The sequence below is a fragment of the Brenneria populi genome (genome assembly GCF_036016195.1).
Classification (GTDB): domain Bacteria; phylum Pseudomonadota; class Gammaproteobacteria; order Enterobacterales; family Enterobacteriaceae; genus Brenneria; species Brenneria populi.
In genome coordinates, this window is sequence record NZ_JAYWTM010000001.1 from 1 (window position 1) to 56,580 (window position 56,580).

The window sequence follows — 56,580 nt, forward strand, 5'->3', positions numbered from 1 at the left end:
AATCGTGTGAACGGGGCGCATGATATCTGTCGTCCGATGTACTGTCAATGGCAAAATCGGGTGTAATTGTCTGACTGTCTAGGCTGTGTACAGTTCTTTCTTTGCATTGATTAAGACGCCGCGGGCGCGTGATGATCCGTGCTGTTTTGCCACGCTTTTAGCCGGGCCAACGGGTCCTGTCGGTAGAATCCCGTAAAGCACTGGTACAACTCGGGGAATCGCTCTTGTAATAGTTCCGGGGCGCTAAAGAAATACTCGGAAAGTACAGCGAAGCATTCGACGGGGTCCTGCGCCGCGTAAGGGTCCATACTGGCTGCGTCCTCCCCGACTAAATCGATCTCTTCCTGCAGGGATTCCATGGCGGCGTGTAGCTGCCGCTCCCACGGAGCGACGTCGCGCAGGGCAATCAGCGGAACCCCGGTAGCCATGCCGCCGCCGCGAAGATCCAGCTTATGGGCGACCTCATGGATAACGAGATTAAATCCAGATAGATCGAACGAGTCCTGAATCTCCTGCCAGTTTAATATAATGGGGCCCTGGTCCCAACTTTGTCCGGATTGCACCACTTTACCGGTGTGAACCAGTCCGAACTCGTCCTGCCACTCGTCATCCACGGTGAAAGGCGCGGGATAAATCAGCACTTCGTGAAAACCATCCAGACACCCTATACCCAATTCAAGGATCGGCAAGGCAAACAGCAACGCTATACGCTGCTGCATTATTTCGGTTAGCGTCAGTCCTTGTAATGGAATAATGCGTTTGAGTTTCAGGAACTGATCGGCGATGCTCGCCAGCCGCGTCCGTTCCTTCTCGCTTAACGGCGCGAGTAGGGGAATTGTCATGGCTGGCTGCCAGCTATCCCGGGCATCAACCCGAAGTTCGTTTGTTTTCCACGGCCACTTAATCATCGCTGTTGCTCGCTAAGTCATCAGTTGAACTCAAAGGCGATAGCTAAAGCTGTTAATATGCCTCAAAAAAGGGCATTATAGCACCCGCTTTAACGGAGAGATGCCGGAGCGGCTGAACGGACCGGTCTCGAAAACCGGAGTGGGGGCAACTCCACCGGGGGTTCAAATCCCCCTCTCTCCGCCACTATTCAATCAGTTACATGATTTCCTTTCTGTGATATTCCCCGCACTTGATATACCGCTGGCGTATGATTATCAATATTTTACGCCGTTATCCACCTTCAGCGACTAACGAAAGATCGGACATTGGGGAACCTGTACCTTTCTATCCTATGTCAAAACCTGGGGCTGGTTTTTATGCTTGCTGAAAAGTCGGTTATTTTTACCGCTTCCCGCCAAGACCTCTGAACGCGCTTGCCGCGGGTTTCTGCTGCTGTAAAAAAATGAATAGCGGGTGCGGAACAAAATTATCCGATAAGCTAGGTCATACGCGGATGCCAATGAGACCCCGCGCGTTGCATTATTCAAAACGATAACGTTTTATCCTGTAAAGAAATAAAAATGAAAAATACTTTAAAAATCAGAAGATATCATTTAGATGATATAGACAGAATAATCAGCGTTTTTATTCGCTCTATCAATAATATAGCGATTAAAGATTATACGTCCAATCAGATCAAGGCCTGGGGGAGTATTGATAAGGAGGTCTGGATCAATAGGTTAGAAAATTCTCAGGTTTGGGTATCAACCCATAATGACCAGATAATCGGTTTTATCTCTCTTGAAAATTTTAGTTACATTGATTTGCTTTTCGTTCACCCTGATTACTTAAGATTAGGTGTTGCAACCCGTTTACTTAAAGGTCCGGAGGGGGAAGCCGTTAGAAACGGAGTCGGCGCGATAACAACTGATGCGAGTATTACCGCCAAGCTATTTTTTGCAAAGCATGGTTTTGCGGTAGTGAGAAAGCAAGAGGTCTCTCTTAGAGGTCAGTCCTTTATTAATTTCAATATGGAAAAGAAATTGGAATATCATGGTTAAAACCATGTCTGAACGGCGAATCGATCTGGAGCCGCGTTTAAGCCGGCTAGTCATTGAGCGGCAATACGCCGTTGGCTGGGAAGATTAAAATCAAGGCTGGCGTGCTGGTATTAACGATAGAGGATTTTATTTCCTGATAATAACTTAAGCTTAAGGGCCTATTATCGACCCTTAATCTTTTACGCGAGGATTAGATCTCGAAATCTTCCAGCGTCTTACCGTTTTCAAGCGCTTCTTTGATGGTCTTAGGGGTACGGCCTTGACCTGTCCACGTTTTTTCATCGCCATTCTCATCGATATATTTATATTTGGCGGGACGAGGTTCACGCTTGGTTTTGGCTGATTTGCCGGCGGATACGGCACCCAGGAGTTCAGCCGGATCGATGCCGTCTTCCAGTAGTTTGGCGCGTAATGCTTCAATTTTGGCCTGACGTTCAGCCTGCTCTTTCTGGATAGTGGCTTCTTCTTCACGACGATCTTCAACAATAGCGGTCAGCTTTTCCAGCATCTCTTCCAGCGTTTCCAGATCGATTTCACGCGCTTGAGCACGCAGTGTACGAATATTGTTTAATACTTTGAGAGCTTCACTCATTGGTTTCCATCCTGATGGTTAAGAAGACGCGGATAGCATACAAGATATTTTATAGTAAAACGAGATAGTGATATTACTATATACATAAAATTTTGTGATAACGGGTTAAATATTATCGTATCAGAAAGTTATTTTCAAATACCCACGGATATATTTACGAGTATGGTGAAAATTTTAGTTTATTAAATCTCCTTAAACGGCAGAATCACCGCTCTTGGCTTTTTCATCTGTAGCGTACGTTAAGCGTTCAGCGGCCAAAAAATCTAAATAATTATACTGCTCGAGCCGGGAGATTATTTCCTCTGACGAGGTCTTGGCGCTTCCGCTTGGACAAGATTTTCCCTCCGCATCAGTATGATTCCCACGGTCGAGCTTTCCTTCTATACGAACGTGAATATAGCGCCCGCACAGGGGCGTGGTCATCGGCCGGTCTGCGTTTCGCATGTTTGACATATAGCAAAAATGTGATTTTCTCGACAGAATCGCACTTGAATTTTTCGCTAATGCCGCCATCTTACTTAACGGACAAGCGATGCTTGCCTCATATGTTGAACTTTTGAATGTAGCTAAATATTCAGGAGGTTAATCATGGCGCTGAGAACCTTGTCATTATTCCCCGATATTTCCGGAACGCTCTTTTCCGATCGCTTTAACCGCATTGACCGATTATTTAGCCAACTAACCGGCGACACGCCGCTGTCGGCGACGCCGTCGTACGATATTCGCCTGCTGGGGGATAATCGCTATGGAATAACGCTGAGCGTGCCCGGTTGGAAAGAGGATGAGTTGGAAATAAAAACGTCCGGCGGTCGGCTAACCATAACCGGTAAACGGGAAGAGCAAAGTAAGTCTGAGGACGAAGGCTGGCTCCATCAGGGTATTAGCCAGGCTGACTTTACTATCAGCTATGTGTTGCCCGAGCATGTGAAAGTTCAGGGGGCCGCGCTGGAAAATGGGCTATTGACTATTGAGCTGTATCAGGAAATTCCTGAAAGTGAAAAACCGCAAAAGATAGCGATAGAGCGTCGCGCTAAGGCCATAGAGCATCAGGCCTAATTATGGGTCGGCGACGGTTATGCCGTCGTTGCCAATAAACAATAATATGGCGTGTTGAATAGAAATTGTAGAACGAATGCCGGCCGGCGGTGCTGACCGGCATTTTTTTGTCAGCCCTAATCCGCCTCCTCGGGAGGTGGCGGTGGTTTATGGACGGCCTCTCTCAGAACCGTCGCCGGCGCGTTACCGGCATGGTGAGATGGCTTGATATCATGCGATACGGCGGCAGATAAATTTGTCGTATTGCCAGAAGTGTACTAATTTCATAGTTAATCATTACGTTACGGAGATGAATATGGGATTTTGGCGCATCGTTTTTACGATTATTCTCCCCCCGCTGGGCGTACTGCTTGGGAAAGGGATCGGCTGGGCATTTATCCTGAATATTATTCTGACCTTACTGGGATATTTCCCGGGACTGATTCACGCCTTCTGGGTACAGACGAAAAACGACGGTATCTGAGGCGGGCGGGTTCGACGCCGTCTCTATTAAGGCGATGTCACGCTTTGTTGTTCTCTCATCCAAACGGGTCATGCGTCGGCGTGGCCCGTTTCGTCCCTTTATTTTTCTGTCAGATATAACGCCTTGGAGACTGTTCAGTCTGCAAGCAAAAATGCTATCCTGATCACAGGTTCTAGCCGTCTATCCATGTTGTAAAACGCCGTAAAACTGCCTGTCGCACCATCAATTTTTATCTTTCGCGTTGCTGGTGGCCAGCGTTTGCTCTTTTATACATTAAACACTATAACCACATAATTTGTATGGTCATTTCCGCTTTGCCGTTTCGTGTGTTTCGCGTACGGATGCGGCGGAAATTTTTGTTGTATCGGGGAATTAAGATGCTTGATGTGCTTATCAAGGCCTTCTCGTTTGTTTTTGTCATCATTATCGGATATCTGCTGAAACAGCATGGCGTATTGCAACGATCGGACAGTCTGGCGCTGTCGAAGATCATGATGAATATTACCCTGCCAGCGGCGGTTATCACCGGATTCGCCAGTTTCAAGGTCGATCACTCGCTGTTGATTCTGGTGGCGCTGGGGCTGGGGTGCAATCTTGTACTGATGGGCGCGGGGTATGCGATCGCCAGAAAAGGCCCTGATGGAATGAAAGCCTTTTATATGATCAACTCGCCAGGCTATAACATCGGCTGTTTTACCTTGCCTTATGTGCAAAGTTTTCTTGGACCGGCCGGTATCGTCGCAACCTGTCTGTTTGATGCCGGGAACTCCATTATCTGTACCGGCGGCAGCTATGTCGCCGCATCACATGCCACCGGCCGCAGCGCGGGACTGAAAAGCACGGTCCAGAGGCTGTTTTCCTCCGTTCCGTTTGATGTTTACATGCTGCTGCTGATTGCGGCGCTGTTCGGCCTGCACTTCCCCAGCCAGGTAACCCTGATTACGTCGACCATCGGCAATGCCAACCCGTTTCTTGCCATGATGATTATCGGCATGATGCTGGAAATCAATATTAATCGGGCGGCGTTGGCGAATGTGCTTAAAGTGCTGGCGCTTCGCTATAGCGTGGCCTCCGCGTTCGCCGTTTTGTTTTATTATTATACGCCGTTGCCGCTGGAGATCCGTCAGGTACTGGCCGTGGTGGTCTTTTCGCCGGTATCGTCGCTGGCCCCTTTGTTCACCTCAAGGTTCAGCGGGATGTTCGCGTCCGTATCCAGTTTCACCAACTCATTATCGGTGATCATCAGTATTACTATCATTACCACGCTGTTAACGCTGATGCAGCCGTAAAAACCGGTCATATGTTCGCGTTATATACATGGTGCGGGTAATAATATTTTTATGGAGGTGTGAATGCGCGAGCCCGATTTTGCCCAACTGCCCGAGCCGCCATATTTTGCCGTGATTTTTTCATCGCAGCGTACCGAAGGGGACTGCGGATATAACGAGATGTCATCCAGGATGGCCGAGTTGGCCAAGACGCAACCCGGATACCTTGGCGCGGAAAGCGCGCGCGATCGTCAGGGGTTCGGAATAACCGTGTCCTACTGGGATTCTCTTGAAGCGATCGCGCGGTGGAAACGTCACTCGGAGCATCGTATCGCACAGGAGTTCGGCATTGCCGAGTGGTATCAGCATTATGAGTTGCGTATTGCGGAAGTCAAATACGCCTATGGAAAAAGAAGCGGCTGATACGATCCGGCGGCGCATCGACCGCCGCAATAATAGCCTACAGGGATAGTCTCTAAGACTATTTTTCCGATTTGATCACCCGGTTGCGTCCCTGCTGCTTGGCTTGGTACAGCGCAATATCCGCCCGGTTGATCAGTGTATCCAGCGTTTCCTTGTCCCGATATTCCGCCACTCCGCAGCTGATGGTGACCTGAAGCGTTTCCTCCCGGAACGGAACGATCATCGCTTCCACATCCTGACGCAGCGCTTCGGCCCGCTGTAGCGCATTTTCCATATCGCAGTCATCCAGCATGACCACAAACTCTTCGCCCCCCCAGCGGCAAACCCGATCGCTATTGCGTATGGACTGTTGCAATATTTTCGCTATCCGCTGCAGCACGATATCGCCCACTCCGTGTCCGTAACGGTCATTAACCGTTTTAAAATGGTCGATATCAAGCAGCAGGATGGAGAGGGGACGGCGCTGGGCGAACCTTTTAGCGCTCAGACGCCTGAAGGCATAATCGAAAGCCTGGCGATTCATAATGCCCGTCAGCTTGTCGGTTGTCGCCATTTGTTCCAGACGGCGCTGATAGCCGCCGATGGTCAGCCATAGCAGCAGCAAAAACAGCGAGCTGACGGTGATGCTTACCCCCGTGTTCCTCACCAGCGTTTCCAGCAGGCGGCGTTCGCTTGGGTGATTACTCTGTTCGACCATTAAATACCAGCCGAATTCAGGGATTAGCCGGGTATTGAGAAATATGGGATCGTTTTGCGAGCGGTATTCATAGGCGCCGCCGGGCACCGTCAGAATCGCGGTGGCGATGGGGGCCAGCCCTGGCTGCTGCTGAATCGTCATTGCGCGGTCATAGTTTTTGCCGTGCAGCATGACGTTGCCGGTTTTATCGATGAAGTATATCGTGCGGTTGTAGCGCTGCTCATACTTCTCAATCAGAAGAGCGACCCGTTCGATGGGAATGCCGATGCCGGTGACGCCGATGAAGTTGCCCTCATAATCCATTACCTTATGGTTAATCAAGATATCCAAATGGGTGTGATTTTCGGGTTCGAAATTGATATCAATGGCGTAAGGCGTGGAGTACGGCAGCGTTTTTGCCCGAAAAACCCATTGGTTTTCAGCGGAATCCGGCGGAATGACGTGCTGAACGCCTTCGGAGTCGTAAAAGCGTTTTGTTTTGTCCGAGGCGAAATAGGAAAAGCGGGTATCGAAGCGGCGGTCAATCTCTTTTAAATAGCGAATCATGGCCTGCGCATCGTTTTCGTTATGCAGCACCCAGTCGCGGACAAAGGTGTCGTGCGCCATCAGCGATGAGATGAAAATGGGTTTTAGCAGATCTTGCTGAATTTCGGAGTAGACATTGTCGCTGGTCAGCGGGAGCGTGTTTTCCTTTATTTCTTCCTCCAACGATTTTCTGGCCACTTCATAGCTGCTCCAGCTAATAATCAGGAATGCGGCAAGCAGCATAATGGTAAATAGCACAACCGCGCGTGTTTTATTCAACCAGAGTGAGTTTGTTATTAATCCTATCTGCAAAGCAGTGCTCCTGGTGCAATCAACTCATGATTGACGGCCAGAAATCATCGCTGAACGTCATGACCGTCGGTAAACGCTCTCAGTGAAGTTAAGCAGGCATAACGGGAAACATCAATAAAAAGCCTGCGCGGACGCAATCGATTCGGCGCGGCGCTCACGAAGTAAACGAGAGGAATATCCGGGAGAAAAAGAAGCCTTTGCGCGGGGCGGATTATTCTCCGCTCGAAAAATATGCGCTAGAGAATTAGAGTTAATTAGGCGCCGTATCGCCGGGAATAATGTAATGATTTGTATTTTATTGTGGTCTTAATTAAGGTAACTTGTGAAATCCGATGAAGCGATGGTATCAATTAGCGTTGGTTGCGGTAATTAACCCGGGGTGACAATGACAGAGGAACGAGAGCAAAAAATAGAGGGTCGCCCGACTGCGCTTTTATTTATTAATCAAAACGCGCGCAGCGGCGACGCATCAAAGGCGTACGTGGCGCAATTGTTGCAATCGCATAATATTGCGATTATCGAGCCTGACGAACAGGGGGAGTGCGGCGATATTATTCGCGCCTACGCCCACAATGTGGATTTTGTTATTATCGGCGGCGGCGACGGCACGTTAAATTCGGCGGCTCGGGCGCTGGTCGATACCGGGTTGCCGCTGGGAGTGCTGCCGCTGGGCACGGCAAACGATTTTGCCCGTACGCTGGGGATCCCGAAAGATTTGAAACTGGCGGTGCAAATTATCGCGGCCGGGAATTTAAGAACCATCGATCTGGGGGAAGTGAACGGCCACCCGTTCTTTAATGTCTCCAGCATCGGGTTTTCGGCGGCGTTGGCGCGCGGGCTATCGGCAAAGTCTAAAAAGCGTTGGGGAACGCTGGGGTACGCGTTGGCCGCGTTTAAGTTGCTGAAGCAGAGCCGCCCTTTCCGGGTTGAAATTGAGCATGACGGCATCAGGGAAAGGGTCCGAACCGTGCAGGTATCCGTAGGCAATGGACGTTTTTACGGCGGCGGAATGACGGTGGCGCAGACGGCGGCACCGGACGACGGCCGGCTTGACGTCTATAGCCTGGAGATCTCACACTGGTGGGAAATGCTGGCGCTTATCCCGTTCCTGCGGCGGGGAACGCACGGGCGCTGGCGTAAGGTGCGCGCCTTTTCCGCGACCCGCTTAACCTTGCATACGTCAAAACCGCATGATATCAATGCCGATGGCGAACTGATTGGAAAAACGCCCGCGACCTTTATCCTAAAAGAAAAAGCCATTCGCGTATTTTCTCCCCGCGCCGGGGCATCCAATTAAACTTATATAAGTGGGGACTATGCAAACTATTATTTATGCCATACTGGCTTTCTTTTTGTTCGAGCCACTTGAAAATGAATTAAAGCGCTATGCGGAATCTAATAATATATCGAAAGAAACGACGCAACAGGTCATTTCATGTTTAAAATCAGAGACACCGAAAATTGTTGATAAAGTGCAGTCGGATCTTTGGTGGACAACGACGACCATTCTATCGGTTTGGACGGGGGCGTCCGATGTTGAGCAGATAATTACCGAGGCCGCGCCAAATTGCAGCGCCCCATTTAATAAAGTTAATAAATCAACCGATCGGTAATAATATTCCGGCATCAACGCGATGGGGATTCAGGCCAGCCATTGCGTCGGCCGGTCTGAATTTACTGACTTAAGGCCGTCCGTTATTTAAAAATGCGGAAACGCTCTTCATCAGAAATGTAGGTTTTTTCGCCGGCGGGTTGCTCAATTGAGCCGAAGGGCAGCTGCGCGCGCAGCTTCCAGCTTGCCGGCAATTGCCACTGTCGCTTCACGTCGTCGTCGATTAACGGATTGTAATGCTGCAATGAGGCGCCCACTTTTTCCTGCGCCAGGGTCGACCACACGGCAAACTGCGCAATCCCGGTCGAATGCTCTGACCAAATGGGGAAATTGTCCGCATACAGGGCGAATTTCTGCTGCAGATCTTCAATGACCTTCGTGTCTTCAAAGAACAGCACCGTACCGGCGCCGGCGGCAAACGATGCCAGTTTTTTCTCCGTCGCGGCAAAAGCGTCTTCAGGAACTATTTTTTTTAGCTGCTGCTTAACGATGTCCCAGAGTTTTTCGTGCTGCGCGCCGAACAGGATAACGACGCGCGAACTTTGGGAGTTGAAAGCCGAAGGGCTTTGCTTAACGGCTTCGGTAACCAGCGAGACAACCCGATCTTCCGATATGGGCAAGGTTTTGCCGATCGCGTAGATAGAACGGCGACTCTTGATAGACTGCAAAAAAGCATTACTCATGATCTGTTCCTCTTTACATGGCAGCTTGTTTTAAGCATGTGGCGCGGCTGTGCGTCGCATTTACTATATTAGCCGCCGCATATTTCACAGTTCGGATTTTTCAGCAATTTTATTTCACGAAATTGCATAACCATGGCGTCGAATATCAGCAGGCGGCCGGTGCTCACCTTACCGTATCCCGTCAGCAGCTTGATGGCTTCCAGCGCCTGCAAACTGCCGATCGCGCCCACCAGCGGCGCCATTACGCCGGCTTCCGCGCAGGTCAGCGCGTTTTCGCCAAACAGCCGGCTGAGGCAGTGATAGCAGGGTTCATCCTGCCGATAGGTAAATACGCTGAGTTGACCCTCCATACGAATGGCGGCGCCGGAAATCAGCGGTTTTTTCAAATGAAAGCCGATGCGGTTCAGGCGATCGCGGATAGATATGTTGTCGGTGCAATCGAGCACCACATCGTGTTTCTCCGCCAGCTTGCTCAGCGCCTCATCATCCAGAGCGGCGTCGATCGCATCGAGGGAAAGGTGAGGGTTGATTTTCGCTAGCGCAATCCGCGCGGATTCGACCTTGGCCATCCCGATGCGCTCGTCGCGGTGCAGTATCTGGCGCTGAAGGTTGGAGAGCGAAACGGTATCGAAGTCCAGCAGCGTCAGGTGGCCGGCGCCCGCGGCCGCCAGATACTGCGCAGACGCGCAGCCCAGTCCGCCGAGTCCGACGATCAGTATGCGCGCGGCTTTCAATTTTTCCTGGCCGTCGAAATCAAAGCCGCGCAGCACGATCTGGCGATTATAGCGCAGCGTCTCTTCGTCGCTGAGTTCCGGCAACATGGTTAATTCCCCAGCAGCGCGTTAAAGGGTTCAATATCGACCGACTCGCCGGCGGCGACAGGGCCTCGCTCGGCCTCCAATACGATAAAGCAGTTGGCCGGGCTAAACGAACTGAATACGTGGGAACCCTGATGGCCGGTGGTTCTGACTTCCCATTCGCCCTGGGCGTTGCGGCTAAAAATGCCGCGCTGGAAATCGGCGCGCCCCGGCGTTTTTTTCAGCGCGCTGGCGGTTTTCACCCGCATGCGCGCCGGGAAACGCCACTGCGCATGCCCGGATAGCCGGGCTAACAGCGGCTGTACCAGCTGATAAAACGTCACCACCGAAGAAACCGGGTTCCCCGGCAGACCGCAGAACCAGGCGTTTTGCAGTTTGCCGAAGGCGAACGGTTTGCCCGGCTTGATGGCCAGTTTCCAAAAGCTGATATCGCCCAGCTCCTCCAGCATCTGTTTGGTGTAATCCGCTTCGCCGACGGAGACGCCGCCGCTGCTGATGACCAGATCGGCGCCGTCGTCGGCTTGGCGGAAGGCGGCGCGCAGGGCGGTCGGATCGTCGCGCATAATCCCCAGATCGTTGACCACGCAGCCGAGCTGTTCCAGCATTAAACGCACGGCGAAGCGGTTGGTGTCGTATATTTGCCCGGCCTGCAGAGGTTGGCCGACGGGCTGGAGTTCATCGCCGGTTGAAAAAATGGCGACTTTCAGGCGGCGGAACACCTCAACCCGCGCGATCCCCAGCGATGCCAGCAGGGGGAGCTCCGCCACGCTCAGCCGGGTTCCGGCGGGCAGCACCGCTGCGCCCTCGCGGATATCTTCTCCGGGCAGACGGATATGCTGCCCGACTTTCACCGCATGCGGAAAGCGCACGCCCGCGGCGCCGGCCTCTGCCTGCTCCTGCATGACGACCGCGTCCGCGCCTGCGGGAATCGGGGCACCGGTCATGATGCGGATACAGGTTCCCGCCGGCCACTCGCCGTCAAAGGGCGCGCCGGCGAAGGATTTTCCGGCTAGCGGGAGCGGGGCGGCGGCGGACAAGTCCGCGCAGCGCACGGCGTAACCATCCATCGCGGCGTTGGCGAAAGGAGGCACATTTATCGGGGAGGTTATCGCGCCGGCGGTGATGCGGCCCGCGGCGTCATTTAATGAGACGGTTTCCGTTTCCGCGCTTGTTTCTAGCTGGGAAAACATTTTTTCCCGCGCTTGTTCGAGAGTCAATAAACCAGGGCTAACGCTTTCCATCTGAACTCCATCATTATTATTCATCGCGTCTTTGTCGGCGGGCAAAAATACGCATTGTATGCCAATATTATGTCAGAGAACCAAACGCCCTTCATCTTTCGAGGGGCGCCGCTCAGGCGCTGTTCAAAAACACCGTCGGCGTTTTTGCCCTGCGAGGTGAATTATTCGGAGTGTATATATCGTTTGTTTATGTGAATTAACCTAATGTTATAAAAGATATTTTCTCAAGGTTACGCTGCATTTTCCGCTTTACATCCTACATTACGCTAAATATAGTCAAAAAAAATGAGTTTGATGACAAACGGTTATGCGACGGCCTGCCTGCTTTGCCATTCCAATACCCTGTTTTATATGGAGACCCATTGTTAATGACGCAAACACGGCATCATCATGCGCAGCCTTCCGCTCCTGAGTCGGCTTTTTTTCTGCCGGATGATCGGGTGTTGTCAGTACGCGATTTGAGCGTTTATTTCGCACAGCAAGGCCAGCGGACGGATGCGGTGCGAGACCTGAGCTTTGCGGTGGATCGCGGCGAGACGCTGGCGATCGTCGGAGAGTCCGGATCGGGAAAATCGGTCACCTCCCTGGCGCTGATGCGGCTCGTCGAGCAGGCCGGCGGCGTGATTGAGCGCGGTGAAATGTTGTTTCGCCGGCGCGACGGCCGGGTGCTGGATTTGGCGACGACCGGGAAATCGCTAATGCGTAAGCTGCGCGGCGCCGATTTGGCGATGATTTTTCAAGAGCCGATGACATCGTTGAATCCGGTATTTTCCGTCGGCGAGCAGATCGCCGAGTCCATCCGTCTGCATCAGGGGATGGACCATCGCGCCGCTAAGCGCGAGGCGTTGCGCATGCTGGATTTGGTGCGCATCCCGGAGGCGCGTAATGTGCTGGACCGTTATCCGCATCAGCTTTCCGGCGGCATGCGTCAGCGGGTCATGATTGCCATGGCGCTCTCCTGCAAGCCGTCGTTGTTGATTGCCGATGAGCCGACGACGGCGCTGGACGTCACCATTCAGGCGCAAATCCTGCAGCTTATCCGCGTACTGCAGCGGGAGATGGAGATGGCGATGATCTTCATTACCCATGATATGGGGGTGGTGGCGGAAGTCGCCGACCGGGTGCTGGTGATGTATCGCGGGGAAAACGTCGAGGCGGCGGCGGCCGGCGAGATTTTTAACGCGCCCCGGCACCGTTACACCAAAGCGCTGCTGGCGGCGGTGCCCCGATTGGGATCGATGCGCGGGCAGCTCTATCCGGCGAAGTTTCCGCTGCTGAATCAGGAGACGTCATCGCCGACCGACGGCGCGCCGCAGAATACCGTTCCTCCGCAGGCTGAACCGATTCTGCAGGTGCAGGATCTGGTCACCCGCTTCCCGATTCGCAGCGGCATTCTGAACCGTGTGACGCGGGAGGTGCATGCGGTGGAGAAGGTCAGTTTTGACCTCTATCCGGGAGAAACGTTGGCGCTGGTGGGGGAGTCGGGCTGCGGCAAGTCCACCACCGGACGCGCGCTACTGCGCCTGGTGGAGAGCCAGAGCGGGACGATTATCTTTAACGGACGACGGATCGACCGCATGGCGGGCGCGGCGCTACAGCATCTACGCCGGGATATTCAGTTTATTTTTCAGGACCCTTACGCTTCGCTGGATCCGCGCATGACGGTCGGGTTTTCCATTATGGAGCCGCTGCTGGTCCACCGCGCGGCCGGCCGCCGGGAGGCGGAAGAGCGGGTCGCGTGGCTGCTGGCCCGCGTCGGGCTGGAGCCCGAACACGCCCGCCGTTATCCCCATGAGTTTTCCGGCGGCCAGCGTCAGCGTATCTGCATCGCCAGAGCGCTGGCGCTAAATCCCAAAGTGGTGATCGCCGACGAAGCGGTCTCCGCGCTTGATGTCTCCATTCAGGCGCAAATCGTCAATTTGCTGCTTGAGCTGCAGCGCGAGTTCGGCGTCTCTTTTCTGTTTATCTCGCATGATATGGCGGTGGTTGAGCGAATCAGTCATCGGGTGGCGGTGATGTATATGGGGCAAATCGTGGAGATCGGCCCGCGCAGCGCGGTGTTCGAGCACCCCCAGCACCCCTATACCCGCAAGCTGATGGCGGCGGTTCCCGTCGCCGATCCGGCGCGTCGCCATCGTGAGCAGGTTTTACTGGTCGATGAAGTACCCAGCCCGATCCGGGCAATAGGCGATGAACCTACCACCGCGCCCTTGGTGCAGGTTGGCGAGCGGCATTTCGTCGCTCATCATCCGATCGCCGGCGCTTATTGACAGGGAATCACAAGGAGAACGTAACACGATGAATGTTATTACTTTGAAGCGTAACTGGCTGCTTGCCGCAGGCGTCGTCGCCGCGATGGCGGCCGCGCCCGCCTGGGCGGCCAAGGATGCGGTTATCGCTGTCGCATCCAACTTTACCACGCTGGATCCCTACGACGCCAATGACTCGCTGTCGCAAAGCGTGGCCAAATCCTTCTATCAGGGACTATTCGGTTTCGATAAGGATATGAAACTGGTCAACGTGCTGGCGGAAAGTTATACCGTCAGCCCGGATGGGCTGGTTTATACCATTAAGCTGCGCCCGGGGGTGAAGTTCCATGACGGCAGCGACTTTAATGCGCAGGCGGTGAAAGTGAACCTGGACCGCGCCAGCAATCCGCAGAGTCGGCTGAAGCGTTACAACCTGTTCAAAATGATCGACAAAACGGAGGTGGTTGACGGCCAAACGGTAAAAATCACGCTGAAAACGCCGTTCTCCGCCTTTATCAATAACCTGGCGCATCCGGCGGCGGTGGTGATCTCGCCGGCGGCGTTGCAACAGTATGGCAAAGATATCGGTTTCCATCCTGTCGGCACCGGCCCCTACCGCTTTGTTCAGTGGAATCAGACCGACTACGTCAAGGTTGAAAAGTTTGCCGGCTATTGGAAATCCGGTCAGCCGAAGCTAGACAGCATTACCTGGCGCCCGGTGGTGGATAACAACACCCGCGCGGCGCTGCTGCAAACCGGCGAAGCGCAATTCGCCTATCCGATCCCATTTGAACAGGCCAAAGTGCTGGAGAAAAACCAGCAGCTGGCGCTGGTCTCCTCGCCGTCCATTCTGCACCGCTATATCAGTTTCAATGTGACGCAGAAACCGTTTGATAATCTTAAGGTGCGGCAGGCGCTTAACTACGCCATCAACAAAGAGGCGCTGATTAAGGTGGCGTTCTCCGGCTACGCCACGCCGGCGGAAGGGCCGCTGCCGCCAAGCATCGACTACGCGGTGAAATACCATCCGTGGCCTTACGATCCGGCGAAGGCCAAACAGCTGCTGAAAGAGGCCGGCTATCCGAACGGCTTCACCACCACGCTCTGGTCGTCGCATAACCACAGCACGGCGCAGAAGGTGCTGCAGTTTACCCAGCAGCAGCTGGCGCAGGTCGGCGTTAAGGCGCAGGTGACCGCCATGGACGCGGGGCAGCGCGCCGCCGAAGTGGAAGGCAAGGGCGTGAAAGAGACCGGCGTACGGCTGTTTTATACCGGCTGGTCGGCCTCCACCGGGGAGGCGGATTGGGCGCTGTCGCCGCTGTTCGCCACATCGTCCTGGCCGCCGGCGCTGTTCAATACCGCGTTTTACAGCAATCCTCAGGTTGACGCCGATCTGGCCGGCGCGTTGAAAACCACCGATCGGGCGGAAAAACAGAAACTGTATAAAGACGCCCAGGACAAAATCTGGGCCGATGCGCCGTGGATTTTCCTGGCGACCGAAAGTCTGGTTTCCGCCAACAACAAGAAATTGACGGGATTTTACGTCATGCCGGATACCGCCTTCAGCTTCGATGATGCGGATCTGAAAGAGTAAACCCGCCGTCGGCGAACGCGGGGCGGCGGTGGTAAGCCGCCCCCGCATTTTCAGCAATTCCACTCACAGGAGGCGGGTCGTATGTACGTGGAAACGTATTTATGCTGAATTATTTTGTTAAACGGTTACTGGGGTTGATTCCCACCCTGCTGATCGTCATGGCGCTGGTCTTTCTGTTCGTCCACCTGCTGCCGGGCGATCCGGCGCGTTTGATCGCCGGCCGGGAGGCGGACGCCGCGGTGATCGAACTGGTTCGTCAGGACCTGGGGCTGGATAAACCGCTGCCGCAGCAGTTCTGGCGCTTCTTCACCCATGTGCTGCAGGGCGATTTGGGAACCTCGATGGTGTCCAAAAGGCCGGTGACGGAGGAGATCGCCACGCGTTTTATGCCCACCTTCTGGCTGACCGTCAGCAGCATGGCGTGGTCGGTGATTTTCGGCATGGCGATCGGCGTGGTTTCCGCCGTGTGGCGCAACGGCTGGCCCGATAGAGTGGGTATGACGCTGGCGGTCTCCGGCATCTCCTTTCCGGCCTTTGCCCTCGGCATGCTGCTGATGCAGGTTTTTTCCGTTGAGCTGGGCTGGCTGCCCACCGTCGGCGCGGACACCTGGCGGCACTATATTTTACCTTCGATTACGCTGGGGGCCGCCGTCGCCGCGGTGATGGCCCGTTTTACCCGCGCCTCGTTCGTGGAGGTTATGCAGGAAGATTATATGCGCACCGCGCGCGCCAAAGGCGTGCGGGAGTCGCTGGTGGTGGTGAAGCATGGCTTACGCAATGCCTTGATTCCGGTCGTCACCATGATGGGACTGCAGTTCGGCTTTCTGCTCGGCGGCTCGATTGTGGTCGAAAAAGTTTTCAATTGGCCGGGGCTGGGACGGCTGCTGGTCGATTCCGTGGAAATGCGCGACTATCCGGTGATTCAGGCGGAGGTGCTGCTGTTTTCGCTGGAGTTCATTATCATCAATTTGTTGGTCGATATGCTGTATGCCGCGATTAACCCAGCGATTCGTTATAAATAAGGAAAGGAAATGAGAAACTGGCGACGTAAAGCGGTGTTGGCGGCTATGCCGGTGATCAGGGAGCAGCAAATTCGCACGCCGTGGCATGAATTCTGGCGACGTTTCCGCCGTCAGCACGTGGCGCTGCTGGCCGGTTTGTTTGTGGCGCTGCTGATAATCATTGCCCTGCTGGCGCCTTATCTGGCGCCTTACGACGCGGAGAACTATTTTGATTATGAGCGTCTGAACGAGGGACCGTCGATGGCGCACTGGCTCGGCGTCGACTCGCTGGGGCGGGATATTTTCAGCCGTATTCTGCTGGGGGCGAGAATTTCGCTGGCCGCCGGTATCTTCTCCGTGCTGGTCGGTATGCTGTTCGGCACGGCGCTCGGCCTGTTGGCCGGATACTATGAGGGATGGTGGGATCGGGCGATCATGCGCGTCTGCGATGTGTTATTCGCTTTCCCCGGTATTCTGCTGGCGATCGCCGTGGTGGCGATAATGGGCAGCGGAATGGCGAATGTGATCGTCGCGGTGGCGATCTTCAGCGTTCCCGCCTTCGCCCGGCTGGTGAGGGGCAACACGCTGGTGTTGAAGCGGCAAACCTATATCGAGTCGGCCCGCAGCATTGGCGCGTCCGACCGGGCGATAATCTTTCGGCATATTCTGCCTGGAACGGTCTCCTCGATAGTCGTGTACTTCTCTATGCGTATCGGCATGTCGATCATTACCGCGGCCAGCCTCTCCTTTCTGGGATTAGGCGCTCAGCCTCCCATGCCGGAGTGGGGCGCCATGCTTAATGAAGCCCGCTCGGATATGGTGATTGCGCCGCATGTGGCCATCTTCCCCAGCCTGGCGATTTTCCTCACGGTATTGGCGTTCAATTTGCTGGGCGATGGATTGCGCGATGCGCTGGATCCTAAATTGAAAGGCTGAACGTGGGGCATAAGCCGCACCAACCACCCGCAGCCCCGCGACAAGTCGCGGGGCTCAGACTGTTGACAGACCATCACTTTTTATCAAACGGTGATAATGGAATGGAAGAGTAAAGCGTCCGCGCCATCAACCATTGCTGACTGATGAGTAACCATATGACTATTTGTTGGTTGATAAAAAATGTATGCAACTTTAAATATGAGTTTGTTTATTTATTAAAAATATTTATCCAAAACATCAGAAAAACAATATTGCATTAATAAAGAGGCATCATGTCGAGGGTTACAGTGATCAGAAAAACGGCCATCGCCGCGCTCTATGGCTTGAGCGCGGTACTGGGCGGATGGCAGGCGGCGCAGGCCGATACGGAACCTCAGCGGGAATCTCCGCCGCAGGAAAAACCTTCTTCGCCGACGTTTATCGAGGGGTCAACCCGAATTCCGGCTTGTCATTGATAGGTTGTTCTACATTGTGCCAGCCATGCGTTTACCGCGTGGTGATGGCGGCCGGTTAAGACCGAGCTTGCTGGTATCTGAAAATTTTATTGCCCCGCGAGAGACCGTTGCAACCCGCACTATCCACCCCATACCCCGCATTGGCGGGGGAATGAGGTGTTGCCGTCTATCAGATTCTCCATGAATTCTGCTTCCCGAAACACGGTGTGATGTTGTGTTTTGGCCTTTACGATTCAGCTTACAACCTCATCGGTCAGGATTGCTCCCTACGGCGCCTTTGTCGGCGGGGAGAGCGGCCGGATTCCTCTCTTTAGGTTTGGCGTCGGGACGAAAATCGAGACGCTCCGCCTACCCGTGCCCATGCCAAACTGATTGAAAAATGTACTAATGTTAATATTAACAATACTAATGTTAATGTTATATTTGTAAGTTATCCTAATGTTTATTACTTTCGGGATCTTTACATTCCAGGTCTGTATTCGAAATTGCTCAATAATACTGCGACGTATTTACCTGATTATGGAGGAGACCATCATGCCATTAAGCGGCAACGCGCTGTTGAAAGAGGAAATAGAGCTTTCCCGATCGGTTTTCGATGCGGATGGAAAGCTGACTTACGAAGAGAAGGCGGAGCGCGCCTTGCAGGCCGCGCTGAAAATCAAGGATCAGCTGTTGGACTCGCCCCAAAGGGTGGATACCGAACGCTTGAGCCATCTGCTGGATGTGTATCAGAAATACGGCACTGAACCCGCCATACTGTTAAGAGCTCGCGTGTTCGAGCAGGTTTTACAAAAGAAGACGCTGTTTCTGGACAACAACCCCTTGGTGGGGGCGGTTACCTCCTATCCCGCCGGGGTCTATGTCTATCCCGAATACGGTTCGGAGTGGATCGCCGAGGAGCTTGACCAGCCGATCGTCTCCCATCTGGGCGAAGTATCGCTTTCCAGCCGGGACCGGGAACTGTTGGCCGAAGCGGCCGCCTATTTCCAGGATAAAAACGCCGAAGCCCGTTCCCGCGAACTAGCGCGAGAGCTGTTGGGATTTGATCCCAAAGAAGGCGTGGCGGCCGGTCTGTTCACCGAGTCGGCGCGCTATACCGTCGGCGCCGGTAACGTCGATTATACGAGTTTTATCGACCGGGGGCTGAAAGAGGTCATCCGGGAAACCGAAGCGCGGCTGCGCACGGTTCCCAGAACGGCGGCGGACTCGGACAGGATCGACTACTACCAGGCCAGCCTGATTACCTTAAAAGCGGTGATCGCCCTGGCGCACCGCTACGCCGATCTGGCGGAAAGCGAAGCGGGTAAAACCGGCGATCCCATCCGGCGCGCCGAGCTTCTGGAGATCGCCGAGGTTGCGCGCCACGTGCCGGAAAATCCGCCCAGGAATTTCCGCGAAGCGCTGCAAAGCTGGTGGTTTATCCATTTGGGGATCCAGATCGAGCAAAGCGGCTGCGGTTCGTCCCCCGGCAGGCTGGGACAGTATCTGGATAAATATTACCAGGCGGACAAAAACCAAAACGGCCTTACCGCCGCTCAGGCCAAAAGCTGGCTCAAGGCGCTGTTTGTCAAGATTTTGTCCTACGGTTTCTATTCGGGGGTGATCGCCGCCCGTCAGGGATCGGGCCACACCGGCCACACCATCAATCTGGGCGGGCTGGACGCCAGCGGCCGGGATGCCACCACGGAGCTGGATTACATTCTGCTTGATACGCAGATAGAGTTGCAGACCATTCAGCCCACCATCACGATCCTTTATCATGACGGCCTGGCGGAGGATTTCCTGCTCAAGGCGGTCGATCTCGAACGCACCGGTCTCGGACAGCCGCAATGGCTGAACAACCGCGTGGCGATCGAACGCCTGTTGACCCGTTACGCCAACGTCGGCGTTACCATTGAAGACGCAAGAAACTGCATCAATATGAGTTGCGTCGCCACCGGCATCGCCGGCAAAACGGCGTTTCTTCACGAAGGCGGTTCGTTCAATCTGGCAAAGGCGCTGGAGCTTGCGTTTCACGACGGCGTCGACCCTGCAACCGGCCTGACCGTCGGCGCGAAAACGGGCGATCCGCGAAATTTTGCTGATTTCGAACAGCTGTACGCCGCCTACTCGCAACAGGTACTTCACCTTTTCCAGCAGATCCGGCCGTTGGGATCGCTGTCCAACAAGGTATTGGGCGATACGGTTCCCGTGCCGTTCCGTTCATCGCTTTACGAAGGCAGCCGCCGGCGCGGCAGGGATATCTACAAAGGCGGGGCGGATTATTATCTCTATTTCGTCATCTCGACGGCGGGGGTGGATGTCGCCAACTCGTTGGCGGCGCTCAAGCAGGTGATTTACGACGACAAAGAGACCGGATGGGACGAATTGCTGGCCGCGCTGGCCGCTAATTTCGAGGGCCACGAGGCGCTGCACGGCAAATTGCTTAAGGCTCCCAAGCACGGCAACGGCGATGCCGAAACCGACGCCCTGATCCGCCGCGTGTATGACGATGCGTGGACGCTTTTCCACTCGCTTAACGATCGGGATAATTTTTTCGGCGACAACGGCGCCAATCTGGAGGCGTTCTCGCTTTCCATCCACAATTACTTCGGCATTCTGACCGGCGCACTGCCCAACGGCCGCAAGAAGGGCGCGCCGTTGACCGACGCCAGCGTCTCGGCCACGCCCGGCTCGGACCGCAAAGGCCCTCTCGCCCTGCTGGCCTCCGCCGCCCAGGCTTTGGATACGGTCAAATACGGTTCGAACCATTTCAATATGAAATTCCATCCGCAGGCTTTGGCGGGGATTGGCGGCGCCCGCAAGCTGCTGGCGCTGATCAAGGACTATATGGATCGCAACGGGTCGCATATCCAGTTCAACGTGGTGAGTTCGGAAACCTTGCGCAAGGCGCAGGCCAACCCTGAAGACTACAAGGGTCTGACCGTGCGCGTGGCCGGTTTCTCCGCTTATTTCACCCGGCTCCATAAAGGGGTACAGGACGAAATTATCGCCCGGACCGAACTCTCGTTTTAACGCGAGGGGTTTAAAACCGCAGAGGCGGTGCGGCGATCCGCGCCGCCTCTCCTACCAGGGTTAGCGCAATGGAACCGCAGGGCATTATTTTCGACATTCAGCATTTCAGTTTGCATGACGGGCCGGGCGTGCGCTCCACCGTATTTTTCAAAGGCTGTCCTTTATCCTGCCTTTGGTGCTCCAATCCGGAATCCCAAAGCAGAAAGCCGCAATTGCTCTATTTCGCGGCGAACTGCGTCAGCTGTGGCGCCTGCGTCGCCGCCTGCAAGTCTGGCGCGCTTTCCTGGGAGGGAAAAGGCGTCGCTATCGACCGAACCCTCTGCCAAAGCTGCGGTATCTGCGTTGACGCTTGCCCCAACGACGCCCGTTCGCTATCAGGGCGCAAGATGAGCGTTGAGGAAGTGGTGGACGAAGTGCGCCAGCATTGGCGCATTTTCATGCAAAGCGGCGGCGGCGTGACCTGTAGCGGGGGCGAAATTCTGTCTCAACCCGTTTTTTTGCAGGCGCTGTTGCGCAAACTGCATGACGAAATCGGTTTTCATCTCTGTCTCGACACCAGCGGTTACGCGCCCTGGTCGGTGCTGGAGCGGCTTTTGCCCCACGCCGACATGATCTTGCTGGATTTGAAACATATGGATTCCGCCCGCCATAAAGAGGCGACCGGACGCGATAACCGACGCATTCTGGAAAACGCCCGCCATCTCGGCAAGCGCGGATTTCCCGTGCTGGTGCGTCTGCCCCTGATCCCTGGTTTTAACGACGATGACGACAATCTTTCCCGGCTGGGCGCCTTTATGCAGGAGGTCGCGCTGCCCGTCATCGAGATTCTGCCTTATCACGAATTCGGGTCTTCAAAATATGAAGCGCTGGGGAAAACCTACCACGTTTATGCAAATAAACGCCCCCGCATCAGGGAAGCCCGCGAGATTCTGTCCGCTTTCGGGCTGGAGGTGGTTCTGAGCAAACTGGAAAATAACCAAGCCTGCGCCTGACGGGTTTGCGCAAGCGCGGGTTGATTCGGGCGGTGGCAACCGCCTTGGGCGGGCAATTTGTCTACTGCCCGGTATTGCTGGTGGATAGGTAACCACATAAATGGATAGCTGCCGCTATCCCGTCATTATTCGATTAGTTTAACATGAGGTATTTTCCATATGTCTAATCAGTCTGTGAACAAAAAGAGGCATGTCGCCGCGCTGGTTGTGCTGAGCGCGGCGCTTATGCCGTGGTTACAGCCGGCGATTGCCGCATCCGGCGCCGAGCAGCCGCTTAAAAGTATTACGCTGCAACTCGATCCCGCTACGGCGGTGGCGCAGGAAAAAGGCTTCTTCAAGGAAGCGTTCGACAAGATCGGCATCAAAGAGGTGAATCTGATCGCCTCCGGCAGCGCTGAACTGCTGGGCGCGGAGGCGGCGCACCTCAACCACGGCGGCATCGCGGTGGCGCAGCGTATGATCTATCCGGCGGTGGTGCACCACGCCAACGGGCTGGATGCGGTTATCGTCTGGGAGTCGGAGCCTTCCGACAAATATCGTACGCCGATTATCGCCCGGGCGGACAACAAAGAGATTAATCAGATTCAGGATCTGGACGGACGAAAATTCGCCAGCAGCCGGGTGAGCTGCTACTGGACGGCGCCTACCGAGATCCTGACCAAGGCGGGACTGCCGCTGGACTCCCGCAGGCAGCAGGGACGGGTGCGCTACCAGTCGATGGATAACAACGCCGCGGTAGCCGCCGCCCTGTTGAGCGGCTCCATCGATGCGACGGCGGTGCATCTCGGCACCTCCGGCGCCGCGGCGCTTTACACCTCCGGTCAGGTGAAAGTGATCGGCCGCACCCCGGACGATGGCGTCTATGTTAACGGCGCCGGCAGGGTTTCCTACTTCGCGATGCGTTCGTTTGCCGAAAACTATCCGCAGGCCATCCAGGCGTTTCTGGTGGCGGTCGATCGCGCCAAAGCGTGGGCGCGGGACAACCCCGATGAAGCGGCTGCCATCGTCGCTAAAGCTACCCGCGTGCCGGAACATATCGCCAAATTCCAAATCACCGATCCGTCGCAGTTCTACTTTATGCGCGGCGAGGAAGATGCCGACAGCGTGCGCGGCAATATCAAAACTTTCCAGGCGTGGTACATCGCGCAGGGTGACGACATCCTGAGCGAGCGCAATCTGAGCGATACCCAGGTTGATAAGCTGGTCGACGCCCGCTTTTTCAAAGGCGGCGCTTATTCGGCCTATAACTGATCTCATATAAACAGGACCGATAACGATGAGTGATAACATTCTTGGCGGCGTGGCGGCGGCAAAGCCCGTTCGCCGCCGGCGATCGGGGAACTGGATCGGTTTTATTCTGCCGTTGGCGATCCTGTCCGGCTGGCAGGCAGCGTCCTATTATCAGTGGGTTCCGCCGGTCTTTCTGCCGTCGCCGGCGCGAACGCTCGCCTCGTTCTGGGATTTGGTGACCAAACAGTCGTTCGAGCAGGATTTTTTCATCAGTATCATGCTCGTTTCACAGTCATTCCTGCTCGGCGCGCTGGCCGCGTTGCTGCTGGGGATCGCCGCCGGCATGTCCCGCAAGGTGGAAAACTTTTTCGGCCCGACGTTCGACACTATCCGCCATATTCCCGGCATCGCCTGGCTGCCGCTGATCATTCTGTGGCTGGGGGTGGGGGCGCCGGCAAAGACGCTGGTGATTGCCAAATCGGTGTTCTTCCCGGTGTTTCTCAATACTCTGCAGGGGATCCGTAATGTCGATCGCAACTACATTGAACTGGGAGAGGTGTTGCGCCTGACGCGCTGGCAAACCCTGCGGCGCATCGTGATCCCCGCGGCCTTGCCCAACGTGATGGTCAGCCTGCGTTACAGCGCCGGGCTGGCCTGGGCGCTGGTGGTGGTGGCAGAGGGCATCGCCGGGCAGGTGGGCATCGGCTTTTTGATCTTCCGCGCCCAGTCGCTGCTGCTGACCGACCAACTGCTGGTCTGTATGGCGACCATCGGCATCGTCGGTTTTCTGATCGACCGGTTAATGCTGGCGTTGCAAAAGCGCGCGCTGGTATGGAAGCAGGGCTATGAGGGATAACCCATGACCGAGACATTGCATGTGCGCGGCGTGACCAAGCGTTATTCGCACGACGGCGCCGCGCCGCACGAGGTGTTGCGCGGCATTGATTTGACGCTGGAGCCGGGCGAATTCGTCAGCATCGTCGGGCCGAGCGGCTGCGGCAAGAGCACCCTACTGCGCCTGATTGTCGGGCTGGATCAGGACTACCAAGGCGAGATTACTCTGGGAACGCGGCGCATTAGCGGTCCCGGTCCGGAGCGCGGCATCGTGTTTCAGGACCATCGGCTGCTGCCGTGGCTGACGCTGGAGGAGAACATCGCGCTGGCAGTGGAGAACGTCTCCTGGCCGGCGGCGCGCAAACGCGACACGGTGCGCGAACATATTGCACTGGTCGGACTGACGGGCTACGAGCAGGCCTTTCCCCACCAGCTTTCCGGCGGTATGGCGCAGCGCGCCGCCATTGCCCGCGGGCTGGTGGCACGTCCGGAAGTACTGCTGCTTGACGAACCGCTGGGGGCGCTGGATGCGCTGACGCGAACCCGGCTGCAGGATGAACTGCTGCATATCTGGCAGCATGAGCGCACCAGCATGATTCTGGTGACTCACGACATTGAGGAAGCGCTCTATTTGAGTCACCGCGTGGTGGTGCTGCAATCGCGCCCGGGGCAGATCGCCAAGGTGGTGGAGGTGACGCTGCCTTTACCACGCGACCGCGCCAGCTATGCGTTTACCGACCTGCGGCGCGAGGTGCTGGCGGCGATGACGCCGCATGCCGTGCGGCGCGAAGCGGCGGCGGCCGGGTAACGGCGCCGCCGGTTTGGATGCGCTATTTTCAATGGCTACTTTGTCGATGCCTTGAGCGCGGCCAATGCCGCGCTCTTCGGTCGAAAGGAAAGAGGAGATTAGAACGAGGTGCGTTTGTAGCTGCGGTATTTTGGCTGCCAGAAGTTATGCTCGATGGCCTTCGCCAGGGCGTCGCCGGAAGTTACCACGGCGACGCCCTGCAGCTGAGCGGCCTTGCCGACTTCCAGCGCAATGCGTTTCGATACCTTCTGAATATCGGCGATATCGGGCAGCAATGCGCCTTCGTCGCCGTTCGCCAGCGGCGAGCAGTCCGCCAACGCGCGGCTCGCCGCCATCAGCATGCCGTCAGTGATGCGCTTCGCGCCCGATGCCAGCACGCCTAAACCAATGCCCGGGAAGATAAAGGAGTTATTGCACTGGGCAATCGGGTAGACCTTATCCTGGTAGCTCACCGGCTCGAACGGGCTACCGGTGGCAACCAGCGCGGCGCCATCCGTCCAGCGGATGATGTCTTCCGGGCGGGCTTCCACGCGGGAAGTCGGGTTGGATAACGGCATAACGATTGGGCGGGCGCAGTGCTTGTGCATTTCACGGATGATCTCTTCCGTAAACAGGCCCGGCTGGCCGGAAACGCCGATCATGATGGTCGGCTTGGCGTTACGCACCACCTCCAGCAGGGAGATGGCATCGCTGGAGACGTCCCAGTCGGTCAACAGTTCGCTTTTCTGCACCAGCTTGCTTTGGAAGTCGAGCAGGTTCGGCAGTTTGTCGGTCAGCAGGCCGAAACGGTCGACCATAAATACGCGGGCGCGCGCCTCTTCCTCGCTCAGGCCTTCCGACTTCATCTGGGCGATGATTTGCTCCGCGATGCCGCACCCGGCCGAGCCTGCGCCGAGGAAGGTCACGGTCTGGTCGCGCAGCTGGCAGCCGGCGGCGCGGCTGGCGGCGATCAGGCTGCCCAGCGTTACGGCCGCGGTACCCTGAATATCGTCGTTGAAGCTGCAGATTTCATCACGGTAGCGATTCAGCAGCGGGGTGGCGTTTTTCTGGGCGAAATCTTCAAACTGCAGCAGTACGTTCGGCCAGCGGCGTTTTACCGCCTGGATGAACTCATCGACGAATGCGTAATATTCGTCGCCGGTAATGCGCGGATGGCGCCAGCCCATATACAGCGGATCGTTCAGGCGCTGCGGGTTATTGGTGCCGGCGTCCAGCACGACGGGCAGGGTATAGGCCGGGCTGATGCCGCCGCAGGCGGTGTACAGCGAAAGTTTGCCGATGGGAATGCCCATGCCGCCGATGCCCTGGTCGCCCAGACCCAGAATACGTTCGCCGTCGGTCACCACGATGACCTTGACGTTCTGTTTGGTGGCGTTTTGCAGCATGTCGTCGATATTGGCGCGGTTAGGATATGAGATAAACAGGCCGCGCGCCCGACGGTAGATATCGGAGAAATGCTCGCAGGCCTCGCCGACGGTCGGCGTGTAGATGATCGGCATCAGCTCGCTGAGGTGGGCGTCCAGCAGACGATAGAACAGCGTTTCGTTGGTGTCCTGGATATTGCGCAGGTAGACGTGCTTTTCGATGTCGTTTTTAAATTCCCGACATTGACGCCAGGCGCGTTCAGCCTGCTCTTCGATGGTTTCAACGGCTTCAGGCAATAAACCATGCAGATTGAAGTTGGCGCGTTCTTCTTCTGTAAATGCGCTGCCTTTATTCAGCAAGGGAAATTCAAGAAGTATCGGACCGGCATAAGGGATGTAGAGGGGACGTGTACTTTCGTATTCTAATTCCATGACTTTATATACTCTTTGGGTAACAGAAACGAATTCGGAAATGGCGTGAAATACTTTGTGTTTTGAATCTTAAAGTACCTATGAAATATGTACAGAAAATGTTAATTAAAATAGTTACATATGACTTGCATCAAAAAAATAAAAAAGCTGTATCGATTCAAGCACTTTTAATTAACATCGGACGGCGCGAATTATCAGTCGATGAAACGCAATGTGACATTTTTACAGCCGAGTTCGGTCAATATGAGCCTGGATATTTCCCACTGGCCGATGGCGGCGTTACGACGCTCAACAATGACCGCCCGGCCTATTTCCGTGAGCCGCTCGCCGGTCAGATTCATCAGATTCAGCGCCGCCTGCAGGGGAGGCAGGCTGGGGTTGAACGCCGCATTCTCGGCATAGCGGCCGGTGTAAATATCGCCGCCGAGCGTTTCCAATGCGACGCCGCTGACCGCTTGGCTGTAGGGCGCATAGCTATGGTTGGCGGCGTCCAGCGCGGCGCGGGTCAGGGGATCGCCGTCCGGCAGCGTATAGGCGTGGTTGATTTCATCCATTAACCGCGCGCCGATGTTCAGGTCCGCGGGGCCAAACGCGTCGGGCAGATAATGGCTGAGCGGGGCGGGCTGCCGGCCCGGTAGTTGAATGCGCAGCGCCGGGCCGGCGTTCAGTTCATTCATAAACTGCCGGCAATGGCCGCACGGCGTGTAGTTCACCGTAATCGAACGCAGCGCCTGTTCATTGCGCAGCCAGGCGTGGGCGACGGCGCTTTGTTCGGCGTGCACCGTCTGCTGTAGCTGCGCCGCGCCGAACTCCATATTGGCGCCGAAATAAAAATTGCCGCTGACGCCCTGCGCGATCGCGCCTACCTGGAAATGAGAAATGGGCGTCAGCGCGCAGGCGGCCGCCAGCGGCAGCAGCGCAAAAGCCAGCTCGCGGGTATCGAACCTGGCGACGGCGCGCAATCTTTCCACTTCATCCGCGCTCAGCGCGGCGGAGAAGCCGCGCCGGTCGAAAATGGTTTTGAGCTCGGGCTGCAAGCGGACCGGCAACTGTTGAAAAGCGGCATTAAATCGCGGGTGCATGGCGGCTTACCTTTTTGATAACCAGTCAGTGAATGCCATAGTAGGCCGTGGGTAAGACATCGTTAATGATACCGCTCCCGTTATCGGCGGAATATATCCTAAATCATTCGAGTCCGTGCGACGCGGCCCATCCGTGGGCTGCGTTCCTGCGGCAGCGCGCCGATTTATTTAAAAAACGCCAGCAGGATGGGGAAAATAAACGGCGCGAGCAGCGAGGTGATAATGCCGCAGATAACCAGCGCCAGTGAACTGAACGCGCCCTCCTGAAAGTCGACTTCGGCGCAGCGGGCGGTGCCCAGGGCGTGTGAAGCGGTACCCATCGATAAACCCCGCGCGGCTTTGGTTTTGATGCCGACACGATCGAACAGTCCATGTCCGACGACGGCTCCCACGATACCGACAAAAATCACGCATACCGCGCTGATGGCGGGAATGCCGCCGATCGAACTGGCTACGGCCATCGCAATCGGCGTCGTTACGGATTTCGGCAGTACCGACGCGGCAATCTCATTTGAAGCACCCAGCCACAATGCGACCAGCGTGCCGGAAACGATAGCGGCGACGCTGCCGATAAAGCAGACGCTGATGATCGATTTCCAGCGCGCCCGGATCTGGTGTATCTGCTCATAGAGCGGAAAAGCCAGAGCGACAACGGCCGGCTGCAGCAGATTGTTGAGCACTTCGCTGCCCTTAAAATAGTGGTCGTAAGGGATATCCAGCAGCAGCAAGATGGGAATAATGACCGCCATCGAAATCAACAGGGGATTGAGCAACGAGATTTTCGTCCAGACGGCCAGCTTGCGGGCGGCGAAAAAGACCAGCAGGGTGAGCGGCAGCGACCACCAGATATAAGCGAGCATTATTCTTTGTCCTTAGGCAGTTCGTTTTCGCCTCCGATGGCGTGTTCACGCTGCATAATCTGAGTGCTGAAACCAACGACGAGCATGACGAAAAAGGTGCTGACCAGACAGGAGATGACAATTGGACCAAACTGTTGGCTAAGCAGGTCGTAATAATTCATCACGCCCACGCCGATCGGCACAAACAACATCGCCATATGACGAATAAACAGATGGCAGCCGGGCTTGGCCCAGTCTGACGGCAGGATCTGCGAAGCAAGGAGAGCAAATAAAATCAGCATACCAATGATGCTGCCCGGAATAACGATTGGGAGTAACGCGGATATCGCATTGCCTGCGAACAGACAGAGATAAATCAATGCGAAAGCGCGTAAATACTGCCAGCAAAGGGTGATGGTATTACGCATGGAGAAGTCCTGATTAACGGATGGGCTAATCATAACGCTAATAAAATTAGTGTGCCACCGATCACAAGTTTTCCTTTGTCCGCCGATTGGCGCTCGCGTTAAACCGGGGTTTGCGGCTCAGTCGCTAAATAAACGCCGGTCGGATACGGCCGCGCCGACGGCATCGGTAAGCCGACGTAACTGCTCCGGATGAATAATAAAAGGCGGCATCAGGTAAATCAGCCGGCCGAATGGACGGATCCACACGCCCTGTTCGACAAAAAAGCGCTGTAGCCGCGCCATATTGACCGGGCTGCGCATCTCCACCACGCTGATCGCTCCCAGCACCCGCACATCCGCCACCGTCTGCGCCGCGCTTAACGGCGTCAGCGCCTGCCGTAGCTGCTGCTCGATGGCCGCCACCTGTCGCGGCCAGCGGTTTTCCGCCAGCAGCGACAGGCTGGCGTTGGCCGCCGCGCAGGCAAGCGGATTTCCCATAAAGGTCGGGCCGTGCATAAAACAGCCGGCCGCGCCGTTGCTGATGATCTCCGCCACCTGCCGGGTGGTCAACGTGGCGGAAAGCGTCAGATAACCGCCGGTCAGCGCTTTCCCCAGGCACATGATATCCGGCGTGATGCCCGCGTGTTCGCAGGCAAATAATTTGCCGGTGCGGCCAAAGCCGGTGGCTATCTCATCGGCGATGAGCAGCAGGCCGTAGCGATCGCAAAGTTCCCGCACCCGCTGCAGATAACGCGGATGATAAAAGCGCATGCCGCCGGCGCCCTGTACGATCGGCTCCAGCACTATCGCCGCTATCTGCTCTGAGTGCTCCGCCAGCAGCGCGCGCAGCGGGGCGGTATCTTCCTCATGCCAGACGCCGTCGAATCGGCACCGCGGCGCATCGGCGAACAGATGCTCGGGCAGATACCCCTGATATAGGCTGTGCATCGAATTCTGCGGATCGCAGACCGACATGGCGCCGAAGGTATCGCCGTGGTAGCCGTGGCGCAGCGTCAGAAAGCGCCGGCGCGGCTGCCCGTGCGCCTGCCAGTATTGCAGCGCCATTTTCAGCGCCACCTCGACGGCGACGGAGCCCGAATCCGCCAGAAACACGCACTCCAGCGCCTCGGGCGCGAGCGACGTCAGCCGCCGGCAGAGCGCCACCGCCTGAGGGTGGGTGATGCCGCCGAACATCACGTGCGACATCTGGGACAGCTGCCGTTCCAGCGCCTGATTGATGACCGGATGGTTATAACCGTGGATCGCCGCCCACCAGGAGGACATGCCGTCGATCAGACGGCGCCCGTCATCGAGCCGCAGTTCGACGCCGCTGGCGGAAACCACCGGATAACAGGGCAGCGGCTGGGTCATTGAGGTGTAAGGGTGCCAGATGTGGCGCTGGTCGAAAGCGAGGTCTTCAGGGGTCATGACTATTTCGTAAACTAAAATGAGTTCGAGTTGGTTGACAGTATAAAGGGTTAATTTAAACTGGCGAAGTGTTTTTATTTTGGAGATGCCGATATGGCTGACCGCATTCGCTGGACGCTTGAGCAAGCGCAGACCCTTTTTGACAAACCCTTTCTGGAGCTGATGTTCGAGGCCCAACAGGTTCACCGCCGGCACTTTGATCCCCGGCAGGTGCAGGTGAGCACGCTGTTGTCTATCAAGACCGGCGCCTGTCCCGAAGATTGTAAATATTGTCCGCAAAGTTCGCGCTATCGCACGGGAATTGAAACCGAACGACTGATGCAGGTAGAGCAGGTTCTTGAGTCGGCGCGTCAGGCGAAAGCCGCCGGTTCAACCCGTTTCTGCATGGGAGCCGCCTGGAAAAATCCGCACGAGCGCGATATGCCGTATCTGGAAAAAATGGTGCAGGGCGTCAAAGAGCTCGGGATGGAAACCTGCATGACGCTGGGCACCCTGAACGGCGATCAGGCCGAACGTCTGGCGGCGGCGGGTCTGGATTTCTATAATCATAACCTGGATACCTCGCCGGAATTTTACGGCAGCATTATTACCACCCGCAGCTATCAGGAGCGCCTGGACACCCTGGATAAGGTGCGCGACGCCGGTATTAAAGTGTGCTCCGGCGGCATTGTCGGCCTGGGGGAAACGGTGCGCGATCGTGCGGGATTGCTGGTGCAGCTGGCTAATCTGCCCAAGGCGCCGGAAAGCGTGCCGATCAATATGCTGGTCAAGGTAAAAGGTACGCCGCTGGCGGATAACGACGACGTCGATCCTTTCGATTTCATCCGCACCATCGCCGTGGCGCGCATTATGATGCCGACGTCATACGTGCGCTTATCGGCCGGACGCGAACAGATGAACGAACAGACGCAGGCGATGTGCTTTATGGCCGGCGCCAACTCCATTTTCTATGGCTGCAAACTCCTCACTACGCCGAACCCCAAAGAAGACAAGGATCTGATGCTGTTTCGCAAGCTGGGCCTGAACCCGCAGGAAACCGAGACCGAATACGGGGATAACCAGCAGCAGCAGCGGCTGACGCAGCAGTTAACCACCCATGCCGATACGGAGCAGTTCTACAATGCCGCGGTATAGGAAGCGCCGGGGAGATAAGGCGCGCGGAAAGGGACGGGCCGTCTTATGAGCTGGCAGCAGCGTATCGCCCTGGCGTTGGAGAAACGGCGCGCGGATGACGCCTACCGCACGCGCCAGGCGAATCAGGGCGGCAATGGCCGCTGGCTGGAGCTGGACGGGCGGCGTTACCTCAACTTCTCCAGCAACGACTATCTGGGGCTGAGCCGTCACCCCGATATTATTCAGGCCTGGCAGCAGGGCGCGGCGCGCTACGGCGTCGGCAGCGGCGGCTCCGGCCACGTCACCGGCTATAGCGACGCCCACGCGCGGCTGGAACAACAGCTGGCCGACTGGCTGGGCTATCCGCGTGCGCTGCTGTTTATTTCCGGCTACGCGGCGAACCAGGCGGCGGTGGCGGCCTTAACGCAGGCGGGCGACCGTATTCTGGCCGACAGGCTGAGCCACGCCTCGTTGCTGGAAGCGGCGGCGCACTCGCCGGCGACGCTGCGGCGCTTCGCCCACAACGATGAGAGCGCCTTGCGCCGGCTGCTGGAAACGCCCGCCGAAGGGCAAACGCTGGTGGTGACCGAGGGCGTATTCAGCATGGACGGCGACACTGCGCCGCTGCCGCAGCTGCACGCGCTGTGCCGCGAACGCGGCGCATGGCTGATGGTGGATGACGCGCACGGCATCGGGGTGCTGGGCGAAGAGGGACGGGGGAGCTGCCGGCTTCAGGGCGTGCGGCCCGAACTGCTGATCGTCACCTTCGGCAAGGCCTTCGGGGTCAGCGGCGCCGCCGTGCTGTGCGCGCAGCCGCTGGCGGAATATCTGCTGCAATTCGCCCGCCATTTGATTTACAGCACCGCCATGCCCGCCGCGCAGGCCTGCGCGCTGAGCGCCGCGCTGAACTGTATCCGGCAGGGCGAGGATCTGCGGGCGGCGCTGCGGCGCAATATCGATCTGTTTCGCGCCGGATGCGACGCCGCCTCTTGGCAACTGATGGACTCCCACTGCGCCATTCAGCCGCTGGTGGTCGGCGATAATGCGCGCGCGCTGTCATTAATGACGCGGATCCGCGCGCAGGGAGTGTGGGTCAGCGCCATGCGTCCGCCGACTGTTCCCCCCGGCGGCGCGCGCCTGAGAATTACGCTGACGGCGGCGCACCGGCCGGAAGATATCGAACGGCTGCTGACGGTGCTGCGCCATGCGGACTGAAATGCACGATAAGCAGGCCATCGCCAGAGCATTCGGCCGGGCGGCCGGCAGCTATGACCGCTTTGCCGAGCTGCAGCGCGCCTGCGGCGAGCGGCTGCTCGACATGGTCGCTTCCCACCAGGGGGAAGGGGTGCTGGACGCCGGCTGCGGCACCGGACACTTCAGCCGCCGCTGGCGGCAACTGGGGAAAACGGTGACCGCGCTGGATCTCTCCGCCGCCATGCTGGATCGCGCCGCCGCAAGCCGCTCCGCCGCGCGATATCTGCTGGGGGATATCGAAAATCTGCCGTTGGCGGACGGCAGTATGGATATCAGCTACAGCAATCTGGCGGTGCAGTGGTGCGATGATCTACCCGCTGCGCTGGCCGAGCTGTATCGCGTCACCCGTCCAGGCGGCGTGGTCGCCTTTTCCACGCTGGCCGACGGATCGTTGACGGAGCTGGCGCAGGCCTGGCACCGTTTGGACGGCAGCCGCCGGGTGAACCGCTTTCTGCCCGTCGAGGCGATCGACGCCGCCTGTCGCCGCTATCGCTACCGGCTGCATCAGGAGCGCGTAACCTGCCGCTTCCCCGACGTGCTGGCGGTGCTGAAATCGCTGAAGGGCATCGGCGCCACCTGGCTGCATCAGGCGCGTTCTCCTGGCCTGCTCAGCCGATCGCGGCTGCAGGCGCTGGCGGCGGCGTATCGGCAAGAGGATGGATATCCGCTGAGTTATCAACTGGTTTATGGAGTGATTTATCGTGATTAAACGCTGGTTCGTAACGGGAACGGATACCGAGGTCGGCAAAACCATCGCCAGCAGCGCGCTGCTGCAGGCCGCCAATCAGGCGGGGTACCGCACCGCAGGCTATAAGCCGGTGGCGTCCGGCTGCGACGTCACCGCGCACGGGATACGCAACGGCGATGCGCTGTCGCTTCAGGCCAACAGCGGCGTGCGGCTGGATTATCACCGCGTCAATCCGTACGCCTTTGTTGAACCGACGTCGCCCCATATCGTCAGCGCGGCGGAGCGGCGGCCGATTTCGTTGGCCGCGCTTTCCGCCGGGCTTCAGGCATTGGCGTCGCAGGCCGACTGGCTGTTGGTGGAGGGGGCGGGCGGCTGGCTGACGCCGTTGTCCGAGCAGGAGACGTTCGCCGACTGGGTGGCGCGGGAACGCTTGCCGGTTATTCTGGTGGTGGGAATCAAACTTGGCTGCATTAATCACGCTCTGCTGACCGCCGGCGCCATCAGGCAGGCAGGCCTGACGCTTAGCGGTTGGATCGCCAACGACATTGCCCCGCCGGGAACGCGGCATCGGGAATATCTGGAGAGTTTGCAGCGGCGTATACCGGCGCCGATGCTGGGGGAGATCCCCCACCTGCCGAACCCGCTGTCGCATCCTCTGGGGCGGTATATTGATTTGACGCGCCTGGCGCGATAAAAAACGCCGGGGAGCGCATATGTTCCGGCATGGGAAGAAAATTATGCGACGCTCATCACTGATTCCGGTAGCGTTCCGGCGTGCAGCCGGCAATTTTCTGGAACATGGCTATCAGCGCGGACGAGGAGTTATAGCCTACGTCCAACGCCACCGCCTGCACCGTCATACCCTGGCGCAACAACGCCAACGCGCGTAAAAACCGTAGCCGCTGACGCCATTCGCTGAACGACATGCCCAGTTCGGACTGACAGCGTCGGGATAAGGTACGCTCCGTGCTGTAAACCTGCTGCGCCCACTGCGCCAGCGTGCGGTTATCGCCGGGGCACTGTTCCAACTGGCGCAGAATGGGCGCCAGCAGTTTGTCGTCCGTCTCCGGTAAATAGTTGCATCGACGCGGCGCCGCCCGCATCTGATCCAGCATCACGCGACACAGTCGGAGAGCGGTTTTCCCCTGCGGCACCAGCATATTGCGTGCCAAAAAGTCATCGACGATCGCTTTGAATATCGGCCCCACTTCCAGCAGGCAGGGAAAGTCAGGCAGTTCTTTGCACAGGCGATCGGTCAGGTTGATGGTGTTAAACGCCGCCTGACGGCGGTTATAGCAGGAATGCGTCATCCCCAACGGTACCCAGATAGCGAACTCCGGCGGAGCCCAAAAACGTTTGCCCTGGATATTCAGCACCATGACGCCGGACGTCACATAAATCAGATGCCCCCATGAATGGCTATGGGGCAGATATTCCGTATCGGCGCTGACCTGTTCGTTGTGGAAAAAAACGCCAAACGGCGGTACGGTTTCAGGCGTGTGCGGAGGGTGATAGATTCGCTGTTCGGGCATATTGGGAGTTTGCTGACAAACCCGTTTGTCAGAGCGAGATACACGGGGCGACCACGGGGGGAGGCGTCGTAAGCGGGAACCTCCCCGTATTTCCCCGACAAAAACGCATGCGTTTTTGATCGCCGCTGGCGGCGGCCCGAAGGACGAGCCCCGCCGGAGGGGCGAGTAATATCTGACTTTGTCAACGGTCTGATATTTGTCTTGTTAACGTCGATTAATGTCTGGTTTTCATTATATAGAACAAATAAGACAGAAGTATACTGCGTATGTCGCTATGCTAATGAGAACGAGAGTTATGAATATGCTGTTCCCTCTTGTCACGGTGCTGATCTGGTCGGTCAATATCGTGGTCAACAAGCTGTCCGCCGCCGTTATCGATCCGGCGGCCATCTCCTTTTATCGCTGGCTGCTGGCGTTGATTACGCTGACGCCGTTTCTTCTGCCCGGTCTGCATCGCCACCGGGCGAGTATCCGCCGGCATTGGTGCAAGCTGCTGGTGTTGGGACTGCTGGGCATGGTGCTATACCAGAGTTTGGCGTACTACGCCGCCCACAGCATCAGCGCCTTGATGATGGGGATAATGGTATCGCTGGTTCCGCTACTGACGGTACTGCTTAGTATCCCCATTCTCAAGTTGGCGCCCACCCTGGGCATGCTGACCGGCGCGGTGCTTTCATTCTGCGGCATCGTCTGGCTTATCAGCGGTGGGAACCCGGGGCAGATTGTTTCTCAAGGCATTGGCTCCGGCGAACTGATGATGTTTATTGCCGCTATCGCTTACGCGCTGTATGGCGTGCTCGCTAAACGCTGGAGTATTCCGCTGCCCAATCTGGTGTCGCTGTATATGCAGATTGCCTTCGGCACGCTGCTGCTGCTGCCGAACTTCCTGCTGGCGGATCAGGTGCAACTGACGGCGCAAAATCTGCCGCTGATACTGTTCGCCGGTATCCTGGCTTCCGTGGTCGCGCCCTTCCTGTGGCTCCAGAGCCTGGTCCGGCTGGGAGCGAACAATACCGCCATTTTCATCAACTTGATGCCGGTGTTCACCGCCCTGATCGCCACCACGTTCCTGAACGAGCACCTGCGGACTTACCATCTGGTCGGCGGCGGCATGGCGCTGCTCGGCGTCATTCTGGCCCAGCGTCTGCGCATACCCTTATTCGGTTCTGCGCCTAAGACCGGGATGGATAACGAGACCGCCGATTAAAAGATCAACACCCTAAAAAGCGGCTTAAGTCATCCGCATTCGTCCATTGGCAAGATGGCGAGCAAAAAAAGATTGCGCTAGCGGTAAATATGTATCGCTATTCCCGGCTGATAATTAGCGTCGTATTTATCATTGAGCTGAAGAAAAAAACAGCTTAAAAAAACTGACTTAGCCCTTGACAGCGCTGACTTCGCGCTTATTTCCCCGCCCTTGTTATTATCATTTTCGGCCTAATATTTATGAGATAAATTGCAGAAAAAAAATGAAGAAAATCGGTCGCGGTGTTGCCGTTAGATGACGGTAGTATTTCGGCAACTCAGGGCGGATGCGGGGTTGTGGGAGTTATCCACTATTTCTGTGGATAACTGTGTGTATTAGAGATATAAAAACTATGCCAGGCGAGAGCTGACGCGGCTTTCCGCCAGGTTGACGTTATTCTCCGCTTTTTCGCTAATTCTTTTAAAATCACTGCGTTATTTAAAATCAAGCCCCTGGGGCCGCGATGTCGCGTCGTTGGGTAAATTAGCGGCAAAAAACGGGCGGCAGATTAGCGAACTCATTAATCTGGGGATAAATAATGACGGGGATGATGCGTGAATTAAAAGTCGCCGGCGGGCGTTTTACCGATTTAGTCGCGCGCGGGCGATAATCCTCTTGATGCTGTTTTTATATCCAGTATCATGACGGTGGCAATCCCGGCGATTGATTCTCATAATAGCCTGAGCGTCAGCGCTTGCCGTCCGGCTTCATCCGCCTGCCATCCGGTAGCCATCCAAGAGAAACGTATTCGATTATGAGTAAAGTATTCAAACTGAATTCCGAATTTAAACCGGCCGGGGATCAGCCGGAAGCCATTCGCCGCTTAAAGGAAGGATTAGAGGACGGATTGGCGCACCAGACCCTGCTGGGGGTAACCGGCTCGGGGAAAACCTTTACCATCGCCAATGTCATCGCCGATCTGAATCGTCCCACGATGGTGCTGGCGCCCAACAAAACGCTGGCCGCCCAGCTTTACGGGGAAATGAAAGCCTTTTTCCCGGATAACGCGGTGGAATATTTTGTCTCGTATTACGACTACTATCAGCCGGAAGCCTATGTGCCGAGCTCCGATACCTTTATCGAAAAGGATGCGTCGGTTAACGAACATATTGAGCAGATGCGGCTTTCGGCGACGAAAGCGATGCTCGAACGGCGCGACGTAGTGGTGGTCGCCTCGGTTTCCGCCATTTACGGCCTGGGCGATCCCGATCTGTATCTGAAAATGATGCTGCATCTGACGCAGGGGATGCTTATCGATCAGCGCGCCATCTTACGGCGGCTGGCGGAGCTGCAATATACCCGCAACGACCAGGCGTTTCAGCGCGGGACTTTCCGCGTGCGCGGCGAAGTGATCGATATTTTCCCCGCCGAGTCGGACGACGTGGCGCTGCGCGTCGAGCTGTTTGATGAGGAAGTGGAGCGCCTGTCGCTGTTCGACCCGCTGACCGGGCAGATTATGCAGACCCTACCGCGCTATACCATCTACCCTAAAACGCACTACGTCACCCCGCGCGAGCGTATTTTGCAGGCGATGGAGGATATCAAGGTCGAGCTGGCCGAGCGCCGCAAGATACTGCTGGAGAACAATAAACTGGTGGAAGAGCAGCGTCTTAGCCAGCGGACGCAGTTTGATCTGGAAATGATGAATGAGCTGGGCTATTGCTCGGGCATTGAAAACTACTCCCGCTATCTCTCCGGACGCGGTCCGGGCGAGCCGCCGCCGACGCTGTTTGACTACCTGCCGGCCGACGGGCTGCTGGTGGTCGACGAATCCCACGTCACTATTCCGCAGATCGGCGGCATGTACCGCGGCGACCGGGCGCGCAAGGAGACGCTGGTGGAGTACGGCTTTCGCCTGCCGTCGGCGCTGGATAACCGACCGATGAAGTTTGAGGAGTTTGAGGCGCTGGCGCCGCAGACCATCTATGTGTCGGCGACGCCGGGGAACTACGAGTTGGAAAAATCCGGCGGCGAGGTGATCGATCAGGTGGTTCGCCCCACCGGGCTGCTCGATCCGGAGCTGGAAGTCAGACCGGTCGCCACCCAGGTGGACGATCTGCTGTCGGAAATCCGCCGGCGCGCCGCGGCGAACGAACGGGTGCTGGTCACCACGCTGACCAAACGCATGGCGGAAGATTTGACCGAGTATCTGGAAGAGCATGGCGAGCGGGTGCGCTATCTGCACTCGGATATCGATACCGTGGAGCGCGTCGAGATTATCCGCGATCTGCGGCTGGGCGAGTTCGACGTGCTGGTGGGCATCAACCTGCTGCGAGAAGGTCTGGATATGCCGGAGGTGTCGCTGGTGGCGATTCTGGATGCCGATAAAGAGGGCTTTCTGCGTTCCGAGCGCTCGCTGATTCAGACCATCGGCCGCGCGGCGCGCAACCTGAATGGTAAAGCGATTCTTTATGGCGACAGAATCACGCCCTCAATGGAGCGGGCGATCGGCGAAACGGAGCGCCGCCGTGAGAAGCAGCAGGCTTACAACCGGGAGCACGGTATCGTACCGCAGGGGCTGAACAAGAAAATTGCCGATATTCTTCAGATTGGGCAGCCGACGCACAAGGGCAAAGGCCGGGCTAAGAAAGCCGCCGAACCCGCCGCCGACTATCAGCTGCTGACGCCGAAAGCGCTGGAGCAGAAGATTCGCGAGCTGGAAAGTAAAATGATGACGCACGCGCAGAATCTGGAGTTTGAGCAGGCCGCCGAACTGCGCGATCGGGTTCAGGCCCTGCGCGCGCAATTTATCGCCGCGTCCTGACGCCGCGAGAGGGCGTGAAAGCGTCGGCAGCCGTCGCCGTCATCCTGTGGGGTTAATAATGGATGACGGCCGTTTTTTCTATGGGGCGGATCATCGCGCGCTATATACCTAAAATAATTCCGGCGCGGAGCGATAATGCCAGCGTATATGCAGCTTGAAGTCCCATCGGAATATACGGATGATACGGCGGCTATTATCTTATTCACGCTGCGAATAAATCGCGTTTGTTAAATAAAGCTAATGATTGTTGGCTTTATTTATCGCATTCGCGCCACCTATTACATTAAAAAATTATCCAATACATTCAACTATGTGAAACACTCTGTTAACCAACCCGTTGCGGCATTCGATCGCCGGAGAAGATCGCCGCGTCTTTATTTTTTCATTTTCTACTGCGAGTCGGTAAATATAAAATTCATATTAATTCTGTGACGACGTTAACAATTATCGGTAGGGGAGAAATAAATTCAAATAATATTTGAAAAAAATCATTAATAGACGCGTTTGTTTCCTGAGCAAATATCATGAGCGTATAAATAATTATCATGCGTTGCGATTTTGGGCATTGATAATTTGTTGATATTAGCGAGAGGAAAGAACAATGACGTTTGATAAAAAGATAACCCGCCGCGAGGCTATCACGGGGGGCATCGCCACCGCCGGGGTCGGAGCGCTTTCACTGCTGGGGGCGACGGGCATCGCACAGGCGGCGCAGTCCGGCAATGCGCTCGCCGCGTCGGCGGCGGGCGGCGAGTCTGAGTTCGATACCGTAATCCTCGGCGCCGGCTGCGCGGGCATGGTCTGCGCCATTCACGCCGCGGAGCTGGGGCTGAAACCGCTGCTGATTGAAAAAATGTCGCGGCCGGCGGGCAACACCATGTATGCCGGCGGGCATTTTCTGGGATTAAAAACACGGTTTCAAAAGGAACAGGGGGTCAATACCGAGGATAGCGAGCAGCTTTTCTATGATGACATGATCAAGATGTCGCAGGGAAAAGGCGATCCGGTATTGACGCGCTACTTTGTCCGGCATTGCGACGCCGCGCTGGAATGGCTGACCGATGTCGTCGGCATCAAATGGGCGAAAATCGAAACCGAGGCCTATCCGGCTAGGGGGCGCAGCCATGTGGTGGACGGTCCTTCCAAGCCCGGCGGTTCGCAGCTGGTTATACAGCTTTTTGAGCAGGTTAAGGCCAGAGGCATTCCCGTGTTAACCAATACCAAAGCGCTTGAGCTGCTGACCGATGACAAATTTTCGGTCACGGGCGTTAAGGTTGTGGACAATGACGGGATTAAAAACCTGAAAGCCAGGTATGGCGTCGTGCTTGCAACCGGCGGTTTCCACGCCTCGGAAGATCTCGTTACCGCCTATATGGGCGGGTGGGCGGCGCAGATGCCGATCCGCGGCTCCAGAATCATCACCGGGGAGAACCTGAACCTTACGCGGCCGCTGTACGCCAAAATGGTCAATATCGACCAGTTCCATGCCGGCCCGATTTATGGCAGCGCGAATCCCTCCATTCTGGTGAACTACGGGCCGTTGGTGACGAAAGAGGGCAAGCGCTACATCGACGAAGTGAACACCTATGTGCGCGTTGCCAAAGAAACCGCCAGGCTGATAAAGGAAAATCTGGCTTTCATCATCATCGATGAGGCGTCCAAAGCGTCCTCGGCGATGGTAAAAGAGCGTTTTGCCCGCTATGAGAGAAACAAAGCGCCGGTGTATCAGGCCGATACCATCGAAGGGCTGGCCAAAGCCGCCGGCATTAATCCTGAGGCGTTGGTCGCCACCATCAAAGAGTACAACGACGCCATTAGCCAAAAGCGCACCGGCGAGCTTAATCCTCCGTTGACGCTGGAACATCCGCGGCTTATCGCCAAAGCGCCTTTCTACGCTTTTCCATTCCAGGGCGGGATGACGGCGACCTTCGGCGGGCCGCTGGTGAATGTCAAAACCGAAGTGCTTAACGGCGAAAAGAAAACCATCCGCGGGCTTTATGCCATCGGTAATTCGATTGGCGGGCTGTTTTACGATGACTATATTGTGGGCGCTCAGCTTACCGCCGCGACTATCTATGGCATTACCTGCGCCGATGAGTTGAATAAAAAACGTCAGGCGGCGGTCAAAACGGCGTGACGCCGTGGCTTGCGGTCTGATTCGTAGGTCGATGAGGTAAATAGAGCGGCAGCGGTCTGGTTCTTCGAACCACTATCCTTGCCGCTCTTATCCGCTATTGGTGTATTCTGATCGGAGAAAATGAATTAAATTTATTTCGAGGAGTTAAAATGGCAATGTCCATACCCGGTATAGAGGTGTTGTTTATCGCCGGTTTCGGTCCTATCGTCAAATCGCTTCCCGACAGTCATGAACTTTACGTTAACACGCTGCGTCTGCCGTTGAAGCCGTTAGCGGGAAACGATGATTATCTGGTCACGGACCAAATTGACGGGGCGAAGCATTTTGCGCTGTGGCCGTTAACGCAGGCCAGCGAGTCATGTTTCGGACAACCGCAGTGGCCGTCCGATCTCCCCCTCCCCCAGAGCTGGCTGGAGTTTGACGTTGCCGATATAGATGCGGCGACTGTGGCGCTTAAAAAACAGGGCTACCGGTTGCTGGTGGAGAATCGGTTGGAACCCTGGGGGCAGCGGGTGACGCGCTTCCTGAGTCCCGAAGGGATGCTGGTCGGCGTCACCGCGACGCCTTGGCTGCGCGACGGCGAATCCGACCGATAGGGCACGGCGTCCGTGCGCTTAGCCGGCGAGCGCGGATAGTCCTCTTTCAATGGCGGCGTAGAGTAATTTCCGATCGTGGCGATAAGGGATATCGCTCGCCTCCAGCGGTTGCTGGATCAGCATACGGCCGTCAGGCACGCTCGCCGGGCCGGGCGGCATAATCACCATGCTGATACGCTTTTCGCCCAGGTGTTTTTCCATCATCGCCAGCTTCTGCGCCAGCGTCATATTGGCTGCGCTTGGGCTAAGCTCCCGCCCCAGATTATCGATATAAATAATCGGCGCCGCGGTGTCGCGCAGCGCCTGGCTGAGATCGTCAAGCAACAGCGGCGGCATCAGGCTGGTGAGAAAGCTGCCGGGGCCGATCAGAATCAGATCCGCCGCGTGAATGGCCTCCAGCGCTTCAAAGGTCGCGCTAACGGAGGGAAACAGCATCAAATCCTGCGGCAAGCCGGGCAGCCGATCGACTTCGACCTCGCCGTATACCGGATTGCCCCGATCGTCAATCGCCATCAAATCCACGGGCTGCTCGGACATCGGAATTAAAAACGCGTCCACTTTCAGCAGATTGCGCAGCAGGTTAATAGCCTCCAGCGGGCGCACGCTCAGATTATCGAGCGCTTTCAGCATTAGGTTGCCCAGATTGTGCCCCGCCAGTTCGCCGCTGCCGTTAAAGCGGTATTCAAACATGGCGGCGGCGACGCTCGGCGTGGTAATCAGCTGATTCAGGCAGTTGCGGGTATCGCCCCAGGCGATGCCGCCTTCAGCGCGGCGGATTCTGCCCGTCGAGCCGCCGTTATCCGTGGTGGTGACGATGCCGGTCAGGCGGGAACCCAACGAAGAGAGCGAAGACATGACCCGGCCCAGGCCGTGTCCGCCCCCCAGGGCGACGACCCGATCGAGATCGGTCAATGTGCGTTTGAACATAATTACCCTTAATATACCCGTTATACTGCAAGTTGCATGCGCGTTGGCTTTGTTACTCGCCCCGTTGGGGCCGCCGCTGAGCGGCGTTCAAATCTGCTCCCGGCAGATTTGTCGCTCACCCCAGGCCAGCCTTTGGCTGGTCAAATTCGCTCCTGACGAATTTGTCGCTGCGTCGCCGCCTTCCTGCAACTCGAATTATTTAGGGTATAACTAAACCGGGAAGACGACGACCGCCGCCCGCCGGTAAGGTAGCTGATTTCGATGGAAAAGGCGAAAGATCATCGCGCCGGTGTGACCTGCGGCAACGTGCGCGAATTATTTTTCCGTATGCTGTAAGCTGGCGTGCGGGAAAAAACGTTATATATCAAACTATATACCGTATTTTTAAGTGACTATGCGCCATGTTCAGGGCTAAACTTATAGCCGAAACTTATGATCCACGCCGGCGATTTGACGCTGACCGCCGCATCGCCGGCGTGAATCAAACTCCTAGCCTTGGCGCCTAAGTGATGCGTGGGTAACGCATGATAAGGCGCCCTGGCCGTGACCGTTAGCGTCACCAGGGTGCGAGGTAGAAATGCCTGCATCTCCCGTATTTGGAAAGGTGTTTATGGTGAGTCAACTGACCGATGCGTTTGCGCGCAAGTTTTACTATTTGCGCCTGTCGATTACCGATGTCTGTAATTTTCGCTGTACCTATTGTCTGCCGGACGGCTATCGGCCGAACGGCGCCAAAGCCCACCGTTTTTTGTCTCTCGACGAAATTCGCCGCGTTAGCCGCGCGTTTGCGCAATTAGGCACGGAAAAGGTGCGCCTCAGCGGCGGAGAGCCCTCTTTGCGTCGGGATTTCGTCGAAATTATCGCGGCGATCCGCGAAAATCCGGCGATCCGCACGCTGGCCGTCACCACCAACGGCTATCGTTTGGCCCGCGATATCGCGCAATGGCGCGACGCCGGGCTGACCGGACTGAACGTCAGCGTGGATAGCCTGGATGCGCGTCAATTTCATGCGATTACCGGACAGGATAAGTTCCGGCAGGTGATGGACGGCATCGATGCGGCTTTCGCCTGCGGCTTTAGCAAGGTGAAGGTCAATACCGTACTGATGCGCGATGTGAACGACGCCAGCCTGCATACCTTTCTGCAATGGATTAAAGATCGGCCGATTCAACTGCGCTTTATCGAACTGATGGAGACCGGCGAAGGGCGTAAAATATTTCAGCAGCGTCACATTTCCGGTGACGTTATCCTGAGTAAACTGTTGCGGCAGGGGTGGTGCGAACAGCTCCGGGGCCGCAGCGACGGCCCGGCCCGCGTATTCCGCCACCCGGATTATCAGGGGGAGATCGGGCTTATCATGCCCTATGCCAAGGATTTCTGCCTGAGCTGCAACCGCCTGCGCGTTTCCGCCATCGGCAATCTTCATCTCTGCCTGTTCGGCGAGCAGGGCATCCCGCTGCGCGATTTGCTGGCCGACGACGGCCAGCTCGACGCGCTGAAAACGCGTATTTCCGGCGGGTTATCGGCCAAAAAACAGACCCATTTTCTGCATCAGGGCAACAGCGGCATCACGCGCAACCTGTCGTTTATCGGCGGTTAAGCCGGCGCATTTCGTAAGGAGTCAGATATGAGTAAGGCGAGTAGCGAATTTATTCCTCTTAATATTGCGGTGCTTACCGTATCGGAGAAGCGGACGTCAGCCGACGACACTTCCGGCGACTATCTGCGCGAAGCCGCGCAGGCCGCCGGCCACCGCATTGTCGCCAGCGCTATCGTCAAAGAGAACCTCTATCATGTTCGGGCGCAGGTCTCGGCGTGGATCGCCGACGACGACGTTCAGGCGATCCTGATCAACGGCGGCACCGGCTTTACCGCCGGCGATGTGGTGCCTGAAGCGGTCGGCGTGCTGTTCGATCGCCAGATCGAAGGTTTCGGCGAACTGTTTCGCATGGTGTCGTATGAAGATATCGGCACCGCCACGATACAATCGCGCGCGCTCGCCGGTTTGGCCAATCAGACGGCGATTTTCGCCATGCCGGGCTCCACCCGCGCCTGCCGCACCGCCTGGGAGCGCATCATTCGGGAGCAGCTGGACGCGCGCCAGAAGCCCTGTAACTTTTATCCTCATCTGAAAAAGTAAGATAACGATGTCACAACTGACGCATATTAACGCCGACGGCGAAGCGATGATGGTGGATGTCTCCGCCAAGGCGGACAGCGTGCGCGAAGCGCGGGCGGAAGCTTTTGTCGCCATGGCCCCGCAGACGCTGTCGATGATTATCGAGGGCCGCCACCACAAGGGCGACGTGTTCGCCACCGCGCGCATCGCCGGCATTCAGGCGGCGAAACGCACCTGGGAGCTGATCCCGCTTTGTCATCCGCTGCTGCTGAGCAACGTGGCGGTGGAGCTTGAGGCCCAGCCCGAGCATAATCGGGTGCGCATCGAAGCGCTGTGCCGCCTGACCGGGAAAACCGGGGTGGAAATGGAAGCGCTGACGGCGGCTTCGGTCGCGGCCTTGACGATTTATGATATGTGTAAAGCGGTACAGAAGGATATGACGATCGGCCCGGTGCGCCTGCTGGCGAAAAGCGGCGGCAAATCCGGCGATTTTAAGGCGGACGCATCATGATTAACGTACTGTTTTTCGCCCAGGTGCGCGAACTGACCGATACGGACGGCATGACGCTGCCGGCGCACTACGCCACGGTGGAGGAACTGCGCCTGGCGTTGTGCGGCCGGGGCGAGCGCTGGGCGCTGGCGCTGGAGTCCGGCAGGCTGCTGGCGGCGGTCAACCAGTCGCTGGTAGAGATGCGCCACCCGCTGCGGGACGGCGATGAAGTCGCCTTTTTCCCGCCGGTAACGGGAGGATAATCATGGCGGAGACGCGAATTCGCGTGGGCGAAGAAAATTTTGATGTGGGCGACGAGTACCGCTGGCTGGCGCAAAGCGATGAAGACGGCGCGGTGGTGACCTTTACCGGCAAGGTACGCAACCATAATCTGGCTGAGCGCGTCAGCGCGCTGACGCTGGAGCATTACCCCGGCATGACGGAAAAGGCGCTGGATGAGATTGTCGCGCTGGCGCGCGAACGCTGGCCGCTGCCGCGGGTAAGCGTTATTCATCGCATCGGGGCGCTCTATCCCGGCGATGAGATTGTCTTTGTCGGCGTCAGCGCCGCGCACCGCAGCGCGGCGTTTGACGCGGCGCAGTTTATTATGGACTACCTTAAAACGCGCGCGCCGTTCTGGAAACGCGAGGCTACGGCGGAGGGCGAACGCTGGGTGGCGTCGCGCGCCAGCGACGCGCAGGCGGCGCGGCGCTGGTCAGAGGCCGGAAGCGACTGAATTTATGTGTTAGGATAAAAGAAGGCGAGACGCGGAATGCTGGTCGCTTAGGCCGGTTTTAGGAGAAACGCCGGAGGAGGTTCCCGCAGGGACGCCTCGCCCCGGGTATCTCGATGCTTAAACGATCGGCATTAGGCGCGACGCGCCGTCTCTTACGTTATAACTTACTGCAAACAAAGGTAGCATCATGGACAGATATCCACGCTCGGGCGATTCGATTGTCGAACGCGCGCAGACGGGTCTTCAAGCCTATATGGCGCAGGTCTACGGCTGGATGACCTGCGGATTACTGCTTACGGCGTTTGTGTCGTGGTATGCCGCGAACACGCCTGCCGTACTCAATTTCGTTTTCTCCAGCCAGATTACTTTCTTCGGCCTGATCATCGTTCAACTGGGGCTGGTGTTCGTTATCTCCGGGATGGTGCAGCGCTTGAGCGGCGGGGTGGCTACCAGCCTGTTTATGCTCTATTCGGCGTTGACCGGACTGACGCTCTCCAGCATTTTTATTCTGTACTCCGGCGAGTCGATCGCCAGCACCTTTGTGATCACCGCCGGCATGTTCGGGGCCATGAGCCTGTATGGCTACACCACCAAGCGTGACCTGAGCGGCTTCGGCAGCCTGCTGTTTATGGCGCTGATCGGCATTGTGCTGGCTTCGCTGGTTAACCTGTGGCTGAAAAGCGACGCGCTGATGTGGGCGGTGACCTATATCGGGGTGGTGGTGTTCGTCGGTCTGACGGCGTACGACACGCAGAAACTGAAAGGCATCGGCGCGCAGCTGGCCGTGGATGACAAGGATAACTTCCGTAAATACTCAATCGTCGGCGCGCTGACGCTGTATCTGGACTTTATCAACCTGTTCTTGATGCTGCTGCGCATTTTCGGCAACCGTCGTTAAGTTTTCCCTGCGCTTGCGCCAGCCGCGCCCTCAGCGAATCCCCGCCTTGCCGCGGGGATTCGCTTTCCCGCAGGTACGCGATATGCGCATTAAGCAACGGGTAGCCCTTTTGCCTACTGGTATGGCGCAACTATGTTTCCACTAAAAAAACGCACTCCCTGGCTGAGCCGGTTGCGCCGCTGGGCCGGCGGCATCAAGCGCGATACTTATGCGCTGTGGCTGGCCGCCCGCGATCGGCGCACGCCCTGGTATGCAAAAATCGTCGCCATACTGGTGGTGGGGTATGCCATCTCGCCTATTGATCTGATCCCGGATTTTATACCCGTGCTGGGGTATCTGGACGACGCGATTCTGGTGCCGCTCGGCATCATGCTGGCGATACGCCTGATTCCGAAGCCGCTGCTGGCGGAGCTGCGCGGCAAAGCGCAGGCGAGCATCGACCGGCGTTCCGGCTATTGGGCGGCGGCGCTGATTATCGCGCTGTGGGCCCTGGCCCTGCTATGGCTAATGCGCTATTTAAGCCGGCTTTCCTTCTAATGCCTCCGGCCTGAGACGCCCGATTCAGCCGCCGTTTTTCATCGCCCGCGTCCTATTCCGCCTCAGGCGATATTGCGCCGGAATATGGCGTACGCGGCGGACCCCGTGGTGACGATAATCACCAGCAGCGGCCACAGACTTTTCCAGACGATCGAAAAATCGGCGTCTTTCAGGTAGATCTGCTTGGTGATCTCGGTGAAGTGGCGGATAGGGTTAATCCAGGTGACGTTCTGTAGCCACTGCGGCATGTTCTCCACCGGCGAAACATAGCCGGATAGCAAAATCGCCGGCATCAGAAACACAAATACGCCGATAAACGCCTGCTGCTGGGTGGCGCAAACGGAGGAGATCAGCAGCCCGAACCCGACCAGCGACAGGCCGTAAATCAGGATAGTGGGGTAAAATAGCAGCAGCGAGCCGGCGAAGGGGATCTGGTAGGCGAAGATCCCGGCCAGCAGCACGATGGTGGCCTGGAAGGTGGCGACGATCAGCGCAGGCACCGCCTTACCGACAAATATCTGCCAGGTCGACAGCGGCGAAACCAGCAACTGTTCCAGCGTTCCCTGTTCACGCTCGCGGGCGACGGACAGCGCGGTGACGATCAGTACGCCGATAGTGGTGATCAGGGCGATCAGCGAAGGCACCACAAACCATTTATAATCCAGATTCGGGTTATACCAGTGGCGGACCACCAGCTCGCTATTGTTGATTTTCGCGCTGTCGCCCAGCAGTTCGAGCTGGTAATCCCGCACGATTTTCTGCACGTAGCCGGCGGCGATCTGGGCGCTGTTGGAACGGCGGCCGTCCAATATAATCTGCAGGGCGGCGCTTTCGCCGCGGGCGATATTGCGGGAAAACTGCGGCGGAAAACGGATGACCAGCAACGCGCGCTGGTTATCCATCGTCGGCGCGATCTCCTGCGACGCATGCAGCAGCCGCACGTTGGAGAACGCTTTGGCCTTGGCGAAACGCTGCGTGAGCTCGACGGCAGCCTGCCCGTTATCCTCGCTGTAGATGGCGATGGTGGTGTTGGTGACGTCCAGCGTGGCGGCGAAGGGAAACAGCCCCACTTGGATCACCACGGGCAGCATCAGTATGGCGCGCGTTTGCGGTTCGCGCAGCAGCGACTGAAGTTCCTTGATAATCAATGTCCACAGGCGATGAAACATGTTGGCTCCCTAGTCCAGTCTGCGCTGGGTTTTCCAGGCGGTGATGCCGATGAATACCGCGGCGGAGGCGATAAGAAACAGCAGGTTGATAAACAGCACGCTGGCGATATTGCCCGCCAGAAACAGCGTCTGCAGCGTACTGACGAAGTAACGCGCGGGAATCAGATAGGAGACGGCCCGCACCGGCGCCGGCATGCTGTCGATTTCAAAAATAAAGCCGGAGAGCATCACGGCGGGCAGGAATCCGATATTCAGCGCCATCATGGCGGCGTTGAACTGGTTTTTCGTCAGCGTGGAAATCAGCAGCCCCATCCCCAGCGTGCTGGCGAGAAACAGGCTGCTGATGCCGAACAGTATCAGCAGCGAACCGCGGTACGGCACCTGCATAACGAACCGGGCGACCGCCACGCACAGCACCATGGCGATCATGCCGAGAACGTAGTAGGGGATGAGCTTCGCCAGCAGCAGTTCGGCCCGGGTCACCTGCGTGGAGAGCAGCGCCTCCATGGTGCCGCGCTCCCATTCGCGGGCTATCACCAGCGAGGTCAAGATCGCGCCGATAACGGTCATGATGATGGTGATGGCGCCGGGCACGATAAAGTGCTGGCTGATGGCGGCGGGGTTGAACCAGTAACGCTGCTGCACCTCGATTAATTGGCTGAACGTCTGGCCGTCGTCGCCGGCGCGCTGCTGCTGCCAGATAAGCCATATTCCCTGCGCATAGGCCTGCACGAAGTTGGCGGTGTTGGGCTCGGAGCCGTCGGTGATCACCTGAATGGGGGCGCTAACCGAGGCGCGCGCCATCTGTTCGGCGAAATTAACCGGAATCACAATCAGCCCGCGGATGCGGCCGGCCTGCATCATCTGGATAAGCTGTTGGCGATTGTCGCCGACGGTCGGGGAGATAAAGGGCGACGCGCCGAATGCCGCCGCCAGATCCAGCGCGTCTTCGCTTTGCTGCTCGATCAGAATACCGACGCGCAGGCGGCTGGAATCAAGGTTGATGCCGTAGCCGAAGATAAACAGCAGCAGCATGGGGATGACGAAGGCGATCAGCCCGCTGCTCGGGTCGCGCAGGATTTGCCGCGTCTCTTTCAGGCATAGCGCGCGCAGACGACGCCAGGAAAAGCGGGTGCTCTCTTGCCGGTTATCCATGATTGTGCTCCCGGTCATAGTCTTGGATCAGCGTAATAAAGGCCTGTTCCATGGTGGGGGACGGGGTCTGCTCGTCGGCGGCCTTTTGCTTTAGGTCGTCCGGCGTGCCGGCGGCGATCAGCTTGCCGTGATACACCAGCCCGATGCGGTCGCAGTATTCGGCTTCATCCATAAAGTGGGTGGTCACCATGACCGTCACGCCTTTGTTCACCATGCCGTTGATATGGATCCAGAACTCCCGGCGGGTGAGGGGGTCGACGCCGGAAGTCGGTTCATCCAGGAACAGAATATCCGGCTCGTGCATAAGGGCGCAGGCCAGCGCCAGGCGCTGTTTGAAGCCCAGCGGCAGCGCGTCGGGCGTTTGGTGGTAAATCGGCTGGAAATTGAACGCTTTCTCCATCGCGGCCATTTTGTCCCGCTGCGCCGCGCCCTGCAGGCCGTATACGCCGGAGAAGAAGCGCAGGTTCTGCTCCACCGTCAGGTTGCCGTACAGCGAAAACTTCTGCGCCATATAGCCCAAATGCTGGCGCGCTTTGCCGGAGCTGGTTTTCAGATCCATATCCAGCACCAGCGCCCTGCCGTCCGTCGGCACCAGCAGGCCGCACATCATCTTGAACGTGGTGGACTTCCCCGCGCCGTTGGGGCCGAGCAGGCCGAAAATTTCGCCGCGCCGCACCTTGAAGCTGACGTGGTCGGTGGCGGCGAAGTCGCCGAACTTTTTCGTCAGTTGACGGGCTTCGATCACCGTTTCCTCGCCATCGATCTCAATTACCGGCATGATTTTCGCCAGCGAGGATTCGCTGGCCGGGCCGCCGCCCAGCAGATCGATAAACGCATCCTCAAAACGCGGCTCGGTCTCCGTCATGCTCTCCGCGGGCAATGCCAGCGCCGACAGCAGCGCCTTGCGGTCCGCGTCGGGTTTGAGGATCAGCCGCACATACTGCCCCTGGATAACGCCGTCGCTAACCTGCGGCTGGCGCAGGGCGCGCTGCAACAGTTTGCGGTGGCTTGCGCCGCGGGCGCCGACCAGTACGCAGCGGCCGGTCATTTTTTCCGTCAGCTCCCGGGGTTCGCCGCGGTAAAGCTGTTCTCCTTCATTAAGCAGCAGAATATCCCGACATTGCTCCGCTTCATCCAGGTAGGAGGTGCTCCATACGATCAGCATGCCTTCATCGGCCAACTCATGCACCATACGCCACAGCTCGCGGCGGGAGATGGGATCGACGCCGACGCCGGGCTCGTCCAGCAGCAACACTTTCGGCTGTCCCAGCAGCGTGCAGGCCAGTCCCAGCTTCTGCTTCATCCCGCCGGAGAGTTTGCCGGCCAGCCGGGCGGTAAAACGGGTCAGATCGGTGAACGACAGCAGCCGAACGAAGGTTTCTTTTCGCGCGGCGCCGGTGATGCCGCGCAGGTCGGCGTACAGATTCAGGTTTTCCAGCACCGTCAGGTCTTCATACAGCCCGAATTTTTGCGGCATATACCCCAGGATGGCGTGGAGTTGCCGATCCTGCCTGATGGGGTCGAGGCCCGCCACCCGCACGCCGCCGCCGCTGGGGGTTAATAAACCGGCCAGCATGCGCAGCAGCGTGGTTTTGCCCGCCCCGTCCGGGCCGACCAGCCCGGTGACGGCGCCGGGCTGGATTTGTCCGCTCAGACTGGCCAGCGCGGGCTTATCCTGTCCCGGAAAGCGTTTTTCCAGCGCTGTTATCTCGATGCGCGCGCCGGTGTCATTCATGGCCGGAGGCGTCCTGAGAGAAACGCAGCGTCACCGGCATTCCCTGGCGCAGGTGCTCATCGGCGTCGTTAACCACGATACGCAGGCGGTAGACCAGATCGGTGCGCAGATCTTCGGTCTCTACGCTTTTCGGCGTGAATTCGGCGCTGGAGGAGACAAAGCCGATTTGGCCGTGATAGGGCGTCTCCGGTCTGCCGTCGGTATATACCAGAATGCGGTTGCCCGGCACGGCGCGGCCCAAATCTTTTTCGCTAATGTAGGCGCGCACCCAGACGGGATGGGTCAACGACAGGGTAAAGACCGTACCGCCGGCGCTCAACATGCTGCCGTTTTCCACCGCCCGGGTCAGAATGACGCCGGCGGAGGGGGAGGTCAGCTCGGTATCCCGCAGATCCAGTTCAGCCTGCGCCTGGGCGGCCTCAGCCTGGGCCAGCGTCGCCTGCGCGGCGGCGATCTCCTGCGGACGGTTGCCGTTTTGGTACTGTTTCATCTTATCTTTGGCGCCCTGCAGGGTCGCTAACGCCTGATTACGCGTGGTTTTGGCATCTTCCAGCGCATCGGCGGAGATAGTCCGTTTGCTCCACAGCCCTTGCTGGCGGCGGTAGAAGCTGTCGGCGTAGTCGTAAGCCGCCTGGCTTTGCACCAGTTGGGCGCGCACCTGTTCGATCTCTTCGCGGCGATACCCTTCCCGCAGCAGATCCAACTGCGCTTTGGCGCTGGCGACGTTGGCCTGCGCCTGACGGAGCGCGTTTTGATAGGGCGCGCTGTCCAGAGCGGCCAACCGCTGGCCCGGCTGGATAGCGTCGCCTTCGTCCACCTTCAACTCCTCCAGCCGCCCGCCGACGCGGAACGCCAGGTTGACCGAACGAATATCGACATTGCCGTAGAGCGTCAAGGGTTTTTCCTGCTGCTGGCGGTATTGGATCGCGCCATAAACGGCCGCCGCAATCAGGACGATGATAACGATAGCAAAAGCCAGTTTTTTCTTATTCATCACGCAATGATTCCTGTATTTGTCGGGTATGGTTGTCCCGCAGTCCGTTGAGGAGAATGTCAAGATGTTCCATCAGGACTTGCTGAATGAGCGTCGTTTCTTCGTTGCCGATCTCTTTCCAGCCGGCGCGCCAGCGGATGGTTTCCCTGGCGGCGCGAAAGGAAAACGCCTCGCCGATCAGCGCATGGGTATGCACGATAACCTTGGGATGGTTTGGGTCCATTCCGGTATAGCGCGCGATCAGCGTCGTTAATAACCGGTGCATGGGTTCGATAACCTGCCGATGGATAATCGGGTAGGCGTCCGTCGGCGAGAGCTGTTCGCGGAATATGATGCGGCTTAGGTTCAGCGTTTCCGTGCGGGTCATCAGGCGGCTGAACGTCAGGATGGCGCGGCGAATATAATCCATCAACTGCTCCGGCGGCTGCCGCTGCGGCGCAAGTCGCATAAACGCATCGACTTCCGTCACCAGCGGACGGTAGGTCTGACCAATATAGTCGGCGATCCAGCCGGCGGCCGCCAGATATAACCCCTCCTTGGACTGAAAGTGATAGGCGATGGCGGCGATATTCTGCCCGGCGCGGCGGGCGATATCGCGGGTGGTGGCAGAGTGCGGTCCATATTCGGCGAAGACCTCCAGCGCGGCGTTGATCAGCTGTTGCCGCGTTTGATCGCTGCGGCTGGAAGAGGAGGGCGCGGATTTATTGGTCATAGGCCGGCTTAAAAAAGTTAATCAATCAGATGATTAACTTTAGGCTCATTTTGAGTATTTTTAGCGACATCGATCACAAAAACGGCTTTTATGCCGCCGTGCCGGTGCGAATAATCGCCTCTGCGGCGCGCAGATAAAAATTTCTTAACTTTGGCAATCTCTGCTACAATCGCCGGCAGTTACGCACCGTAGTTGTGTCCGTTCATCGTGGTTGTTGCTTATGTCGTTATTGTTGCGTTGATGGCGGCCCGGCAAACCCGTCTGATTATCCCTCTGAAAACTACACCGGCTGTTATCCGGTCAGGGCGGATCTGGAGTTGTTCTCTATTATGTCATTTGATTCTCTCGGCCTGAGCGCCGATATCCTGCGTGCTGTTGAAGAACAGGGCTATCGTGAACCTACGCCCGTACAGCAGCAGGCGATCCCCGTGGTGCTGGCCGGCCGCGATTTAATGGCCAGCGCGCAAACCGGCACCGGCAAAACCGCCGGTTTCACGCTGCCTTTATTGCAGTTGCTGAGCGCCGGCGCGCCGGCGGCGAAAGGACGCCGCCCGGTTCGGGCGCTGATTCTGACGCCGACCCGCGAACTGGCGGCGCAAATTGGCGAAAACGTACAGGCCTACAGCAAATATCTGCGCCTGCGCTCCCTGGTGGTGTTCGGCGGCGTCAGCATCAACCCGCAGATGATGAAGCTGCGCGGCGGCGTCGATATTCTGGTCGCCACGCCGGGCCGTTTGCTCGATCTGGAACACCAGAACGCCGTCGATCTCTCGCAGATCGAAATTCTGGTGCTGGATGAAGCGGACCGTATGCTGGATATGGGCTTTATTCACGATATCCGCCGCGTACTGGCGAAACTGCCGGCTAAGCGTCAGAATCTGCTGTTCTCCGCCACCTTCTCCGATGAGATTAAAACGCTGGCGAGCAAACTGCTGGACAATCCGGCGTCGGTTGAAGTGGTACGCCGCAACACGCCTTCGGAGCTGGTGACTCAGCACGTGCATTTCGTCGACAAGCGCCGTAAGCGCGAGCTGTTATCCCAGCTGATCGGCGAAAATAACTGGCGGCAGGTGCTGGTGTTTACCCGCACTAAACACGGCGCCAATCACCTGGCCGAACTGCTGGAAAAAGACGGCATTACCGCCGCCGCTATTCACGGCAATAAAAGCCAGGGGGCGCGTACCCGTGCGCTGGCCAACTTTAAAGACGGCACCATTCGCGTGCTGGTGGCGACCGATATCGCCGCCCGCGGTCTGGATATCGACCAGCTGCCGCACGTGGTGAACTATGAGCTGCCGAACGTGCCGGAAGATTACGTACACCGTATCGGCCGCACCGGCCGCGCGGCGTCCACCGGGGAAGCGCTGTCGCTGGTGTGCGTGGATGAGCACAAACTGTTGCGCGATATCGAACGGTTGCTTAAGCGCGAGATCCCGCGGATTGCCGTGCCGGGCTATGAGCCGGATCCGTCGATCAAGGCCGAGCCGATCGTTAACGGCCGCCAGGGCAATCGCGGCGGCGGCTCCCGTAACGGCGGAGCGCGCGGCCAGTCCGCTTCTCCGCGCGGCCGCTCGGATCGCGGTCAGGGCGATCGCCAAACCGGCGACGGCGCGCGTCAGCCGCGTCGTGCCGGCGGCAACGGCGAAGGGCAGCGTCGCGCGTCGCGTCCGCAAAACCGCGGCAAGCCGGCGGGTAAATAACGGTAGGGAGCCTGTTGGCTAACGCCGGTCGTTTAAGATCGAGATACACGGGGAAACGCCGGGGTGAGCCTCACCCCGGCGTTTCCCCTGCCGTCTATTTCGCCGCGCATCTCGCCTGCCGGCGCGGGCGGTAAAACATCACCGCGTTGCCCGTCAGGATCAAAAGTAATCCGATCACCGCATTAAGCCGCCAGTGATAATCTTCAAACAGGGTTGAGACGGACAGCGCGATCGGCGGAAATAATAGCGTTGCGTAGGCGGCCTGGCTGGCGCCGATACGCCCGACCAGACTGAAGTAAGCCCCGAAAGCGATAACCGAACCGAACAGCGCCAGATAGAACAGCGAAGCGAGGTAGCGGGCGGTCGTTTCCGGCGCGAAATCATACCCCTGAAACAAACTGAGCGCCCCCATCCACAGCGCGCCGTAGAACATCCCCCATCCGTTGGTGGTCATCACGTCGCGGCCCTGCCGCTGATGCTGGGAACTGATCATATTGCCCAGCGAGAAGCAGTAGGTGCCCAGCAAGCAGAGCCCGGCGCCCAGCAGCAAATGCGGCTGCGCCTCCATGTTGATCAAATCGTGCCAGAACAGCGCCGCAATGCCGATCAATCCCAGCGGCGCGGCGAGCATCACGTTGACGCTCAGGCGCTGGCCGAAGAACAATCGGCTATTGAAGGCGTTGAACAGCACCGCCATGGAGAAAATGACCGACTCTAATCCGCTCGAAATCCAGGCGATAGCGTGATAAAAACAGATAAAGTTAATGCCGAATACGCATAATCCCTGAAGCATACACAGCAGGTGCGCCCGCCGGGAGAGCGGGTGAAGACGTTTCGTCAGCGCCAGGAAGGCCAGTAAAATGACGGACGACAGCAAAAAGCGCCAAAAGATGGAGACTTCGGCGGCCACGCTCCCCTGCTGCAGGCTGATGGCGATCCAGGTGGTGCCCCAAATCAGCACCACGGAAAGATAAAGCAATATGTTCATTGGCAGACTCCGATATGCATCACGGCTGCCAGTATGCGATGTTGCTCCGGCTTCGGCTTTCAGCGGCTTGCGCTGAATAACATAATCTTGCGGTTTATTGGCGAGGAAGGGGCGATGCACCAGTATAAAGCGTTCAGTTCGCTGCAGCGGTATAAGACGGTGCTGCGGGATACCGTTGAACTGGGTTCCGGGGTACGTTTGGCGTCATGGTCTAACCGCCATGACTGCGTCACCATGGAGAACACCGATCATCACACCATCAGTCTGTATATCGCCGACGGCTACGAGTGTTATCACAAAACGTCGGATGGTTGGCACAACGGCGGCGGTCCCGATCGTTTCTGCCTGATGCCGAAAGACAGCGTTTCAACCTGGGATATCCGCGGCGACCTCTCTTTCGTTCATCTTTACTGCGACGATAATCATTTTCGTCGATTAGCGGAGCAAACCTGGGATCGCAGCCCGGCCTCGATTCGTACGGAAGAGCGGGTATTCAGCGAGGACCGGCAGATCACCACGCTCTACCGCCAGTTTTTACTCAACAACAGCTGGAAGGATCCGGCTAACCAACTGGTGTTGAGCAGCGCGGCCACGCTGTTGATGATCCACACGTTAAGAGAGTATACCCAGCTGCGGTGGGCGCTGCCGGAGGTGCGCGGCGGCCTGGCGCCGGCGGCGCTGCGCCGGGTAAAAGAGATGATGGAAAACCGGCTTGGCGACTCCTTGACGCTGGCCGAACTGGCGGCGGAAGCCGGGCTGAGCGAGTTTCATTTCGCTCGCATGTT

Annotated in this window: 53 protein-coding genes, 1 tRNA gene and 1 riboswitch (1 of these 55 only partly in view); of the genes, 35 read left to right on the plus strand and 19 right to left on the minus strand. The window is 57.3% G+C overall.

The genetic code is table 11. The features are described 5' to 3' along the window. Positions 1 to 110 precede the first annotated feature (110 nt). Complete coding sequence (mtfA, locus tag VSX58_RS00005; protein WP_327616239.1) at positions 111 to 908, minus strand: DgsA anti-repressor MtfA; 798 nt, start codon at positions 906 to 908, stop codon at positions 111 to 113. 94 nt (positions 909 to 1,002) lie between these two features. On the opposite strand from mtfA, the gene VSX58_RS00010 reads away from it, so the two are divergent. Next, positions 1,003 to 1,092: transfer RNA gene (locus VSX58_RS00010), tRNA-Ser, on the plus strand. Between the two features lie 377 nt (positions 1,093 to 1,469). Continuing rightward, the gene (locus tag VSX58_RS00015; protein ID WP_327616241.1) at positions 1,470 to 1,949 is read left to right on the plus strand and encodes a GNAT family N-acetyltransferase; all 480 of its coding nucleotides are present in this window, start codon (positions 1,470 to 1,472) and stop codon (positions 1,947 to 1,949) included. 190 nt (positions 1,950 to 2,139) lie between these two features. Here the strand turns inward: VSX58_RS00015 and VSX58_RS00020 are convergent, their stop codons facing one another. Next, positions 2,140 to 2,541, minus strand: coding sequence for an H-NS family histone-like protein (locus tag VSX58_RS00020; protein WP_327616242.1), 402 nt, complete (start codon positions 2,539 to 2,541; stop codon positions 2,140 to 2,142). A 588-nt stretch (positions 2,542 to 3,129) separates the two neighbouring features. Between VSX58_RS00020 and VSX58_RS00025 the strand changes: the two genes are divergently transcribed. From VSX58_RS00025 to VSX58_RS00040, 4 genes are all read left to right on the plus strand, one after another. After that, the gene (locus VSX58_RS00025) at positions 3,130 to 3,597 is read left to right on the plus strand and encodes an Hsp20 family protein (protein ID WP_327616243.1); all 468 of its coding nucleotides are present in this window, start codon (positions 3,130 to 3,132) and stop codon (positions 3,595 to 3,597) included. Positions 3,598 to 3,892: 295 nt separating this feature from the next. Then, entirely contained in the window at positions 3,893 to 4,060 is a 168-nt protein-coding gene (locus VSX58_RS00030) for a YqaE/Pmp3 family membrane protein (protein WP_319603295.1), read from the plus strand. Positions 4,061 to 4,437: 377 nt separating this feature from the next. Continuing rightward, positions 4,438 to 5,349: an AEC family transporter gene (locus VSX58_RS00035; RefSeq protein WP_327616244.1), complete on the plus strand. Its 912-nt coding sequence runs from the start codon at positions 4,438 to 4,440 to the stop codon at positions 5,347 to 5,349. 63 nt (positions 5,350 to 5,412) lie between these two features. After that, positions 5,413 to 5,751: an antibiotic biosynthesis monooxygenase family protein gene (locus VSX58_RS00040; protein WP_327616245.1), complete on the plus strand. Its 339-nt coding sequence runs from the start codon at positions 5,413 to 5,415 to the stop codon at positions 5,749 to 5,751. 58 nt (positions 5,752 to 5,809) lie between these two features. On the opposite strand, the gene VSX58_RS00045 is transcribed toward VSX58_RS00040, so the two are convergent. Beyond that, on the minus strand, positions 5,810 to 7,285 hold the full coding sequence (locus tag VSX58_RS00045; protein ID WP_327616246.1) for a sensor domain-containing diguanylate cyclase: 1,476 nt from the start codon (positions 7,283 to 7,285) through the stop codon (positions 5,810 to 5,812). Between the two features lie 385 nt (positions 7,286 to 7,670). On the opposite strand from VSX58_RS00045, the gene VSX58_RS00050 reads away from it, so the two are divergent. Together VSX58_RS00050 and VSX58_RS00055 are read left to right on the plus strand one after the other, a co-directional pair. Then, a complete protein-coding gene (locus VSX58_RS00050; protein ID WP_327616247.1) occupies positions 7,671 to 8,582 on the plus strand; it encodes a lipid kinase in 912 nt (303 codons plus the stop codon). A gap of 19 nt (positions 8,583 to 8,601) precedes the next feature. Beyond that, positions 8,602 to 8,898: a hypothetical protein gene (locus VSX58_RS00055; protein WP_327616248.1), complete on the plus strand. Its 297-nt coding sequence runs from the start codon at positions 8,602 to 8,604 to the stop codon at positions 8,896 to 8,898. A gap of 82 nt (positions 8,899 to 8,980) precedes the next feature. On the opposite strand, the gene VSX58_RS00060 is transcribed toward VSX58_RS00055, so the two are convergent. The 3 genes from VSX58_RS00060 to moeA all read right to left on the minus strand — a co-directional run bounded on the left by VSX58_RS00060 (position 8,981) and on the right by moeA (position 11,639). Then, positions 8,981 to 9,580 (minus strand): nitroreductase family protein, encoded by a 600-nt coding sequence (locus VSX58_RS00060; protein WP_327616249.1) that lies wholly within the window; start codon positions 9,578 to 9,580, stop codon positions 8,981 to 8,983. A 68-nt stretch (positions 9,581 to 9,648) separates the two neighbouring features. After that, the gene (moeB, locus tag VSX58_RS00065; RefSeq protein ID WP_327616250.1) at positions 9,649 to 10,401 is read right to left on the minus strand and encodes a molybdopterin-synthase adenylyltransferase MoeB; all 753 of its coding nucleotides are present in this window, start codon (positions 10,399 to 10,401) and stop codon (positions 9,649 to 9,651) included. 2 nt (positions 10,402 to 10,403) lie between these two features. Continuing rightward, positions 10,404 to 11,639 carry a molybdopterin molybdotransferase MoeA gene (moeA, locus tag VSX58_RS00070; RefSeq protein ID WP_327616251.1) on the minus strand — a complete coding sequence of 412 codons (1,236 nt, stop codon included), beginning with the start codon at positions 11,637 to 11,639 and terminating at the stop codon, positions 10,404 to 10,406. A 368-nt stretch (positions 11,640 to 12,007) separates the two neighbouring features. Between moeA and gsiA the strand changes: the two genes are divergently transcribed. The 10 genes from gsiA to VSX58_RS00120 all read left to right on the plus strand — a co-directional run bounded on the left by gsiA (position 12,008) and on the right by VSX58_RS00120 (position 24,753). After that, a complete protein-coding gene (gene gsiA / locus VSX58_RS00075) occupies positions 12,008 to 13,909 on the plus strand; it encodes a glutathione ABC transporter ATP-binding protein GsiA (protein WP_327616252.1) in 1,902 nt (633 codons plus the stop codon). A gap of 28 nt (positions 13,910 to 13,937) precedes the next feature. After that, positions 13,938 to 15,482 carry a glutathione ABC transporter substrate-binding protein GsiB gene (gene gsiB / locus VSX58_RS00080; protein ID WP_327616253.1) on the plus strand — a complete coding sequence of 515 codons (1,545 nt, stop codon included), beginning with the start codon at positions 13,938 to 13,940 and terminating at the stop codon, positions 15,480 to 15,482. A 101-nt stretch (positions 15,483 to 15,583) separates the two neighbouring features. Continuing rightward, a complete protein-coding gene (gsiC, locus tag VSX58_RS00085) occupies positions 15,584 to 16,504 on the plus strand; it encodes a glutathione ABC transporter permease GsiC (RefSeq protein WP_327614025.1) in 921 nt (306 codons plus the stop codon). Positions 16,505 to 16,513: 9 nt separating this feature from the next. After that, a complete protein-coding gene (gsiD, locus tag VSX58_RS00090) occupies positions 16,514 to 17,419 on the plus strand; it encodes a glutathione ABC transporter permease GsiD (RefSeq protein ID WP_327616254.1) in 906 nt (301 codons plus the stop codon). A gap of 272 nt (positions 17,420 to 17,691) precedes the next feature. Continuing rightward, entirely contained in the window at positions 17,692 to 17,874 is a 183-nt protein-coding gene (locus VSX58_RS00095) for a hypothetical protein (protein ID WP_327616255.1), read from the plus strand. A gap of 534 nt (positions 17,875 to 18,408) precedes the next feature. After that, positions 18,409 to 20,889: a pyruvate formate lyase family protein gene (locus VSX58_RS00100; protein WP_327616256.1), complete on the plus strand. Its 2,481-nt coding sequence runs from the start codon at positions 18,409 to 18,411 to the stop codon at positions 20,887 to 20,889. A gap of 68 nt (positions 20,890 to 20,957) precedes the next feature. Further along, positions 20,958 to 21,881: a glycyl-radical enzyme activating protein gene (locus VSX58_RS00105; protein ID WP_327616257.1), complete on the plus strand. Its 924-nt coding sequence runs from the start codon at positions 20,958 to 20,960 to the stop codon at positions 21,879 to 21,881. 159 nt (positions 21,882 to 22,040) lie between these two features. After that, on the plus strand, positions 22,041 to 23,132 hold the full coding sequence (locus VSX58_RS00110; protein ID WP_327616258.1) for an ABC transporter substrate-binding protein: 1,092 nt from the start codon (positions 22,041 to 22,043) through the stop codon (positions 23,130 to 23,132). Positions 23,133 to 23,157: 25 nt separating this feature from the next. Continuing rightward, entirely contained in the window at positions 23,158 to 23,967 is an 810-nt protein-coding gene (locus tag VSX58_RS00115; protein ID WP_327616259.1) for an ABC transporter permease, read from the plus strand. A gap of 3 nt (positions 23,968 to 23,970) precedes the next feature. Continuing rightward, positions 23,971 to 24,753 (plus strand): ABC transporter ATP-binding protein, encoded by a 783-nt coding sequence (locus tag VSX58_RS00120; RefSeq protein ID WP_327616260.1) that lies wholly within the window; start codon positions 23,971 to 23,973, stop codon positions 24,751 to 24,753. 98 nt (positions 24,754 to 24,851) lie between these two features. Here the strand turns inward: VSX58_RS00120 and VSX58_RS00125 are convergent, their stop codons facing one another. From VSX58_RS00125 to bioA, 5 genes are all read right to left on the minus strand, one after another. Next, positions 24,852 to 26,549 carry an NAD-dependent malic enzyme gene (locus tag VSX58_RS00125; protein ID WP_327616261.1) on the minus strand — a complete coding sequence of 566 codons (1,698 nt, stop codon included), beginning with the start codon at positions 26,547 to 26,549 and terminating at the stop codon, positions 24,852 to 24,854. A 194-nt stretch (positions 26,550 to 26,743) separates the two neighbouring features. Continuing rightward, on the minus strand, positions 26,744 to 27,631 hold the full coding sequence (cdd, locus tag VSX58_RS00130; RefSeq protein WP_327616262.1) for a cytidine deaminase: 888 nt from the start codon (positions 27,629 to 27,631) through the stop codon (positions 26,744 to 26,746). Between the two features lie 164 nt (positions 27,632 to 27,795). Continuing rightward, positions 27,796 to 28,491 carry a CidB/LrgB family autolysis modulator gene (locus tag VSX58_RS00135; protein WP_327616263.1) on the minus strand — a complete coding sequence of 232 codons (696 nt, stop codon included), beginning with the start codon at positions 28,489 to 28,491 and terminating at the stop codon, positions 27,796 to 27,798. Then, positions 28,491 to 28,898: a CidA/LrgA family protein gene (locus VSX58_RS00140; RefSeq protein ID WP_327616264.1), complete on the minus strand. Its 408-nt coding sequence runs from the start codon at positions 28,896 to 28,898 to the stop codon at positions 28,491 to 28,493. Before VSX58_RS00140 ends, VSX58_RS00135 begins: the two co-directional genes overlap by 1 nt. Before the next feature lie 117 nt (positions 28,899 to 29,015). After that, complete coding sequence (gene bioA / locus VSX58_RS00145) at positions 29,016 to 30,305, minus strand: adenosylmethionine--8-amino-7-oxononanoate transaminase (RefSeq protein ID WP_327616265.1); 1,290 nt, start codon at positions 30,303 to 30,305, stop codon at positions 29,016 to 29,018. Positions 30,306 to 30,398: 93 nt separating this feature from the next. On the opposite strand from bioA, the gene bioB reads away from it, so the two are divergent. From bioB to bioD, 4 genes are read left to right on the plus strand one after another with little or no spacing between them, the layout of a single operon-like run. Next, positions 30,399 to 31,439 carry a biotin synthase BioB gene (gene bioB / locus VSX58_RS00150; protein WP_327616266.1) on the plus strand — a complete coding sequence of 347 codons (1,041 nt, stop codon included), beginning with the start codon at positions 30,399 to 30,401 and terminating at the stop codon, positions 31,437 to 31,439. A gap of 45 nt (positions 31,440 to 31,484) precedes the next feature. After that, a complete protein-coding gene (gene bioF / locus VSX58_RS00155) occupies positions 31,485 to 32,633 on the plus strand; it encodes an 8-amino-7-oxononanoate synthase (protein ID WP_327616267.1) in 1,149 nt (382 codons plus the stop codon). After that, the gene (gene bioC / locus VSX58_RS00160) at positions 32,623 to 33,381 is read left to right on the plus strand and encodes a malonyl-ACP O-methyltransferase BioC (protein ID WP_327616268.1); all 759 of its coding nucleotides are present in this window, start codon (positions 32,623 to 32,625) and stop codon (positions 33,379 to 33,381) included. The genes bioF and bioC overlap by 11 nt, the downstream gene beginning before the upstream one ends. Next, complete coding sequence (gene bioD / locus VSX58_RS00165) at positions 33,374 to 34,054, plus strand: dethiobiotin synthase (protein WP_327616269.1); 681 nt, start codon at positions 33,374 to 33,376, stop codon at positions 34,052 to 34,054. The genes bioC and bioD overlap by 8 nt, the downstream gene beginning before the upstream one ends. Positions 34,055 to 34,109: 55 nt before the next feature. Here bioD and VSX58_RS00170 read toward each other — a convergent pair whose 3' ends face one another. Then, positions 34,110 to 34,892, minus strand: a complete 783-nt coding sequence (locus VSX58_RS00170) for an AraC family transcriptional regulator (RefSeq protein WP_327616270.1) — start codon at positions 34,890 to 34,892, stop codon at positions 34,110 to 34,112. Positions 34,893 to 35,187: 295 nt separating this feature from the next. Here VSX58_RS00170 and VSX58_RS00175 point away from each other — a divergent pair, with 295 nt between their 5' ends. The 4 genes from VSX58_RS00175 (at position 35,188) to VSX58_RS00190 (ending at position 41,635) form a co-directional block, all read left to right on the plus strand. Next, the gene (locus tag VSX58_RS00175; RefSeq protein WP_327616271.1) at positions 35,188 to 36,099 is read left to right on the plus strand and encodes a DMT family transporter; all 912 of its coding nucleotides are present in this window, start codon (positions 35,188 to 35,190) and stop codon (positions 36,097 to 36,099) included. A gap of 793 nt (positions 36,100 to 36,892) precedes the next feature. Beyond that, a complete protein-coding gene (gene uvrB, locus VSX58_RS00180) occupies positions 36,893 to 38,902 on the plus strand; it encodes an excinuclease ABC subunit UvrB (protein ID WP_327616272.1) in 2,010 nt (669 codons plus the stop codon). A gap of 601 nt (positions 38,903 to 39,503) precedes the next feature. Further along, positions 39,504 to 41,039 (plus strand): FAD-dependent oxidoreductase, encoded by a 1,536-nt coding sequence (locus VSX58_RS00185; RefSeq protein WP_327616273.1) that lies wholly within the window; start codon positions 39,504 to 39,506, stop codon positions 41,037 to 41,039. A 149-nt stretch (positions 41,040 to 41,188) separates the two neighbouring features. After that, entirely contained in the window at positions 41,189 to 41,635 is a 447-nt protein-coding gene (locus tag VSX58_RS00190; RefSeq protein WP_327616274.1) for a VOC family protein, read from the plus strand. 18 nt (positions 41,636 to 41,653) lie between these two features. Here VSX58_RS00190 and VSX58_RS00195 read toward each other — a convergent pair whose 3' ends face one another. Further along, entirely contained in the window at positions 41,654 to 42,562 is a 909-nt protein-coding gene (locus VSX58_RS00195) for a gluconeogenesis factor YvcK family protein (RefSeq protein ID WP_327616275.1), read from the minus strand. A 474-nt stretch (positions 42,563 to 43,036) separates the two neighbouring features. Next, positions 43,037 to 43,185, plus strand: a riboswitch (molybdenum cofactor riboswitch). Between VSX58_RS00195 and moaA the strand changes: the two genes are divergently transcribed. The 7 genes from moaA (at position 43,173) to VSX58_RS00230 (ending at position 47,342) form a co-directional block, all read left to right on the plus strand. Further along, entirely contained in the window at positions 43,173 to 44,162 is a 990-nt protein-coding gene (moaA, locus tag VSX58_RS00200; RefSeq protein WP_327616276.1) for a GTP 3',8-cyclase MoaA, read from the plus strand. Its footprint overlaps the riboswitch before it by 13 nt. A 27-nt stretch (positions 44,163 to 44,189) precedes the next feature. Then, complete coding sequence (gene moaB / locus VSX58_RS00205; RefSeq protein WP_327616277.1) at positions 44,190 to 44,702, plus strand: molybdenum cofactor biosynthesis protein B; 513 nt, start codon at positions 44,190 to 44,192, stop codon at positions 44,700 to 44,702. A gap of 7 nt (positions 44,703 to 44,709) precedes the next feature. After that, positions 44,710 to 45,192, plus strand: a complete 483-nt coding sequence (gene moaC / locus VSX58_RS00210; RefSeq protein ID WP_327616278.1) for a cyclic pyranopterin monophosphate synthase MoaC — start codon at positions 44,710 to 44,712, stop codon at positions 45,190 to 45,192. Then, the gene (gene moaD / locus VSX58_RS00215; protein ID WP_327616279.1) at positions 45,189 to 45,434 is read left to right on the plus strand and encodes a molybdopterin synthase sulfur carrier subunit; all 246 of its coding nucleotides are present in this window, start codon (positions 45,189 to 45,191) and stop codon (positions 45,432 to 45,434) included. Before moaC ends, moaD begins: the two co-directional genes overlap by 4 nt. A gap of 2 nt (positions 45,435 to 45,436) precedes the next feature. After that, entirely contained in the window at positions 45,437 to 45,907 is a 471-nt protein-coding gene (moaE, locus tag VSX58_RS00220; RefSeq protein WP_327616280.1) for a molybdopterin synthase catalytic subunit MoaE, read from the plus strand. 187 nt (positions 45,908 to 46,094) lie between these two features. After that, the gene (locus tag VSX58_RS00225) at positions 46,095 to 46,805 is read left to right on the plus strand and encodes a Bax inhibitor-1/YccA family protein (RefSeq protein ID WP_327615520.1); all 711 of its coding nucleotides are present in this window, start codon (positions 46,095 to 46,097) and stop codon (positions 46,803 to 46,805) included. Between the two features lie 132 nt (positions 46,806 to 46,937). Beyond that, positions 46,938 to 47,342, plus strand: a complete 405-nt coding sequence (locus VSX58_RS00230; RefSeq protein ID WP_327616281.1) for a YkvA family protein — start codon at positions 46,938 to 46,940, stop codon at positions 47,340 to 47,342. A gap of 62 nt (positions 47,343 to 47,404) precedes the next feature. Here VSX58_RS00230 and VSX58_RS00235 read toward each other — a convergent pair whose 3' ends face one another. From VSX58_RS00235 to cecR, 5 genes are read right to left on the minus strand one after another with little or no spacing between them, the layout of a single operon-like run. Beyond that, positions 47,405 to 48,511, minus strand: a complete 1,107-nt coding sequence (locus VSX58_RS00235) for an ABC transporter permease (RefSeq protein ID WP_327616282.1) — start codon at positions 48,509 to 48,511, stop codon at positions 47,405 to 47,407. A gap of 9 nt (positions 48,512 to 48,520) precedes the next feature. Next, positions 48,521 to 49,666, minus strand: a complete 1,146-nt coding sequence (locus VSX58_RS00240) for an ABC transporter permease (RefSeq protein WP_327616283.1) — start codon at positions 49,664 to 49,666, stop codon at positions 48,521 to 48,523. Beyond that, the gene (locus VSX58_RS00245) at positions 49,659 to 51,401 is read right to left on the minus strand and encodes an ATP-binding cassette domain-containing protein (RefSeq protein ID WP_327616284.1); all 1,743 of its coding nucleotides are present in this window, start codon (positions 51,399 to 51,401) and stop codon (positions 49,659 to 49,661) included. The genes VSX58_RS00240 and VSX58_RS00245 overlap by 8 nt, the downstream gene beginning before the upstream one ends. Continuing rightward, positions 51,394 to 52,395, minus strand: a complete 1,002-nt coding sequence (gene hlyD / locus VSX58_RS00250) for a secretion protein HlyD (RefSeq protein WP_327616285.1) — start codon at positions 52,393 to 52,395, stop codon at positions 51,394 to 51,396. Before hlyD ends, VSX58_RS00245 begins: the two co-directional genes overlap by 8 nt. Beyond that, positions 52,388 to 53,107 (minus strand): transcriptional regulator CecR, encoded by a 720-nt coding sequence (gene cecR, locus VSX58_RS00255; protein WP_327615512.1) that lies wholly within the window; start codon positions 53,105 to 53,107, stop codon positions 52,388 to 52,390. Before cecR ends, hlyD begins: the two co-directional genes overlap by 8 nt. 329 nt (positions 53,108 to 53,436) lie before the next feature. Between cecR and rhlE the strand changes: the two genes are divergently transcribed. Then, positions 53,437 to 54,807, plus strand: a complete 1,371-nt coding sequence (gene rhlE / locus VSX58_RS00260; protein WP_327616286.1) for an ATP-dependent RNA helicase RhlE — start codon at positions 53,437 to 53,439, stop codon at positions 54,805 to 54,807. 94 nt (positions 54,808 to 54,901) lie between these two features. Here rhlE and VSX58_RS00265 read toward each other — a convergent pair whose 3' ends face one another. After that, positions 54,902 to 55,795, minus strand: a complete 894-nt coding sequence (locus VSX58_RS00265) for a DMT family transporter (protein WP_327616287.1) — start codon at positions 55,793 to 55,795, stop codon at positions 54,902 to 54,904. 114 nt (positions 55,796 to 55,909) lie between these two features. Between VSX58_RS00265 and VSX58_RS00270 the strand changes: the two genes are divergently transcribed. Further along, positions 55,910 to 56,580 carry the 5' portion of an AraC family transcriptional regulator gene (locus tag VSX58_RS00270; RefSeq protein WP_327616288.1) on the plus strand. 205 nt of this gene lie beyond the right edge of the window, so 671 of the gene's 876 nt are visible here — the first part of the coding sequence; the start codon lies at positions 55,910 to 55,912; its stop codon lies beyond the right edge, outside the window.

Excerpts from the sequence above, each read along its gene's own strand:
- mtfA (WP_327616239.1), bottom strand. The coding sequence starts at position 908 with ATGATTAAGTGGCCGTGGAAAACAAACGAACTTCGGGTTGATGCCCGG.
- VSX58_RS00015 (WP_327616241.1), top strand. The coding sequence starts at position 1,470 with ATGAAAAATACTTTAAAAATCAGAAGATATCATTTAGATGATATAGAC.
- VSX58_RS00020 (WP_327616242.1), bottom strand. The coding sequence starts at position 2,541 with ATGAGTGAAGCTCTCAAAGTATTAAACAATATTCGTACACTGCGTGCT.
- VSX58_RS00025 (WP_327616243.1), top strand. The coding sequence starts at position 3,130 with ATGGCGCTGAGAACCTTGTCATTATTCCCCGATATTTCCGGAACGCTC.
- VSX58_RS00030 (WP_319603295.1), top strand. The coding sequence starts at position 3,893 with ATGGGATTTTGGCGCATCGTTTTTACGATTATTCTCCCCCCGCTGGGC.
- VSX58_RS00035 (WP_327616244.1), top strand. The coding sequence starts at position 4,438 with ATGCTTGATGTGCTTATCAAGGCCTTCTCGTTTGTTTTTGTCATCATT.
- VSX58_RS00040 (WP_327616245.1), top strand. The coding sequence starts at position 5,413 with ATGCGCGAGCCCGATTTTGCCCAACTGCCCGAGCCGCCATATTTTGCC.
- VSX58_RS00050 (WP_327616247.1), top strand. The coding sequence starts at position 7,671 with ATGACAGAGGAACGAGAGCAAAAAATAGAGGGTCGCCCGACTGCGCTT.
- VSX58_RS00055 (WP_327616248.1), top strand. The coding sequence starts at position 8,602 with ATGCAAACTATTATTTATGCCATACTGGCTTTCTTTTTGTTCGAGCCA.
- VSX58_RS00060 (WP_327616249.1), bottom strand. The coding sequence starts at position 9,580 with ATGAGTAATGCTTTTTTGCAGTCTATCAAGAGTCGCCGTTCTATCTAC.
- moeB (WP_327616250.1), bottom strand. The coding sequence starts at position 10,401 with ATGTTGCCGGAACTCAGCGACGAAGAGACGCTGCGCTATAATCGCCAG.
- moeA (WP_327616251.1), bottom strand. The coding sequence starts at position 11,639 with ATGGAAAGCGTTAGCCCTGGTTTATTGACTCTCGAACAAGCGCGGGAA.
- gsiA (WP_327616252.1), top strand. The coding sequence starts at position 12,008 with ATGACGCAAACACGGCATCATCATGCGCAGCCTTCCGCTCCTGAGTCG.
- gsiB (WP_327616253.1), top strand. The coding sequence starts at position 13,938 with ATGAATGTTATTACTTTGAAGCGTAACTGGCTGCTTGCCGCAGGCGTC.
- gsiC (WP_327614025.1), top strand. The coding sequence starts at position 15,584 with ATGCTGAATTATTTTGTTAAACGGTTACTGGGGTTGATTCCCACCCTG.
- gsiD (WP_327616254.1), top strand. The coding sequence starts at position 16,514 with ATGAGAAACTGGCGACGTAAAGCGGTGTTGGCGGCTATGCCGGTGATC.
- VSX58_RS00095 (WP_327616255.1), top strand. The coding sequence starts at position 17,692 with ATGTCGAGGGTTACAGTGATCAGAAAAACGGCCATCGCCGCGCTCTAT.
- VSX58_RS00100 (WP_327616256.1), top strand. The coding sequence starts at position 18,409 with ATGCCATTAAGCGGCAACGCGCTGTTGAAAGAGGAAATAGAGCTTTCC.
- VSX58_RS00105 (WP_327616257.1), top strand. The coding sequence starts at position 20,958 with ATGGAACCGCAGGGCATTATTTTCGACATTCAGCATTTCAGTTTGCAT.
- VSX58_RS00110 (WP_327616258.1), top strand. The coding sequence starts at position 22,041 with ATGTCTAATCAGTCTGTGAACAAAAAGAGGCATGTCGCCGCGCTGGTT.
- VSX58_RS00115 (WP_327616259.1), top strand. The coding sequence starts at position 23,158 with ATGAGTGATAACATTCTTGGCGGCGTGGCGGCGGCAAAGCCCGTTCGC.
- VSX58_RS00120 (WP_327616260.1), top strand. The coding sequence starts at position 23,971 with ATGACCGAGACATTGCATGTGCGCGGCGTGACCAAGCGTTATTCGCAC.
- VSX58_RS00125 (WP_327616261.1), bottom strand. The coding sequence starts at position 26,549 with ATGGAATTAGAATACGAAAGTACACGTCCCCTCTACATCCCTTATGCC.
- cdd (WP_327616262.1), bottom strand. The coding sequence starts at position 27,631 with ATGCACCCGCGATTTAATGCCGCTTTTCAACAGTTGCCGGTCCGCTTG.
- VSX58_RS00135 (WP_327616263.1), bottom strand. The coding sequence starts at position 28,491 with ATGCTCGCTTATATCTGGTGGTCGCTGCCGCTCACCCTGCTGGTCTTT.
- VSX58_RS00140 (WP_327616264.1), bottom strand. The coding sequence starts at position 28,898 with ATGCGTAATACCATCACCCTTTGCTGGCAGTATTTACGCGCTTTCGCA.
- bioA (WP_327616265.1), bottom strand. The coding sequence starts at position 30,305 with ATGACCCCTGAAGACCTCGCTTTCGACCAGCGCCACATCTGGCACCCT.
- bioB (WP_327616266.1), top strand. The coding sequence starts at position 30,399 with ATGGCTGACCGCATTCGCTGGACGCTTGAGCAAGCGCAGACCCTTTTT.
- bioF (WP_327616267.1), top strand. The coding sequence starts at position 31,485 with ATGAGCTGGCAGCAGCGTATCGCCCTGGCGTTGGAGAAACGGCGCGCG.
- bioC (WP_327616268.1), top strand. The coding sequence starts at position 32,623 with ATGCGGACTGAAATGCACGATAAGCAGGCCATCGCCAGAGCATTCGGC.
- VSX58_RS00170 (WP_327616270.1), bottom strand. The coding sequence starts at position 34,892 with ATGCCCGAACAGCGAATCTATCACCCTCCGCACACGCCTGAAACCGTA.
- VSX58_RS00175 (WP_327616271.1), top strand. The coding sequence starts at position 35,188 with ATGAATATGCTGTTCCCTCTTGTCACGGTGCTGATCTGGTCGGTCAAT.
- uvrB (WP_327616272.1), top strand. The coding sequence starts at position 36,893 with ATGAGTAAAGTATTCAAACTGAATTCCGAATTTAAACCGGCCGGGGAT.
- VSX58_RS00185 (WP_327616273.1), top strand. The coding sequence starts at position 39,504 with ATGACGTTTGATAAAAAGATAACCCGCCGCGAGGCTATCACGGGGGGC.
- VSX58_RS00190 (WP_327616274.1), top strand. The coding sequence starts at position 41,189 with ATGGCAATGTCCATACCCGGTATAGAGGTGTTGTTTATCGCCGGTTTC.
- VSX58_RS00195 (WP_327616275.1), bottom strand. The coding sequence starts at position 42,562 with ATGTTCAAACGCACATTGACCGATCTCGATCGGGTCGTCGCCCTGGGG.
- moaA (WP_327616276.1), top strand. The coding sequence starts at position 43,173 with ATGGTGAGTCAACTGACCGATGCGTTTGCGCGCAAGTTTTACTATTTG.
- moaB (WP_327616277.1), top strand. The coding sequence starts at position 44,190 with ATGAGTAAGGCGAGTAGCGAATTTATTCCTCTTAATATTGCGGTGCTT.
- moaC (WP_327616278.1), top strand. The coding sequence starts at position 44,710 with ATGTCACAACTGACGCATATTAACGCCGACGGCGAAGCGATGATGGTG.
- moaD (WP_327616279.1), top strand. The coding sequence starts at position 45,189 with ATGATTAACGTACTGTTTTTCGCCCAGGTGCGCGAACTGACCGATACG.
- moaE (WP_327616280.1), top strand. The coding sequence starts at position 45,437 with ATGGCGGAGACGCGAATTCGCGTGGGCGAAGAAAATTTTGATGTGGGC.
- VSX58_RS00225 (WP_327615520.1), top strand. The coding sequence starts at position 46,095 with ATGGACAGATATCCACGCTCGGGCGATTCGATTGTCGAACGCGCGCAG.
- VSX58_RS00230 (WP_327616281.1), top strand. The coding sequence starts at position 46,938 with ATGTTTCCACTAAAAAAACGCACTCCCTGGCTGAGCCGGTTGCGCCGC.
- VSX58_RS00235 (WP_327616282.1), bottom strand. The coding sequence starts at position 48,511 with ATGTTTCATCGCCTGTGGACATTGATTATCAAGGAACTTCAGTCGCTG.
- VSX58_RS00240 (WP_327616283.1), bottom strand. The coding sequence starts at position 49,666 with ATGGATAACCGGCAAGAGAGCACCCGCTTTTCCTGGCGTCGTCTGCGC.
- VSX58_RS00245 (WP_327616284.1), bottom strand. The coding sequence starts at position 51,401 with ATGAATGACACCGGCGCGCGCATCGAGATAACAGCGCTGGAAAAACGC.
- hlyD (WP_327616285.1), bottom strand. The coding sequence starts at position 52,395 with ATGAATAAGAAAAAACTGGCTTTTGCTATCGTTATCATCGTCCTGATT.
- cecR (WP_327615512.1), bottom strand. The coding sequence starts at position 53,107 with ATGACCAATAAATCCGCGCCCTCCTCTTCCAGCCGCAGCGATCAAACG.
- rhlE (WP_327616286.1), top strand. The coding sequence starts at position 53,437 with ATGTCATTTGATTCTCTCGGCCTGAGCGCCGATATCCTGCGTGCTGTT.
- VSX58_RS00265 (WP_327616287.1), bottom strand. The coding sequence starts at position 55,795 with ATGAACATATTGCTTTATCTTTCCGTGGTGCTGATTTGGGGCACCACC.